This is a genomic window from Aurantiacibacter gilvus (assembly GCF_038289935.1).
Classification (GTDB): Bacteria; Pseudomonadota; Alphaproteobacteria; order Sphingomonadales; family Sphingomonadaceae; genus Alteraurantiacibacter; species Alteraurantiacibacter gilvus.
Window position 1 is genome coordinate 114,731 of the sequence record NZ_JBBYHV010000001.1, and the last position, 53,901, is coordinate 168,631.

58 protein-coding genes (2 of these 58 only partly in view) are annotated in these 53,901 nt (G+C 64.8%); 29 read left to right on the forward strand and 29 right to left on the reverse strand.

Annotated elements, in window-relative coordinates; all coding sequences use genetic code 11:
- Window positions 1-457, forward strand: the 3' portion of a protein-coding gene (locus tag AAEO60_RS00515; RefSeq protein ID WP_341671686.1) for an HAD family hydrolase. Its footprint begins 167 nt before the window's first position; only the last 457 of its 624 coding nucleotides appear in the window; its start codon lies beyond the left edge, outside the window; it ends in the stop codon at window positions 455-457.
- 78 nt (window positions 458-535) lie between these two features.
- Here AAEO60_RS00515 and AAEO60_RS00520 read toward each other — a convergent pair whose 3' ends face one another.
- Window positions 536-847, reverse strand: a complete 312-nt coding sequence (locus AAEO60_RS00520; RefSeq protein WP_341671687.1) for a DUF8200 family protein — start codon at window positions 845-847, stop codon at window positions 536-538.
- 182 nt (window positions 848-1,029) lie between these two features.
- On the opposite strand from AAEO60_RS00520, the gene AAEO60_RS00525 reads away from it, so the two are divergent.
- A complete protein-coding gene (locus AAEO60_RS00525; protein ID WP_423970038.1) occupies window positions 1,030-1,536 on the forward strand; it encodes a winged helix-turn-helix transcriptional regulator in 507 nt (168 codons plus the stop codon).
- Here AAEO60_RS00525 and AAEO60_RS00530 read toward each other — a convergent pair.
- The 3 genes from AAEO60_RS00530 to AAEO60_RS00540 are packed head-to-tail and all read right to left on the reverse strand — an operon-like array spanning window position 1,533 to window position 4,336.
- Complete coding sequence (locus AAEO60_RS00530) at window positions 1,533-2,198, reverse strand: cyclic nucleotide-binding domain-containing protein (RefSeq protein WP_341671689.1); 666 nt, start codon at window positions 2,196-2,198, stop codon at window positions 1,533-1,535. The genes AAEO60_RS00525 and AAEO60_RS00530 overlap by 4 nt on opposite strands.
- A gap of 36 nt (window positions 2,199-2,234) precedes the next feature.
- The gene (locus tag AAEO60_RS00535; protein ID WP_341671690.1) at window positions 2,235-2,795 is read right to left on the reverse strand and encodes a manganese efflux pump MntP; all 561 of its coding nucleotides are present in this window, start codon (window positions 2,793-2,795) and stop codon (window positions 2,235-2,237) included.
- 44 nt (window positions 2,796-2,839) lie between these two features.
- Window positions 2,840-4,336 (reverse strand): YifB family Mg chelatase-like AAA ATPase, encoded by a 1,497-nt coding sequence (locus tag AAEO60_RS00540; RefSeq protein ID WP_341671691.1) that lies wholly within the window; start codon window positions 4,334-4,336, stop codon window positions 2,840-2,842.
- Window positions 4,337-4,461: 125 nt separating this feature from the next.
- Here AAEO60_RS00540 and AAEO60_RS00545 point away from each other — a divergent pair, with 125 nt between their 5' ends.
- From AAEO60_RS00545 to yihA, 6 genes are all read left to right on the forward strand, one after another.
- The gene (locus AAEO60_RS00545) at window positions 4,462-5,223 is read left to right on the forward strand and encodes an alpha/beta hydrolase (protein ID WP_341671692.1); all 762 of its coding nucleotides are present in this window, start codon (window positions 4,462-4,464) and stop codon (window positions 5,221-5,223) included.
- Between the two features lie 69 nt (window positions 5,224-5,292).
- Entirely contained in the window at window positions 5,293-5,427 is a 135-nt protein-coding gene (rpmH, locus tag AAEO60_RS00550) for a 50S ribosomal protein L34 (RefSeq protein WP_341671693.1), read from the forward strand.
- A gap of 154 nt (window positions 5,428-5,581) precedes the next feature.
- On the forward strand, window positions 5,582-5,953 hold the full coding sequence (rnpA, locus tag AAEO60_RS00555) for a ribonuclease P protein component (RefSeq protein ID WP_341671694.1): 372 nt from the start codon (window positions 5,582-5,584) through the stop codon (window positions 5,951-5,953).
- The gene (gene yidD / locus AAEO60_RS00560) at window positions 5,950-6,177 is read left to right on the forward strand and encodes a membrane protein insertion efficiency factor YidD (protein ID WP_341671695.1); all 228 of its coding nucleotides are present in this window, start codon (window positions 5,950-5,952) and stop codon (window positions 6,175-6,177) included. Before rnpA ends, yidD begins: the two co-directional genes overlap by 4 nt.
- A gap of 19 nt (window positions 6,178-6,196) precedes the next feature.
- Window positions 6,197-7,948 carry a membrane protein insertase YidC gene (gene yidC, locus AAEO60_RS00565; protein ID WP_341671696.1) on the forward strand — a complete coding sequence of 584 codons (1,752 nt, stop codon included), beginning with the start codon at window positions 6,197-6,199 and terminating at the stop codon, window positions 7,946-7,948.
- The gene (yihA, locus tag AAEO60_RS00570; RefSeq protein ID WP_341671697.1) at window positions 7,945-8,586 is read left to right on the forward strand and encodes a ribosome biogenesis GTP-binding protein YihA/YsxC; all 642 of its coding nucleotides are present in this window, start codon (window positions 7,945-7,947) and stop codon (window positions 8,584-8,586) included. Before yidC ends, yihA begins: the two co-directional genes overlap by 4 nt.
- A gap of 186 nt (window positions 8,587-8,772) precedes the next feature.
- Here yihA and AAEO60_RS00575 read toward each other — a convergent pair whose 3' ends face one another.
- Complete coding sequence (locus AAEO60_RS00575) at window positions 8,773-11,091, reverse strand: EAL domain-containing protein (RefSeq protein ID WP_341671698.1); 2,319 nt, start codon at window positions 11,089-11,091, stop codon at window positions 8,773-8,775.
- A gap of 187 nt (window positions 11,092-11,278) precedes the next feature.
- Here AAEO60_RS00575 and AAEO60_RS00580 point away from each other — a divergent pair, with 187 nt between their 5' ends.
- Window positions 11,279-11,944, forward strand: coding sequence for a glutathione S-transferase family protein (locus tag AAEO60_RS00580; protein WP_341671699.1), 666 nt, complete (start codon window positions 11,279-11,281; stop codon window positions 11,942-11,944).
- Window positions 11,945-11,956: 12 nt separating this feature from the next.
- Here AAEO60_RS00580 and AAEO60_RS00585 read toward each other — a convergent pair whose 3' ends face one another.
- A complete protein-coding gene (locus AAEO60_RS00585) occupies window positions 11,957-12,409 on the reverse strand; it encodes a cupin domain-containing protein (protein ID WP_341671700.1) in 453 nt (150 codons plus the stop codon).
- Window positions 12,410-12,438: 29 nt separating this feature from the next.
- Here AAEO60_RS00585 and dapE point away from each other — a divergent pair, with 29 nt between their 5' ends.
- The 3 genes from dapE to AAEO60_RS00600 are packed head-to-tail and all read left to right on the forward strand — an operon-like array spanning window position 12,439 to window position 15,352.
- Window positions 12,439-13,575: a succinyl-diaminopimelate desuccinylase gene (dapE, locus tag AAEO60_RS00590; protein WP_341671701.1), complete on the forward strand. Its 1,137-nt coding sequence runs from the start codon at window positions 12,439-12,441 to the stop codon at window positions 13,573-13,575.
- 12 nt (window positions 13,576-13,587) lie between these two features.
- On the forward strand, window positions 13,588-14,832 hold the full coding sequence (locus AAEO60_RS00595; RefSeq protein ID WP_341671702.1) for a dicarboxylate/amino acid:cation symporter: 1,245 nt from the start codon (window positions 13,588-13,590) through the stop codon (window positions 14,830-14,832).
- A gap of 25 nt (window positions 14,833-14,857) precedes the next feature.
- Window positions 14,858-15,352, forward strand: a complete 495-nt coding sequence (locus AAEO60_RS00600; protein ID WP_341671703.1) for a nuclear transport factor 2 family protein — start codon at window positions 14,858-14,860, stop codon at window positions 15,350-15,352.
- Here the strand turns inward: AAEO60_RS00600 and AAEO60_RS00605 are convergent.
- The 6 genes from AAEO60_RS00605 to dapB form a co-directional block, all read right to left on the reverse strand.
- Entirely contained in the window at window positions 15,349-16,113 is a 765-nt protein-coding gene (locus AAEO60_RS00605; protein ID WP_341671704.1) for a DUF2189 domain-containing protein, read from the reverse strand. The two genes, AAEO60_RS00600 and AAEO60_RS00605, sit on opposite strands and share 4 nt — an antisense overlap.
- Before the next feature lie 79 nt (window positions 16,114-16,192).
- Entirely contained in the window at window positions 16,193-16,663 is a 471-nt protein-coding gene (locus tag AAEO60_RS00610) for an MAPEG family protein (protein WP_341671705.1), read from the reverse strand.
- A gap of 31 nt (window positions 16,664-16,694) precedes the next feature.
- A complete protein-coding gene (nth, locus tag AAEO60_RS00615) occupies window positions 16,695-17,348 on the reverse strand; it encodes an endonuclease III (protein WP_341671706.1) in 654 nt (217 codons plus the stop codon).
- A gap of 10 nt (window positions 17,349-17,358) precedes the next feature.
- A complete protein-coding gene (locus tag AAEO60_RS00620) occupies window positions 17,359-18,219 on the reverse strand; it encodes an ion transporter (RefSeq protein WP_341671707.1) in 861 nt (286 codons plus the stop codon).
- 9 nt (window positions 18,220-18,228) lie between these two features.
- On the reverse strand, window positions 18,229-19,407 hold the full coding sequence (locus AAEO60_RS00625) for a M48 family metallopeptidase (RefSeq protein WP_341671708.1): 1,179 nt from the start codon (window positions 19,405-19,407) through the stop codon (window positions 18,229-18,231).
- Window positions 19,408-19,431: 24 nt separating this feature from the next.
- The gene (dapB, locus tag AAEO60_RS00630; RefSeq protein ID WP_341671709.1) at window positions 19,432-20,160 is read right to left on the reverse strand and encodes a 4-hydroxy-tetrahydrodipicolinate reductase; all 729 of its coding nucleotides are present in this window, start codon (window positions 20,158-20,160) and stop codon (window positions 19,432-19,434) included.
- A 76-nt stretch (window positions 20,161-20,236) separates the two neighbouring features.
- On the opposite strand from dapB, the gene AAEO60_RS00635 reads away from it, so the two are divergent.
- Complete coding sequence (locus AAEO60_RS00635) at window positions 20,237-20,935, forward strand: NAD-dependent deacylase (RefSeq protein ID WP_341671710.1); 699 nt, start codon at window positions 20,237-20,239, stop codon at window positions 20,933-20,935.
- Between the two features lie 7 nt (window positions 20,936-20,942).
- Window positions 20,943-21,446 (forward strand): hypothetical protein, encoded by a 504-nt coding sequence (locus tag AAEO60_RS00640; RefSeq protein ID WP_341671711.1) that lies wholly within the window; start codon window positions 20,943-20,945, stop codon window positions 21,444-21,446.
- On the opposite strand, the gene AAEO60_RS00645 is transcribed toward AAEO60_RS00640, so the two are convergent.
- From AAEO60_RS00645 to mutM, 6 genes are all read right to left on the reverse strand, one after another.
- On the reverse strand, window positions 21,443-21,904 hold the full coding sequence (locus AAEO60_RS00645) for a hypothetical protein (RefSeq protein WP_341671712.1): 462 nt from the start codon (window positions 21,902-21,904) through the stop codon (window positions 21,443-21,445). The genes AAEO60_RS00640 and AAEO60_RS00645 overlap by 4 nt on opposite strands.
- A gap of 127 nt (window positions 21,905-22,031) precedes the next feature.
- Window positions 22,032-22,814, reverse strand: a complete 783-nt coding sequence (locus AAEO60_RS00650) for a HesA/MoeB/ThiF family protein (RefSeq protein WP_341671713.1) — start codon at window positions 22,812-22,814, stop codon at window positions 22,032-22,034.
- Window positions 22,807-23,079 carry a hypothetical protein gene (locus tag AAEO60_RS00655; protein WP_341671714.1) on the reverse strand — a complete coding sequence of 91 codons (273 nt, stop codon included), beginning with the start codon at window positions 23,077-23,079 and terminating at the stop codon, window positions 22,807-22,809. Before AAEO60_RS00655 ends, AAEO60_RS00650 begins: the two co-directional genes overlap by 8 nt.
- A gap of 222 nt (window positions 23,080-23,301) precedes the next feature.
- A complete protein-coding gene (dnaA, locus tag AAEO60_RS00660; protein ID WP_341671715.1) occupies window positions 23,302-24,705 on the reverse strand; it encodes a chromosomal replication initiator protein DnaA in 1,404 nt (467 codons plus the stop codon).
- 518 nt (window positions 24,706-25,223) lie between these two features.
- Window positions 25,224-25,484: a 30S ribosomal protein S20 gene (rpsT, locus tag AAEO60_RS00665; protein WP_341671716.1), complete on the reverse strand. Its 261-nt coding sequence runs from the start codon at window positions 25,482-25,484 to the stop codon at window positions 25,224-25,226.
- Window positions 25,485-25,609: 125 nt separating this feature from the next.
- Entirely contained in the window at window positions 25,610-26,425 is an 816-nt protein-coding gene (gene mutM, locus AAEO60_RS00670) for a bifunctional DNA-formamidopyrimidine glycosylase/DNA-(apurinic or apyrimidinic site) lyase (RefSeq protein ID WP_341671717.1), read from the reverse strand.
- An 89-nt stretch (window positions 26,426-26,514) separates the two neighbouring features.
- Here mutM and AAEO60_RS00675 point away from each other — a divergent pair, with 89 nt between their 5' ends.
- From AAEO60_RS00675 to dut, 6 genes are all read left to right on the forward strand, one after another.
- On the forward strand, window positions 26,515-27,033 hold the full coding sequence (locus tag AAEO60_RS00675) for a DUF1993 domain-containing protein (RefSeq protein ID WP_341671718.1): 519 nt from the start codon (window positions 26,515-26,517) through the stop codon (window positions 27,031-27,033).
- A 62-nt stretch (window positions 27,034-27,095) separates the two neighbouring features.
- Window positions 27,096-27,827 carry a class I SAM-dependent methyltransferase gene (locus AAEO60_RS00680; RefSeq protein WP_341671719.1) on the forward strand — a complete coding sequence of 244 codons (732 nt, stop codon included), beginning with the start codon at window positions 27,096-27,098 and terminating at the stop codon, window positions 27,825-27,827.
- 1 nt (window position 27,828) lies between these two features.
- A complete protein-coding gene (gene ubiB, locus AAEO60_RS00685; RefSeq protein ID WP_341671720.1) occupies window positions 27,829-29,385 on the forward strand; it encodes a 2-polyprenylphenol 6-hydroxylase in 1,557 nt (518 codons plus the stop codon).
- Between the two features lie 61 nt (window positions 29,386-29,446).
- Window positions 29,447-30,535, forward strand: coding sequence for a hypothetical protein (locus tag AAEO60_RS00690; protein ID WP_341671721.1), 1,089 nt, complete (start codon window positions 29,447-29,449; stop codon window positions 30,533-30,535).
- Between the two features lie 51 nt (window positions 30,536-30,586).
- Window positions 30,587-32,335 (forward strand): bifunctional phosphopantothenoylcysteine decarboxylase/phosphopantothenate synthase, encoded by a 1,749-nt coding sequence (locus AAEO60_RS00695; protein ID WP_341671722.1) that lies wholly within the window; start codon window positions 30,587-30,589, stop codon window positions 32,333-32,335.
- A gap of 5 nt (window positions 32,336-32,340) precedes the next feature.
- Window positions 32,341-32,799: a dUTP diphosphatase gene (dut, locus tag AAEO60_RS00700; protein WP_341671723.1), complete on the forward strand. Its 459-nt coding sequence runs from the start codon at window positions 32,341-32,343 to the stop codon at window positions 32,797-32,799.
- Window positions 32,800-32,809: 10 nt separating this feature from the next.
- Here the strand turns inward: dut and AAEO60_RS00705 are convergent, their stop codons facing one another.
- The 3 genes from AAEO60_RS00705 to AAEO60_RS00715 form a co-directional block, all read right to left on the reverse strand.
- Window positions 32,810-34,300 (reverse strand): ComEC/Rec2 family competence protein, encoded by a 1,491-nt coding sequence (locus AAEO60_RS00705; RefSeq protein ID WP_341671724.1) that lies wholly within the window; start codon window positions 34,298-34,300, stop codon window positions 32,810-32,812.
- Window positions 34,301-34,420: 120 nt separating this feature from the next.
- Entirely contained in the window at window positions 34,421-35,290 is an 870-nt protein-coding gene (locus tag AAEO60_RS00710; protein ID WP_341671725.1) for a hypothetical protein, read from the reverse strand.
- A 103-nt stretch (window positions 35,291-35,393) separates the two neighbouring features.
- Window positions 35,394-36,089: a DUF4136 domain-containing protein gene (locus AAEO60_RS00715; protein WP_341671726.1), complete on the reverse strand. Its 696-nt coding sequence runs from the start codon at window positions 36,087-36,089 to the stop codon at window positions 35,394-35,396.
- A gap of 205 nt (window positions 36,090-36,294) precedes the next feature.
- Between AAEO60_RS00715 and AAEO60_RS00720 the strand changes: the two genes are divergently transcribed.
- Window positions 36,295-37,011: a DUF805 domain-containing protein gene (locus AAEO60_RS00720; protein WP_341671727.1), complete on the forward strand. Its 717-nt coding sequence runs from the start codon at window positions 36,295-36,297 to the stop codon at window positions 37,009-37,011.
- Between the two features lie 9 nt (window positions 37,012-37,020).
- On the opposite strand, the gene trpS is transcribed toward AAEO60_RS00720, so the two are convergent.
- The 3 genes from trpS to secB form a co-directional block, all read right to left on the reverse strand.
- On the reverse strand, window positions 37,021-38,037 hold the full coding sequence (gene trpS / locus AAEO60_RS00725; RefSeq protein WP_341671728.1) for a tryptophan--tRNA ligase: 1,017 nt from the start codon (window positions 38,035-38,037) through the stop codon (window positions 37,021-37,023).
- A gap of 192 nt (window positions 38,038-38,229) precedes the next feature.
- The gene (gene murJ, locus AAEO60_RS00730) at window positions 38,230-39,825 is read right to left on the reverse strand and encodes a murein biosynthesis integral membrane protein MurJ (protein ID WP_341671729.1); all 1,596 of its coding nucleotides are present in this window, start codon (window positions 39,823-39,825) and stop codon (window positions 38,230-38,232) included.
- 29 nt (window positions 39,826-39,854) lie between these two features.
- Entirely contained in the window at window positions 39,855-40,388 is a 534-nt protein-coding gene (gene secB / locus AAEO60_RS00735) for a protein-export chaperone SecB (protein ID WP_341671730.1), read from the reverse strand.
- Between the two features lie 246 nt (window positions 40,389-40,634).
- Between secB and AAEO60_RS00740 the strand changes: the two genes are divergently transcribed.
- The 3 genes from AAEO60_RS00740 to AAEO60_RS00750 are packed head-to-tail and all read left to right on the forward strand — an operon-like array spanning window position 40,635 to window position 43,052.
- The gene (locus AAEO60_RS00740; RefSeq protein WP_341671731.1) at window positions 40,635-41,297 is read left to right on the forward strand and encodes a Tim44/TimA family putative adaptor protein; all 663 of its coding nucleotides are present in this window, start codon (window positions 40,635-40,637) and stop codon (window positions 41,295-41,297) included.
- Window positions 41,298-41,313: 16 nt separating this feature from the next.
- Entirely contained in the window at window positions 41,314-42,492 is a 1,179-nt protein-coding gene (gene mltA / locus AAEO60_RS00745; protein ID WP_341673518.1) for a murein transglycosylase A, read from the forward strand.
- Window positions 42,489-43,052 carry a Smr/MutS family protein gene (locus AAEO60_RS00750; protein ID WP_341671732.1) on the forward strand — a complete coding sequence of 188 codons (564 nt, stop codon included), beginning with the start codon at window positions 42,489-42,491 and terminating at the stop codon, window positions 43,050-43,052. The genes mltA and AAEO60_RS00750 overlap by 4 nt, the downstream gene beginning before the upstream one ends.
- 13 nt (window positions 43,053-43,065) lie before the next feature.
- On the opposite strand, the gene AAEO60_RS00755 is transcribed toward AAEO60_RS00750, so the two are convergent.
- Entirely contained in the window at window positions 43,066-43,599 is a 534-nt protein-coding gene (locus tag AAEO60_RS00755; protein WP_341671733.1) for a DUF2306 domain-containing protein, read from the reverse strand.
- 163 nt (window positions 43,600-43,762) lie between these two features.
- On the opposite strand from AAEO60_RS00755, the gene AAEO60_RS00760 reads away from it, so the two are divergent.
- Window positions 43,763-44,581 carry a LytTR family DNA-binding domain-containing protein gene (locus AAEO60_RS00760; protein ID WP_341671734.1) on the forward strand — a complete coding sequence of 273 codons (819 nt, stop codon included), beginning with the start codon at window positions 43,763-43,765 and terminating at the stop codon, window positions 44,579-44,581.
- Between the two features lie 274 nt (window positions 44,582-44,855).
- On the opposite strand, the gene katG is transcribed toward AAEO60_RS00760, so the two are convergent.
- The 3 genes from katG to ahpC form a co-directional block, all read right to left on the reverse strand.
- Complete coding sequence (gene katG, locus AAEO60_RS00765; protein ID WP_341671735.1) at window positions 44,856-47,039, reverse strand: catalase/peroxidase HPI; 2,184 nt, start codon at window positions 47,037-47,039, stop codon at window positions 44,856-44,858.
- 205 nt (window positions 47,040-47,244) lie between these two features.
- Window positions 47,245-48,837 carry an alkyl hydroperoxide reductase subunit F gene (gene ahpF, locus AAEO60_RS00770; protein ID WP_341671736.1) on the reverse strand — a complete coding sequence of 531 codons (1,593 nt, stop codon included), beginning with the start codon at window positions 48,835-48,837 and terminating at the stop codon, window positions 47,245-47,247.
- 158 nt (window positions 48,838-48,995) lie between these two features.
- Complete coding sequence (gene ahpC / locus AAEO60_RS00775; protein WP_341671737.1) at window positions 48,996-49,562, reverse strand: alkyl hydroperoxide reductase subunit C; 567 nt, start codon at window positions 49,560-49,562, stop codon at window positions 48,996-48,998.
- Window positions 49,563-49,854: 292 nt separating this feature from the next.
- On the opposite strand from ahpC, the gene AAEO60_RS00780 reads away from it, so the two are divergent.
- Entirely contained in the window at window positions 49,855-50,529 is a 675-nt protein-coding gene (locus AAEO60_RS00780) for a hypothetical protein (protein ID WP_341671738.1), read from the forward strand.
- Between the two features lie 6 nt (window positions 50,530-50,535).
- Here AAEO60_RS00780 and aroC read toward each other — a convergent pair whose 3' ends face one another.
- On the reverse strand, window positions 50,536-51,606 hold the full coding sequence (gene aroC / locus AAEO60_RS00785; RefSeq protein ID WP_341671739.1) for a chorismate synthase: 1,071 nt from the start codon (window positions 51,604-51,606) through the stop codon (window positions 50,536-50,538).
- A gap of 113 nt (window positions 51,607-51,719) precedes the next feature.
- On the opposite strand from aroC, the gene ruvA reads away from it, so the two are divergent.
- The 3 genes in view from ruvA to ruvB are tightly spaced (at most 10 nt apart) and all read left to right on the forward strand, a layout consistent with a single transcriptional unit that may run on beyond the window.
- A complete protein-coding gene (gene ruvA, locus AAEO60_RS00790) occupies window positions 51,720-52,328 on the forward strand; it encodes a Holliday junction branch migration protein RuvA (protein ID WP_341671740.1) in 609 nt (202 codons plus the stop codon).
- 10 nt (window positions 52,329-52,338) lie between these two features.
- Entirely contained in the window at window positions 52,339-52,881 is a 543-nt protein-coding gene (locus tag AAEO60_RS00795; protein ID WP_341671741.1) for a DsrE family protein, read from the forward strand.
- Window positions 52,881-53,901 carry the 5' portion of a Holliday junction branch migration DNA helicase RuvB gene (gene ruvB / locus AAEO60_RS00800; RefSeq protein WP_341671742.1) on the forward strand. The gene runs 23 nt beyond the window's last position, so 1,021 of the gene's 1,044 nt are visible here — the first part of the coding sequence; the start codon lies at window positions 52,881-52,883; the stop codon falls past the right edge of the window. Before AAEO60_RS00795 ends, ruvB begins: the two co-directional genes overlap by 1 nt.

The following is a 53,901-nucleotide window of genomic DNA, read 5'->3' on the forward strand; positions in this document are numbered from 1 at the left end:
CCGTCCGCTCGCGGAGATGGTGCCCGAACGGATCGCGCTGTTTCCCGAACACGCTGACCTGATTCGCGCCTATGCGACCCGTTTCCGCGAAACCTACCCCGAACATGTTCCCGGCACGCTGGAGCTGATTGCGCGGCTGAAGGCGGCGCAGGTGCCGCTGTTTGCCCTGTCCAATTTCGGCCCTGATTTCTGGGACGAGTTCATCGCCAGCCAACCGGTGTTCGAGGGGTTCCGCGATATCGTGGTCTCGGGGCACGAGAATGTCGCCAAGCCTGATCCGGCGATCTTCGCCCTTGCCGAGGCGCGTTTCGGCTTTCCGCCGCAAGACCTGTTGTTCATCGACGACAAGGCGGAAAATATCGCCGCTGCCGTCGCGCGCGGCTGGCATGGCCATGTCTTCACCGGGGCGGAGGCGCTCGAGGCCGCGCTGCTGCGCCTCGGTCTCCTCAGCGCCTAAAAAAAGGCCCCGGCGGATAAGCGCCGGAGCCTTCAGGAGTGTCCGCCGGATAATGGAGAGCGGCGGAGGGATGGACGATTAGCCGTTGCAGCGGGCTAGGCGTGCTTCCGCCAGGTCCTCGCCGCCGGCATTGAAACTGGTGATGGTGCCGACTTCGCGACGCAATTCCGAACAGACGCGCAGCGGGCGGGTGTTACTGCGCGGACCGACACAGGTCGTACCAGCGCAAGCAAACACCACGCCGCCGGCAATGACGCGTTCTTCGCTGGCCGGGGCTTCCAACTGCGCGGTGAAGTAGGCGCCATCGGGACGGGCCTGCAGCGCGACGGGAGCGAAGGTGCCGGTCAGGGCAAGCAAGGCGGCGAGCAGGGAGGTGGTGCGGCGAGTCATGCGAGGGCTCCTTTGACAAACTGGTAGGTTGCAGTTCAAGACTGGTTGCGAATCGCGACCTAAACTTCTAAGTTTCGATTCGCAACCCTTTCTCGCAAATATTTTTGGCTTTCCCGCGTTTGCCTGTAGGACGACGGGAGAGATGGACAATTCGTATGGGAATTAGAGAACCGTTACGTGAAATGAGCTGCGGCTTGCCGCATGCGCTGGAAGTGATGGGCGAACGCTGGTCGTTCCTCATCCTGCGCGCCGCTTTCAACGGGCTTTACCATTTCGAGGAATTTTCCAGCGAGCTGGGCATCGCCCGCAACATCCTGTCCAATCGCCTCGCGAACCTGGTCCAGCACGGGGTGCTGGAACGCACGCCGTGCGAGGCCGACCGCCGCAAGGTGGAATATCGTCTGACCGAAAAGGGCCTCGGCCTGCTGCCCGCCATGCTGGCACTGCGCCAGTGGGGCGAACGCTATGCCGAAGGCTTCAATGCCGGGCTGGTATTGGTCGATTGCCGCGATGGCCAGCCGGTGCAGCCGATCTCCATCCGTGCGCAGGATGGACGCGAACTGAGCTGGCACGAACTGGGCTGGCAGACACCCGACAAGGTCGGCCAGCCAGTCGACCGGCACAGCGGCGCCTACAGCAAGGATGGTTTTCCTGCAGAGCCGCCGGAAGAATCCGAGGAATGCTGCTAGGCCTGTACGGCTGGCTGCACGCTCTCGCCCAGCTTGCGGGCAAGGTCCTTGCCCAGCAGCGCCGTCAGGGCCGTACCGATTGCTGGCTTCTTGCGCCCAAGACGTTGCAGGTCCGCAGTCTCCCACGAGACATAGCGTGTGCCTTCGGGGGCCCGCACGGTGCCCGTGGCGGGGCCTTCAAGGACAAAGCCGATCTCGCCGATGAAGCGTCCATCGCTGACCGGGAAACGCGTACCGTCCTTCTCGATCAGCACGTCGCCATCGAGCACGTAGAATAGGCGGTCGGGCTGCACGCCGGCTTCGGTCAGCGTATCGCTGCCGTCGGACTGATGCCAGGTCGCACGCTTCAGCAATTTGCGGAACTCGCCCGGGGTGAGGGTGGAGAAGCCTTCGAACAGGCGCTTCTCGTCATCGCCGAGGCGGAAGGTCGTGCGCTCCAGCAGGATCATGAAGATCACCACCACGTTGGCACCGAGGAAGATCGTGCTGGTGACGATGGCATCCCACAGCGGCTCTGCCGGGTACCAGAAGTAATAACCCATGTAGAGCAGTGTCCCGAGCACCGAGAACCCGCGGATCAGGGCTTCGTCGCGGAACAGGAAGGCGATGACATAGACCACGGCCCCGGCGTGGAGCAGCAGTGCGGCGTTGAACCAGTCCATCGGATGTCCCCCCAGAATCCCCCGTGCAGCGTAACCCTACAGCCAACCGGTGTGTTCGGCCACGATCCTGATGCCGAGCCCGATCAGCACGAGGCCGCCGAACACTTCCGCGCGCTTGCCCAGCCGTGGTCCGACGCGGGCGGCGAACCAGTATGCCGGTACGCACAGCGCGGTCGTCACTGCGGCGATCACCAGGCAGGACAGCAGCGGCGGATAGCCGAACAGGTCGAGCGTCAGCCCGGCCGCGCCAGCGTCGATCGAGGTGGCAATGGCAGCTGCGAACAGCGCCTTGTAGGAATAGCTTGCGGGCGGCACGTCGTCATCGTCACCGTCATTGCCCAGCCCTTCGCGCAGCAACTGCACGCCGAGGAAGGCGAGCAGGGCAAAGGCGATCCAGTGGTCGAAAGCCTCGATATAGACGAGGAACAGGCTGCCCAGCGCCCAGCCGAGCATGGGCATCACGCCCTGCGCCACGCCGAAGGCCAGGCCGGTTTCCAATGCACGGCGGACCGAGTGCTGGCCTGCAGCACCGCGCACGAGCGAGACGGCGAAGGCATCCATGGCCAGTGCCAGCGACAGGAATAGCAGGGCAATCACGAATCAGTTCCCTAGGCTGACCTGCGCTACGAAGACAAATCCATTCACGCGCGTGGAGGCTGGCGGCGGTAGCTGAGCGCTTCGGCGACGTGGATCCGGCCCACCTCGTGGCTGCCTGCAAGGTCTGCAATCGTCCGCGCCACGCGCAGCATGCGGGTATAGCCGCGGGCGGAGAGCCGCATGGCTTCGGCGGCCTGCATCAGCAGCTTGCGGCCCGCGTCATCAGGCGTGGCATATTCTTCCAGCGCTTCGCCATCGAGTTCCGCGTTGCTGCGCACCCCGCGGGCTGTCTGTAACTTGCGGGCAGCAGCCACGCGGGCGGCGACTTCGGCGGAGCCTTCGGCAGGCGGCGGCAAGGAAAGGTCGGCAGCACTGACAGGGTCGACTTCGACATGCAGGTCGATCCGGTCGAGCATGGGGCCGCTCACCTTGCTCTGGTAATCGACCGCGCACTTGGGCGCGCGCGAGCAGGCCAGCGCCGGATCGCCCAGGTGTCCGCAGCGGCACGGGTTCATCGCCGCCACCAGCTGCACCCGGGCGGGATAAGCCACGTGGGCATTGGCGCGGGCGACGTCGACTTTGCCGGTCTCCAGCGGCTGGCGCAGCGAATCGAGCACGGCACGCTGGAATTCGGGCAATTCGTCGAGGAACAACACACCGAGGTGCGCGAGGCTGACTTCGCCCGGACGCACGCGCAGGCCGCCACCGGTCAGTGCAGCCATGCTGGCGGAATGGTGCGGTGCGCGGAAGGGACGCGTGCGGCTGATCTTGCCGCCTTCGAGCGTACCGGCGACCGAGGCCACCATGCTCACTTCCAGCGCTTCCGCCGGGGTCAGTGGCGGCAGGATGCCGGGCAGGCAGCTGGCCAACAGGCTCTTGCCCGCACCGGGCGGGCCATTCATCAGCAGGTTGTGTCCGCCCGCCGCCGCGATCTCGAGCGCGCGCTTGGCGGTTTCCTGACCCTTCACCTGCTTGAGGTCCGGCCCGTGGTGGGCGTCGTCGACCTCGCCCGGCTCGGGTTCGGCCAGCTCCGCCTTGCCGCCCAGGTGGGCGAGCAGGCTGACCAGGTCCGGCGCGGCGCAGACGCGGACGCCGCTGGCCCATCGCGCCTCCGGCCCTTGTGCCGCAGGACATATCAGCCCGAGTTCGTTCTCGCTCGCGTGCAGGGCTGCCAAGAGCACGCCCGGCGAGGGCACGATCCGGCCATCGAGTGCCAGTTCACCCACCGCCAGCCACTCGCTCAGCTCTTCGGCATCGACCACTCCCATGGCGCCCAACAGGGCCAGTGCAATGGGCAGGTCGTAGTGCGAGCCTTCCTTCGGCAGGTCGGCGGGCGAGAGGTTGATGGTAATCCGCTTGGGGGGTAATGACAGGCCCATGGCAGCCAGCGCCGACTGCACTCGCTCGCGGCTTTCGCCCACGGCCTTGTCGGGCAGCCCGACGATGGTGAAGCGCGGCATCCCGGCAGCCAGCTGGCACTGCACCTCCACCGAGCGTGCCTCCAGCCCCAGATAGGCCACCGTTTGCACCAGTGCTACCAAGCGGAATTCCCCTTTCCGCCAAGGTGATAGCGCACAGGCCGTCGGTGTCGAGGGGCATCACGGTTAACCGGCTCGAAACCCCATCTCTTCGCACTTCGGCAGGTGTGCGAGGGCGATGAGGGAGCATGCGCTGGAAACTGTCCCTCGTAGGAGCACTATTTGCCGTTTCGGTTGCGGGCGCGGCATCGCCTGCCGCTGCGCAGACGGTGACCGTGACCGAGGAATGGATCGTGGTCGAGGAAACGACCGCCAGCCGCTATGTCTCGCCCTTGCAGGAGCGTACCGAGCAGGCCGCCGTGGCCGCCTTTGGCCCGTTCCGCGTGATCGACGATCGGACCGCTGCGCTGGTCGGAGTTACCGATTCGCGCGCACCTTCGCAGTTTGCAGCCTTGCTGCAGCACTACCCGCAGGTCGGCGTGCTGGAATTCGTCGAAGCGCCCGGCACCCACGATGACCGTGCCAACCTGGCCTTGGGCAGGATGATTCGCGATCGCGGCATCGCCACCCGGGTCGAGAACGGCGGGTCGGTCCGCTCGGGCGCGGTCGAGCTCTTCCTCGCCGGTGCCACCCGCGAGATCGACCCCGCCAGCGAGTTCGCCGTCCACGGCTGGCTCGATGACTGGGGACGCGGGGCGGAGGACTATCCTGCCGGGGCGCCGGAGCACCGCCGTTACCTCGATTACTACGTCGAAATGGGCATGGACCGCGCCGAGGCGGAGGCCTTCTACGCCATGACCAATTCGGTGCCATTCGAAGATGCGCGCTGGCTGACCGGCGCTGAAATGCGTGGCTGGGTTGACGACCTGTCCGATGTCGCCGAAACGCCCGCAGCAGAAGGTGAGCGTCCACGCCTCGCTTATCTTGACTTGGCGCCGGTCCTTCAGTAAGCGCGCCATCACTGTGAGGCCGCCTCTCGTTTGGCGGCCCTTTTTATTCGATTTTCGAGGTACTGAACCATGAAGCGCACTTTCCAGCCGAGCAACCTTGTGCGCGCTCGTCGCCACGGTTTCTTCGCCCGCAAGGCCACTGTTGGTGGCCGCAAGGTGCTGCGCAACCGTCGTCGTCGCGGTCGCAACAAGCTCAGCGCCTGATCTTTGCGCTCGCGCCTCCGCGCGAGCGTCCTCGCTAGGCGCGCAGCGTAGCTGCGCCCGCTGCGGGTGGCCAGTCGGCCTTGCGGGTCCCTTTCGGGACCCGTTTTTGCGCCTGCCATCCACAAATGGCGACTGAGCCCCTATCTACCCCTTCATGACAATTTCCGTCCTCACCAAGCGCGCGGATTTCCTCGCGGCGAATCGGGGGCTGCGCAATGCGCGGCCGGGGTTCGTGCTGCTGACGCGGCCCAATGACGGGGCGGGGATTCGCTACGGCATCACCGTGACCAAGAAGATCGGCAATGCCGTTGTGCGCAACCGCATGAAGCGCCGCTTTCGCGAGCTGCTGCGCGCCGCCTTGCCCGAACACGGCCTGCCCGATCACGACCACGTGCTGATCGGCCGCGAGAGCGGGGTGGAGCGGGACTTTGCGCAAATGGCCAAGGAACTCGGCTACGTTCTGCAGGCCGCCGCCGAGGGCAAGGGCGACCCCGCCCGCCGGCCGCGCCGCGGAAGCAAGAAGTGAAGCGCCTGTTCATCCTGGTTGCGCGCGGCTGGCAGCTTGGCCCGAGCCGGATCCTGCCGCCAACCTGTCGTTACCAGCCATCGTGTAGCGCCTATGCCATCGAGGCACTGGAAAAGCATGGTGCAATCAGGGGTGGATGGCTGGCCGCCAAGCGTATAATGCGCTGCCATCCATGGGGGGGACACGGCTACGATCCCGTGCCCGAATCAACGCAAAACGATTAACCGCGACGGAATTTCGATCTTGGACAACCAGCGTAACCTTATTCTCGCCGTCGTGCTGAGCGCGCTCCTGCTGTTTGGGTGGGATTTCGCGATGCGGACCTTCTATCCGGAACCGGAAGTCGATCCCGCTACCGCCGCCAGCAGCGAAGGCGGGGCCACGCAGGTCGACGGCAGCGTGACGGACGACATGGTCGCCGCGGATGAACTGGTCGATGTCCAGACTGCGCTCGCTTCGGGCAACCGGGTCGACATCGATGCCCCTGAAATTCTCGGCTCGATCAACCTTGCCGGTGCACGCATCGACGATATCGAGCTGAAGACACACCGCCAGACGGTAGACGAAGACAGCGGCCCAGTGCAGCTGATGGCGCCGCGCAATACCGAAGGCCAGCACTTCGCCCGCTTCGACTGGGTCGGTGAAGGCGTGACCACGCCCGATGCGCAGACGGTGTGGACGGCCGAAGGCGGCGCGCTGACGCAGGACAGTCCCATCCGACTCACCTGGGACAATGGCGAAGGCCAGGTCTTCAGCCAGACCGTGTCGATCGACGACAAGTACATGCTGACGGTGGAGCAGAGCGTCACCAACAACGGCGAAGGCACCGTCGCCCTGGCACCGCGCGGGCTGATCAACCGCTCCAGCAGCAATGCCGACCCCAGCAATTTCAATGTCCACTCCGGCCCCATCGCCTATGCTGGCGATTCGGTCGACTTCGGCTGGGACTATGAAGACGTCGACGAGGCCGGCCAGCAGGCCAACCTCGATGGCCAGGTCGGCTGGATCGGCTTTACCGACATCTACTGGATGTCTGCGCTGATCCCCGGCGAAGGCGGCAGCCGCTCGTGGTTCTCGCCGCTGGGCAACGAGCAATATGCTGCCGTCGTGCTCTATGACGCGGTCAACGTGCCTGCGGGCGAAACCGTCAGCCGCACTACCCGTCTGTTCGCGGGCGCCAAGGAAAGCGCCGTGCTGGACGAATACCAGGAGGCGGGCGTCCAGAAGTTCGGCCTCGCCATCGACTGGGGCTGGTTCCGCTGGATTGCCTGGCCGATGTGGCAGGTGCTGATCTGGTTGTTCGGCATGGTCGGCAACTTCGGTTTCGCCATCATCGTGCTGACGCTGATCATCCGCTTGCTGCTGTTCCCCGTGGCGCAGAAGCAGTTCAAGTCCATGGCGCAGATGCGCGCCGTGCAGCCGAAGATGAAAGCGCTGCAGGACCGCTACAAGGACGACAAGGCGCAGCTGCAGCAGGAGATGGCCAAGCTCTACAAGGAAGAGAAGGTCAATCCGCTGGCGGGCTGCCTGCCGATCTTTATCCAGATCCCGATCTTCTTCGCGCTGTACAAGGTGCTGCGCCTGGCGATCGAGATGCGGCACGAGCCCTTCGTACTGTGGATCCGCGACCTTTCCGCGCCTGATCCCGCGACCATTCTCAACCTGTTCGGCCTGCTCGACTTCACCCCCGAGGGCTTCCTCGGCATCGGTGTGCTGGCGGTACTGCTGGGCTTTACCATGTGGCTGCAGTTCAAGCTGAACCCAGCGGCGATGGACCCGATGCAGCAGCAGATCTTCATGATCATGCCCTGGGTGCTGATGTTCGTCATGGCGCCGTTCGCAGCCGGCCTGCTGATCTACTGGATCAGCAATAACGTGTTGACGCTGGCGCAGCAGAAATACCTCTATGCGCGCAACCCGCAGCTGAAGGCGCTGATGGCGAAGGAGCGCGAGGAAAAGGCGCGCGCTGCAGAACGCGAAAAGGCCAGCGGGTGACCGAAGAAGAACAGGCTCTTGCCGACGAGGCCGCGCGGCTGTTTTCCGGCCGCGTCGAATTCCTGCTGTCAGCGCCGCAGCTGAAGTTCCTGCCTGATCCGGACTTTCCGGAAGTGGCCTTTGCCGGACGCTCCAACGTCGGCAAAAGCTCGCTAATCAATGCGCTGACCGGGCGGAAGGCAATTGCGCGTACCTCGGTAACGCCGGGGCGCACGCAGGAGCTCAACTTCTTCGAGGTGGGTGAGCCCACCCAGTTCCGCTTCGTCGACATGCCAGGCTACGGCTTTGCCAAGGCACCGGTGAAGGTGGTCGATAAGTGGAAGAAGCTGGTGCGCACCTTCTTGCGTGGACGTGTGCCACTGAAGCGCACGCTGGTCCTGGTCGACAGCCGTCACGGCCTGAAGGAAAGCGACCTCGAGATGATGACCATGCTCGACGAGGCTGCCGTGGGTTACCGCCTGGTGCTGACAAAGGCGGACAAGGTGAAGGCCAGCGAACTGGCGGCGGTCCACGAGAAGGTTGCTGCCGAAGCGCGCAAGCATCCAGCCGCTTTCCCGGTGATCCACCAGACCAGCTCGGAAAAGGGCATGGGTATAGTTGAGCTGCGGGCGGCAATCCTGTCAGACATTCGCGGCTAGGTCCGCAATTCCAGCAGCCTGTTTCCAGGCAACAAAAAAGGCGCCTTGCGGCGCCTTTTTCAATTCAGAAGCTGGTTCGACTTAGCCTTCTTTGCCGCCGAACAGCCAATCCCAAATGCTCCGACCCATGATAAATCTCCTAATTGCTTAGGATTTTTATGGGTTAACCATTTCTGTTTGTAAAGTCTAAACCATGTTCTTTAATGTTTGAATTTCGCTAGAGGCATGAAATTGCAGGATTTTATCGTATGTCACGGGCTTGGAAATTGCGAATCCCTGGGCCACTTGGCAGCCCGAATCACGCAAAAGGGTTAACGTTCCGGCATCTTCAACCCCTTCTGCAACGACGATGATTCGCAGTTCCTTCCCCATCTGCAGGACGGAACGGACGATCCCCAACGCCTTGGGATCGTGAGTCATCGGCGCGATAAAGAGCCGGTCGATCTTGAGCTCGCAGAAGGGCAGGCGGAGCAGGGCCTCGAGACTAGCCGCGCCGACTCCGAAATCGTCCATCGAAATCTTTGCCCCGAGAGCCTTCAGCTCGCCGAGGATCTCCGCCGCGAGGTCAAGGTTGGAGATGCGATAGGTCTCGGTGATCTCCAGCGTCAGGTGGTGCGGCTCGAAGCCGCTGCGGGCAAGCACTTCAGAGACCATCTGCACGATCGAACGCTCATGCAGCAGCGTGGCCGAGATATTCACCGCGATCGGCAGGTTGAGCCCGGCGGCCTTGAAAGCGTTGCCGGCCTCGCAGGCTTCTTCGAGTACAAAGCGGGTTAGCTGGCTCATGCGGCCGGCAGTCTCGCATTGGCGGATGAAGTAGTCCGGCGGGATGTGGCCCTTTACCGGATCGTTCCAGCGCACCAGCGCTTCGGCGCCGACGATCTCGCCGGTCTGGACCATGATCTTGGGCTGGTAGGCGAGGTAGATCTCGCCATTGGCCAGCGCCGCGTCGATGCGTGCTTGCAGCGAGATGTTCCAGATCAGGTCTTCCTGCGAAGCCGTGTCGGCAATGGCGATGGGCTCGAAGGTCTCGGTGGTCTTCTCGGCCACGGCGACGGCGGCAGCCAGACGGCGGGCCACGGCCGGGCTGGGACTGATGTCGATACCGAAGGTAATGCCGACGTCGACCTGCTCGTTACCCACGATCAGCGGGGAGGAGAACAGCGCGCGCAAGCCTTCGAGGTGCTCGCGCAGGAGGGCAGGGTCCTTCTCCGGCATGGTCCAGGCGATCAGGTGGCCCTGGCCAAGATAGATCGTGGCGTCCTGGGTTGCGGCGCGCAGTCGGGCAGTGATCGCCAGCGTGTAGTCGGCGTGCAGTTCGGCGGGCAGGGTGCGACGTACTTCCTCGAAGCGGTGGATCTTGGCAACGATCACTGCCGGGACCAGTTCGGCAACCTCATTGTCGGTTTCCAGCGCGGCAAAGGTTGGCAGGCCGGTTTCGGCATCGACCAGGCGCAGCTTTTGCTTCCACGAGGTGCGCATGCGGTAATAGCCGAAGATCGTCAGCATCACCGCAGCATCGGCTACGCTGACACGCGCGCCCATGTGCGCGCTGGCGATCAGAGCCATGGGAATGGCAGCGATGATCGCGGCATAGGCCGCATAGCGAGGGCCTTGCGGTCGGATGACTGCGGCCAGCAACAGGGCGCCGACGGCCAGGATCAGGGCCAGGAGGCCACCGAAGTAACGCGTGTGCCCGGCCTTGAGTGTTTCCGCCGCGTAGATTGAAACCATGGCGGGCGGTACGGCAATATGGCCGGGAATATTGCGTCCTTGCACAGCCTCACGGGCGCTTGTGCCGATAACTACGGTCTTGCCGTGCAAGGCAGTAAATGACTCCTTGCCTTGGGCGAGGTCCGAGAATCGATAGGTGGGGATGGACTCGAGTTCGAACGCATAGTTGATCGGGAAGTTTTCTGACCCGTCGTGCTCAATTCCGGCAATCTGCGTGGGCAAGTTTGGCAGGTCTTCGCCGCCGTGCTCGACGCGGTAAGGCATTTCCCAGATATAGCCGAAATAGTTCGCCCAGCCGCGGGAAGCGACCTGTGTTACTCCGTCGCCAATCGTCGGCACGTTGTCTGTCAGCTCAAGCTGGCCATTGAGGTTGGTCTCAAGGTCGCGGACCAGGTAAGCTTCGCCCGAAAAATTGCGCAGTGCCGCGTTCAACTCGCTGTCGGTGGCGGGATTGGATGGGCGGTCGAAGACGTAGCCAACGTAGACCGCGGCAGCTCCCGCCTCATCGAGCCGCTCGAGCAAGTGGGCAAGTTGCTGGCGTCCGCGCGGTTGTTCAGGATCGGACAAATCGGCGTCGGAGCCGACAAAGACGATGTCGCCGGAAGCACTTTCCGAGGCGATCCGGGACTGTACCGTCCAGCCCAACTGGTCGATCGGCTGGAAGATGGTAAGTATCAGTAAAACAAGCGCAATTCCCCCTGCCCACGCAACGTGGCGGACGCGTTCGAGCCTGCCGGCCCGATTTCGTGATTTGGAGGCCTGTTCGACCACAATTCACCTTTACGACGCGCGATCATGACGCGGGACAGCCGCCTGTTTGCCATACGATGGTTAACAAAGCGGCAATAAGACGGCGTAACTACCCTTATGCATCCTTTAGAAGACTGCCTGCCTGTTCATGCTCGACAGCTTTGGGCTGAACGGCTAGTGCCCGCCGCGAATAGGGGCAGGAACTTCGATGAAGCTGATTATCGGCAACAAGAACTATTCCAGTTGGTCACTGCGCGGTTGGCTGGCGGCCAAGCAGAGCGGGCTGCATTTCGACGAACTGACGGTCCACATCGACGGCGACGACTGGCAGGCGATGAAGAGCCAGAACGGCGAATTCCAGCCGTCCGCCGGCAAGGTGCCGGTGCTGTGGGACGGCGACGTGGTGGTGTGGGACAGCCTCGCCATCCTCGAATACCTCAGCGACAAGGTGAGCCGCGACCGCTTCTGGCCCAAGCCCGACGATGCCCGCGGCATGGCGCGCGCCATGGTGGCGGAAATGCATTCGTCCTATCTGTCGCTCCGGCGCAATTGCCCGATGAACATCCGCGCCCGCGTGGGCGTGGAGCTGCAGGACCAGACCCAGGCCGATATCGTGCGTATCCTGGGCCTGTGGGCCGAGGCCCGCGCACGTTTCGGCAAGGGCGGCCCCTTCCTGTTCGGCACCTTCAGTGCGGCAGACATCTTCTACGCGCCCATCGTCAGCCGGTTCATCACCTACGGCATCAACGTGCCGGGTTTCGCCACGGCCTACATGCAGGCGCTGTGGGAGCACGACTGGATGCAGGAGTGGGTCGATTCTGCGATGGCCGAAGAATGGACGATCTCGCAGTTCGAGGTCAGCGCCGCCGACTGACGCGGTGCCCGGCTAGAAGGGTGTGCCGTCCTTGCGGGTGAAGCCCGTGGCACGCTCGAACTTCATGTCGATATCCGGATACTCGCCATAGTCGGCGGCGGTGTCACCGGCGCTGAGGGCGACGAAGACACAGTCGCTGTCCGACCGGTTCTGCAGCACGTGTCCGTTGCGCACACCCTTTGGCCAGGCGGCAATGTCGCCGGGATGCAGGATCGTCTCTCCCTCGTCCTCCACCAGCACGGCTTCACCCGACAGCATGACGACCATCTCGTCTTCCTCTGCGTGCCAGTGGCGCTGTGAGGACCATGCACCCGGCTTCAACACCACGTGGCTGGCAGCAAGGTCGGTCAACCCTGCCGGAGCGCCAAGCCGCCTGTACCAGCGCTCCTTCACAGCCTCGTTATGCGGCGGCGGATAGCCGGTGGCATTGGTTTGGGGGATGGATTCCAGTTCGAGCTTGGGCATTTGGCGGCACTCCTGCTAGCTGGCTCAGGATGACCGACGCACTCGACAATGCCAAGCGCCTGATCGCCTGCGAAAGCGTGACACCTGCGCGCGGGCCGGTCTTCGATGCGCTGGAGGCCATGCTCGCTCCGCTGGGGTTTGCCGTGCACCGCTTCACCCGCGGCGACGGCCCGGCAGGCAGCGACGAGGAAGCGGTCGAGAACATGTTCGCGATCCGCCGTGGTCCCGCAGGCAGCAGGCACTTTGCCTTTGCAGGGCATGTCGACGTCGTCCCGCCGGGCGAGGGCTGGGCGAGCGAACCGTTTGGCCCGGAAATCCGTCACGACCTGCTCTACGGGCGCGGCGCGGTGGACATGAAGGGCGCGATTGCCTGCATGGCCGCTGCGGTTGCCGACGTTCCGCCGGAAGCGGGCACCCTCAGCTTCATCATCACCGGTGACGAGGAAGGCCCCGCGCTCCACGGCACCCGCGCCCTGATCGACCACATGCGCGAAGCGGGCGAGATTCCGGACCTGTGTCTTGTCGGCGAGCCGACCAGCGTCAATCGCCTGGGCGACATGATGAAAATCGGGCGGCGCGGATCGGTGAACGTGTGGATCGAGGTTGCGGGAACGCAGGGCCACGTCGCCTATCCGCACCTTGCCGACAATCCGCTGCCCAAGCTGGTGGCGATCCTGGCCGAGCTCGACGCCCTGGTGCTCGACGAAGGCACCGACTGGTTCCAGCCCAGCAACCTCGAGATCACCGAGATCGACGTGCCCAACCGGGCGCACAATGTCATTCCGGGCAAGGCAAAGGCGCGCATTTCGATCCGCTTCAATGACCAGCACTCCGGAGCATCGCTGTCGGAGAAGGTCGCGGCTATCGCCGAGCGGCACGGCGGCACGGCCCTGCCGATCATCAGCGGCGAGCCGTTCCTGACGCCGCCGGGCGAATTCAGCCAGATCATCGCCGATGCAGTGAAGGCCGAACTGGGCGTGGACCCGGAGCCATCGACCACTGGCGGGACGTCCGACGCGCGCTTCCTGAAAGACCTCTGCCCGGTGATCGAGTTCGGGCTGGTCAACGCCACCATGCACAAGACCGACGAGGCCGTGGCGCTTGACGACCTGCAAGCCCTGTCGGCAATCTACCGACGGATCGCACTGGCCGCTTTGGTCACCTGATAGGGGAATTCCATGGGTTTCTGGTTCCGCATTCCGCTGTGGCAGCGCGTTATCGGCGCGCTGATACTGGGTGTCATCCTCGGGCTTGCCTGGGGGCCGGAAGCCGAAAGCATCAAGTGGATCGGCGACTTCTTCATCAAGTCGATCAAGATGCTGGTCGTCCCGCTGATCTTCTTCAGTCTTGTCGCGGGTGTCGCGGCCATCGGCGACCTGCGCAAGCTAGGTGCCGTCGGCGGACGCGCCATCCTGCTGTTCGTCGTGACCGGCCAGATCGCCGTCTGGCTGGGGTTGGCACTGGGCACTGCGGCGGTGAACCTCGGCCTGTTCCCTGACCGCGAGACGCTGGGCACCCCCACGGTCCCCACGCCCGAACCCAATCCCACCACGGCGGTGGACATGATCCTTTCGATCGTGCCCGAAAGCCCGGTGCAGGTGATGGCCGACGTCGCCGTGCTGCCGCTGATCGTGTTCAGCCTGCTGATCGGCGTGGGCATCCTGATGGCGGGCAAGGACGGCGAACCGGTCCAGAAGATCTTCGATTCGGGCGCGATCATCATGCAGAAGGTGACCATGGTGGTGATGGAGCTCACCCCCTTTGGCGTCTTCGCGCTGATGGCCTGGGTGGCAGGCACCCTGGGGGTCGACGCGCTGAAGGCGCTCAGCTGGCTGGTGGTGCTCAACTACGCCGGCTGCCTGCTGATCATCCTCGTGATGTATTCGGCGATGATCAAGTTCATCGCCCGGCTGCCGGTGATCGACTTCTTCCGCGGTATCGTGGACGCCATCGCGGTCAGCTATTCCACCGCAAGTTCGAACGCCACGCTGCCCGTCACCCTGCGCTGCGCCGAGCGGAACCTTGGTGTGTCCAACTCGGTAGCGGCTTTTGTCATCTCGCTTGGCGCAACGGTGAACATGAACGGCACGGCCATGTACCTTGGCCTCGCCACGCTGTTCGGTGCCTCGATCTTCGGCGTCGACCTGACGATGGGACAGTATTTCCTGATTTCGATCCTCGCTACGCTGGGTGCGATCGGCGCGGCGGGCATCCCGGGCGCGGGCCTGATCATGATGGCGCTGGTGTTCGGCGCGGTCGGGGTGCCGCTGGAAACGATCGCCTTCGTCGCCGGTGTCGACCGGATCATGGACATGATGCGCACCACTACCAACGTCAGCGGTGATGCCGCCGTGGCGACTACCGTGGCCAGCCTGACCGGCGATATCGACCGCGAGGAAATGATCAGCGCAGACGACGTCTGACGCCTGCTTTGGGGAGAGAGAATACATGAAGAAAGCCATCATCATGGCGGCGGCATTGGGCTTGGCTGCCTGCCAGCCAGCCGAGACCAATACCGCTGTCGAGGAAACCGAAGCGAGCAACGCCGCGGAAGTGGTGCAGGGCTTCTACGGAGCCATTGCCGAGGGCGACATGGAAACGGTAGCCAGCCTTCTTGCCGAAGATGTCTCGTGGTCCGAAGCCGAAGGCAGCCCGCTCGCAGGCGGCAATCCCTATATCGGTTTCGAAGCCATGGGCGCTGGCGTTTTCGGCCCGATCAACGAAGCCTTTGCCGACTTCGCCGGCACGCCCGAACAGTTCACCACCGAGGGCAACCGCGTCGTGGTCGAGGGCCGCTACACCGGCACCCAGCGCGAAACGGGCGAGGCGCTGGACGCGCCCTTCGTCCATGTCTTCACCGTCGAAGGTGACCAGATCGTGGAGTTCCAGCAGTACACCGACACGTGGCAGTGGCGGCGGCTGACCGGGACGCTGGAAGACTAGCTCACCGCGCGCCGGTAGAGATGCCAGGTCGCGTGGCCCAGTACCGGCAGCACCACCAGCAGTCCCAGGAACAGCGGGATCATCGCGACGGCCAAGGTCGTGGCAATGATTACCGCCCATCCCAGCATCACGCCCGTGTTGCGCTTCACCGCCTGCACGCTGGCGATGATCGCGCTGATGAAGTCGATGTCGCGGTCCACCAGCATGGGCAGGCTGATCACGGTGATGGTGTAGAAGAACCACGCTAGCACCGCGCCCACTGCCGTGCCGACACCCAGCATGGTGAGGCCGGTTGGCGACAGCAGCGCTTCCAGCGATTCTCCGCCCATGCCGCTTTCGGCCATGAAGATAGCGAAGATGGCGTGGGCGATGATCACCCAGAAGCTGAAGGCGACGAAGACGAAGCCGCCCATCATCAGCAATTGCTCGTCCCCGCGCCCCCGCAGCGCGCCAAGCACCGCGCCCCAAGACAGCGGCTCGCCTTGCTCGCGGCGGCGGCTGACTTCGTAGAGGCCCACGGCGGCAAAGGGAGCGATGAGCGGGAAGCCTGCCGTGATCGGGACGAGCCAGCCTGCCTCGCCGCGCCATAACAGCGCATAGGCGACCAGCGAACCAGTCACCGCGTAGATCGCACCGAAGAACATGCCGTAGAGCGGGTGCGCGAGGAAATCGCGCCACCCGGCGGCGAGCGCCGCGCGCAGGTCGGCAGCGGACAGGTCGTCCGCCACGTGCACGGGCGCAGGCTTGGTCGCTGTGTTCATCGCATCTCTCCCCACTGCATCATGCCAGCCTGCACCGTGCAAACCATGCGCGAGATCAAAAAATACCGGCGGGGATCGATCAGAGGGCGGAAATCGCCGCACTGATGACCATGACGGTCATCGCGATGATGATTGCCGAGCCAACTGTCCAGAAGGTCGCCCGGATGTCGTGCACCTGGGCGCTGGCATAGGCGAAGAAATGGAGCACTCGCGACGCCGCGTATCCGAAGAGCAACCACTGAGCGAGTTGCACGGAGGGATCTGTCAGCACGAACAGGAAGCCCGCGACGAGGAAGAACGGGATGTTCTCCAGGTGGTTCTGCATGATCCTCCGGAAGCGCTCCACTGGTTCCAGCGGGGCCGTCTGGCTGGGGTCGGGCGCCGGATTGAGCGGAGTCTTCCTGAGATCCTCCGGCGCGCGGAACCCGCCCTTGTGCCGCATCATCTGGACGACGGTGATCCACGCCGTCGCCACTACCAGCAGGATCATGCTTCCCGCACTGATCGCATAGGTTGCAAATACCGGATTGCCGAAATCGAGGTTGCCCATTCCCTGTTCCCTCCCCGTGCGCGCCCGATAGCTATTTGCGCCCTTTCGGAGCTTCCGTCACCTTCTTCTTGTAACTGCAAAGGTCCACGAGGTTGCAGCGCCAGCATTCCGGCGTGCGCGCCTTGCAGGTGTAGCGGCCGTGCAGGATTAGCCAGTGGTGGGCATGCAGGCGGAAGGGCTGGGGTACGCGCTTTTCCAGCTTGGCCTCCACCTGCTCGGGCGTCTTGCCCTTGGCGAGGCCGGTGCGGTTGCCGACGCGCAGGATGTGAGTATCGACCGCGAAGGTCTCCTGCCTGAACCAGCAGTTGAGCACGACATTGGCGGTCTTGCGCCCCACGCCCGGCAAGCGGACGAGGTCTTCGCGCGTGTCCGGCACTTCGCCGCCGTAATCGTCGATCAGCATTTGCGAGAGTGCGATGACGTTCTTCGCCTTGGAGTTGAACAGGCCGATGGTCTTGATGTGCTCGATCAGCCCGTCGAGACCAAGTTCGAGCATCTGCTCCGGCGTCTTTACCTTGGCGAACAGCGCTCGAGTGGCCTTGTTCACCCCGACATCGGTCGCCTGTGCGGAAAGCGCCACGGCCACCACAAGCTGGTAGGCATTGCCATATTCCAGCTCGGTCTCGGGCTCGGGATTGTCCTCCGCCAGGCGGCGGAAGAATTCGAAAATCTGGTCCTTGGTCATGGTCCGGGCGTCATGGCCCCTGATTGCGCGTGCGTTCAAGCGCGGCGATCTTCGCCTCCACCGCTTCGTCGACCTCGTCGAGCCGTTCGAGGTGGTCGCGCATTTCGCGAATCTGCTGGTCACGGCGGCGCTGCATGGCTTCGGAGAATGCAGCGGCGATGATGCCGGTCGGCATGGCGACAAGGGCGATTCCCGCCAGCGCCTGCAGCGAGGCGAAGAACTTGCCCAGCGCGGTGATCGGAGCTGCATCGCCGTAGCCGACAGTGGTCAGGGTGATGACAGACCACCAGAGCGCGCGCGGGATAGAGCCGAATTCCTCGGGCTGCAATTCGCCTTCGGTCATGTAGAGCGCGGTCGCCCCGAACAGCACCAGCATACCGGCCAGCGCTACGGTGACGATCAGGTCGTCGGCGCGATCGGTGACCGCACCCCACACCTCTTTCAGCGCGCGGTTGAAGCGGCCGAACTTCATCACCGCCAGCACCCGCACTAGCCGGATCGTGCGCAACATGGCTGCATCGGCAGCAATGAGCGGCATCAGCGTGGACACGACCACGGCAAGGTCGATCAGCCCGATGGGCGAGCGGATAAAGCGCCAGCGCTTGGCCCAGGCGGAACTTTCGCCCGGCTCCTCTGCCGCGGCAAACACGCGGGCAAGATATTCCAGCAGGAAGATCACGCCGAAGGCCAGTTCCATCACCAGGAACGCCTCGTGCCAGTTGGCGGCGATGCCCGGCTCGGTCGCCAGGGCGGCGGTCGCCACGGCCAGCAGGATCACCAGGATCAGCAGCTTGTTGGTGAGCGTCAGTCGCCCGTCAGGCAGCGCCCCGACGAACAGCTGGTTGTGCAGGTGTTTGCGAAATGCCCCCATGCCCAGACGTTACTCCGATTCCGTGCCGTCGGGCAAATTGCGCCATTTCCACTCCATCGCCGCGCGAATGCGGTTCTCGACGGTGGGGTGGGTGTAGAACAGCGCCTCCTCCACCGGCCCTGCCAGCGGATAGCGATATTCGGCAGTCTTGATCAGCGCCCCCGCCAGTGCGTCGGGCAACCTGGCGTGTTCCAGCGAATAGGCATCCGCCTCGGTCTCACCCATGCGGGTCATGGCGTTGGTGACGGGGTCTGCCAGCGTGCCCAGCAGCCCGATCACGAACAGGAAGACGGGCAGGCTGCGAATGTCCTCCAGCGGCACGTCGGTGCCGAACTGGCGGGCGAACCACGGGTAGATCCGCGCCGCCAGCCACAGGCCGGCAATAGCCAGCACGGCGAGAACGGCCACAGAACGCCAGATGTGGCCCAGCACATAGTGGCCGATCTCGTGCCCGGTCACGGCCTTCACCTCGTCGAGCGAGGCCTGGTCCATGGCCACGTCCGAAATGGCGATCCGCGCCGAGGAGCCGACGCCCGAAACATTGGCGGTGAAGTTGTTCGACTGGCGCGAGCCATCGAACATGAAGACGCGGTCTTCCGGCACGCCCGCCTCGGCGGCCAGTTCCAGCACGGCATCGCGCACCTCGCCTTCGGGGATCGGCTCGTACTGGTTGAACAATGGCTCGATCAGGGTCGGCGAGAGCAGCAGCAAGAAGGCCATGAAGCCCGCCACCAGCCCGCCACCCCAGGCCCACCAGAAGCGGCCCGCCTTGCGGATCAGCCAGTAGACCGCGAGCAGGAAGACCGACAGCACCACCACGCCCAGCACGAAGGATATGGCCCACTGGCCGAGATAGTCGCCCAGCGGCTGGCTGGTGCGGCCGTATTCGCTTTCGCGCCACCAGTTCTGGTAAAGGGTCAGCGGCAGCGTCAGCAGGGTTTCGACCACGATGAACAGTCCGGCCACCAGCAGTGTGCGCAAGGCCCAGCTGCGTTTCTCCAGCTTGCGGTAGAAGCGGTCGAGCACGCCCGAACGCACAATGATCCAGGTCACCAGTGCAGACACCAGCAGGCCGACAAGGATCAGCCAGTGATTGCCGGTGGTATAGTCGCGCGCCAGCGCCAGCTCGTCCGAACTTAGCCTGTCGAGCCACGCCTGCGTCTCGATATCTACCCGGCCTGCAACCATGTCATCTCCCCCTGGCCGCGCCCGTCAGAGCCCCAGCACGTCCTCCATCGTGTAGCGTCCCGGAGCCTTGCCGATCAGCCATTCAGCCCCGCGAATGGCACCATTGGCAAAGATCATGCGGTTCTCTGCCGAGTGGCTGAGTGTGATCCGCTCCTGCTCGCCGGCGAAGATGACCGAGTGTTCGCCCGCCACGGTGCCGCCGCGCAGGGCGGCAAAGCCGATGGCACCCTCGGCGCGCTGTCCGGTGTGACCGTCACGTCCGCTTTCGCTGTTGGTGTCAAGGTCGATCCCGCGCGCCTGCGCGGCCGCTTCACCCAGCAGCAGGGCGGTGCCCGAAGGCGCGTCGACCTTCATGCGGTGGTGCATCTCCAGCACCTCGATATCCCAGTCCGGGCCAAGCCGCGCCGCCGCCACGCGCACGAGGTGGGCGAGCAGGGTGACACCCAGCGAGGTATTGCCGGTTTGCAGCACCGGAATGGCGCGCGCCGAATTGTCGATCACGGTGTGATGCTCTGCCGAAAGGCCCGTCGTGCCGATCAGGATCGGGATGCCCGCTCCGATGGCGGCGTGGAGGTTGTCCTTCAGCGCGGCCGGTCCGGAAAAGTCCACCAGCGCGTCGCTGGCATCGGCGAGACCGGCGACATCGCCACCCTTGTCGACCCCGCCGGACAGTTCGTGCCCTGCTGCGGGGATCGCTTCTGCAAGCGCCTGTCCCATGCGCCCCGCGCTGCCGATAATTCCGATACGAACCATTGCTACTCCTGGATCTCCTGCCTGCCCTGCCGCTTCGCTGCTTGAGGGCCAGTCCCCTGTGTGCTTCATGCGCGCCATGAGCGACATCCGCAACATAGTGATCCTGACTGGTGCCGGTATTTCCGCCGAAAGCGGCCTGCGAACTTTTCGCGCAGAGGATGGGCTGTGGGAAGACCACCCGGTGGAGGAGGTCGCAACGCCCGAAGGCTTTGCCCGCAATCCGGACCTCGTCCAGCGCTTCTATGACGAGCGGCGCGCGGGCATCCTCGCCGCACATCCCAATGCCGCGCACGAGGCACTGGGGCGGCTGGATGCCGAATGGAGTGGTGAGCTGCTGATCGTCACCCAGAACATCGACGACCTGCACGAACGCGGCGGAGCGAGGCGCGTGCTGCACATGCATGGCGAGGGACTTTCCGTCTGGTGCCAGTCCTGCGATGCGCGCCACCGCTGGACCGGCACACTACGCGATTCTCCGTCGTGCCCCGCCTGCGGCGAGGTGGCCATGCGCCCCGACATCGTGTGGTTCGGCGAGATGCCCTACCGCATGCCGGAAATCTTCGCCGCCATCGCGCGGGCGGACATGTTCGTGTCGATCGGCACGAGCGGCGCGGTCTACCCGGCCGCAGGCTTCGTGCAGGAAGCCAACCTCGCCGGCGCGCGCACGCTGGAACTCAATCTCGAGGAAAGCCTCGGCAGCCGCAATTTCGACGAGACGCGGCTCGGCGAGGCAAGCGAGCTGGTGCCCGCCTGGATCGAAGAGGTTTTAGGCTGACCTGGCCATGACCGACGAACTGGACGAAACAGCAATCGAAGGCGATCCCGGCGTCGCGGAAGTCAGCAACGGCGATCTGCTCACCTCCTTCCTGCTGGCCGGCTATGCCTGTATCCCGCAGGCCAATTCGACGACCTATGACGAGATGATCAGCACGGGCGCGCTCGGTTCGATCGACGACGCGAACTTCAAGCGCGAACTGGCGAACTACTATTCGCGGATGGCCGCAGGAACGCGGTGGAACGCGCTGCTCAGGGACGAGCAGATGGCTTGCAATGCGGCGCTTCGCGGCACGCTGCGCGCGCGCGAATACGTCGGATCCGGAAGTGGCCTTGCCGACCGAACTCCAGTTCGATCGCGCCGCTTTCCTGCGCAACGAGATGTCGGACTAGTCGGCACCACCAGGCTTTGGCCGGCGGCCAGCATCAGGCCAGATGCGCGTGGAAGTGGTGTTCGGGAACAGGATGCGATGAGGCTGCCGACCCGAGGCCGGCAGCCTCGCATGGCCTAGTCGATCATTTCGATTTCGCGGGTCAGATAGACGCCGCCGATCTCGCGGATCTCGTTGTAGACATTCACGACGGTCTCGTTCGAGCTCTGCATGTTTGCTTCACCCCATGCAGCCATGAATTCGTCATAGCGTGCGCGTGAGGGTTGCAGGTTCTCGCCCGGGAATTCGATCACCAGGAGCAGATGGAATGCATCGCCGCCCGGTGCCATGTTGGCGTAGATGCCGTAGTCGGTGATGTGGCCCAGTTCCTTGGCCACCTCGTTGCCAGCTACCCAGGTCTGACGGAGGCCTTCGAGATAGGTGTCCATCTGCCCCGGCTCGACGCGAACGGTGGTCAGCTCGACAACCGAATCGGAATATTCGTAATCCTCGAATTCGCGCAACTGAGCTTGGGCAGGCGAGGCAAATGCGGTCGCAGCCAGCGCCATCGCAGCACTGGCAATCAATAACTTCTTCATGGTGTTTTCCCCTGTTTGGAACGCAAACCGGTGAGTGGCTTGCTTCAGCCAAGGGACGGGCGACCCATCAAAACAAATTTGAGGACGCCCCTTGGAGCGGGAACTGTCCGTCAAACCTGTATTGATGTCAATTTATTCTGGAGCAGGCGCCGCAGGCCGGGTCCTTGGCAATGTTGAGCGGGCGCATGCCAGGTTGCAGCCCGTCCATCAGGTACAGCTTGCCCCACTGCGCGTGGCCCATCTGCGGTTCGACCAGCAGGCGCACGGCTTGCATGGCGGCGAAGGTTCCGACCCAGCCGACCATGGCGCCGAGCACGCCATCTTCGGCGCAGGTATCGCAATCGTCAGTGTCGAAGGCATCGCCCACAAAGCAGCGGTAACAGGCTTCTTCCGGGAGGTGTCCGGCAAAGGCGCCGACCTGGCCCTGGAAGCGGCCGACGGCAGCCGAGAGCAGCGGAAGGCCTGCCGCCACGCAGGCATCGGATACCGCGAGGCGGGTGGCGAAATTGTCCGTGCCGTCGATCACCAATTGCGCATCGCCGATCAGCCGCACGGCGTTGGCGGCGTCGATCCGGGTGTCGGATATGTCGACCTGCAATTCGCGATCGAAATTGGCGACCCAGCGGCGCGCGGAGACGGCCTTGCCGTGGCCCACGTCGCGGGTGGAATAGATCGTCTGACGCTGCAGGTTGCTCACCTCGACATCGCCGTCGTCGACCAGGGTCAGATGCCCGACACCTGCGCCTGCAAGGTATTGCAGCACCGGCGCGCCGATGCCGCCGAGGCCGATGATCGCGACGTGGCTGCGAGCCAGTTTCGCCTGTCCTGCACCGCCCAGTTCGGGCAGCACGATATGCCGCGCGAAACGGTCGAGGCGGTCCGGGGTCAGGGGGTTGTGCGGGTCACTCATGGCGCTCTTCCCTAGAGGGAATTGCGCGCGGGTAAAGCGGCGTAGGCAAATGCCGGGCGAGCGGAACCAGCGGCAGCAGTCGCGAATTGACCAGTGCAGCTGTCCGGTGCGCGAGGATGTCACTCATCCGGCGCTGGCTGGCGAAGGCGAAGAAAGATTCGTGCGAGGCCTGCTCGACCAGCATGGCCAGGTCCCATTGCTCTTCGCCCGGACCGATCACGAAGCGCCCACCTTCGCCCTTGAACAGCGCCCGACCGGTTCGCAATGGTCCGGGCTTCCTTCGCTCACGAGATCCCGGCGCGCGGTTGGCCGCACGTCGCGGGCTTGTCGACAAGCCAGTGGACCGACTGCGGACAAGCCTGTGCATTGTCGGTGCACAGGCTGGGGGTGCAGCCCGTGGACAATTCTGTGGAATGACGGTGGAGTGCCTGTCGAAAACGCCTGGTCCGGCGACGAGGCAAGGCCGCGCCGCCGGTAGCTGTGTTTCCTAGCTTTCGAGCTGGCGGAGCAGGCTGCGCACGTCGCCGTCCATGTCGGCATCGCGTTGGCGCAGGTCCTCGATCAGGCGCACGGCGTGGATAACCGTCGAGTGATCGCGGCCACCGAACTTGCGGCCGATTTCCGGGTAGGAGCGCGGGGTCAGCACCTTGGCGAGGTACATGGCCACCTGGCGCGGACGCACAACGGCGCGGGCGCGGCGCTTCGACGACATCTCGCTGCGGTCGATGCGGTAGAACTGGCAGACCGTGCGCTGGATCTCGTCGATGGTGATACGGCGGCGGTTGGCCGAGAGGATATCGGTCAGCTGCTCTTCGGCGAGCTGGAGCGAAACTTCCTGCCCGGTCAACTGGGCATAGGCGATCAGCTTGTTGAGGCCGCCCACCAGCTCACGCACGTTGCGCGACACGGTGCGGGCGAGGAAATCGATCACGTCGCCCGGCACTTCCAGCGGTGCGAACTTGGTCAGCTTCGATTCGAGGATTGCGCGGCGCAGTTCGATATCGGCGGGCTGGATGTCTGCAACAAGGCCCATCGACAGGCGGCTGAGCAGGCGCGGTTCGACACCGTCGAGCGCCTGCGGCGCACGGTCGGCAGCAAAGACCAGCCGCTTGCCTTCGGCCAGCAGGGCATCGATCGTGTAGAGCAGTTCTTCCTGTGCCGACGCCTTGCCGATGATGAACTGGATGTCGTCCACCAGCAGCAGGTCGAAACCGCGCAGGCGTGACTTGAACTCCATCATCTCGTTGGCTTTGAGCGCCTGGACGAACTCCACCATGAAGCGTTCCGCGCTGCAGTAGAAGATGCGCGCCCGCGGGTGCGTCTGCAGGTAGGCGTGGCCGATGGCATGCATCAGGTGCGTCTTGCCCTGGCCGGTGGCGGCCTTGAGGTAGAGCGGGCTGAACTGCGGCTTTTCCGGCTTGGCCATGCGCTCTGCCGCGTTCTTGGCGAGCACGTTGGTGCTGCCGGTCACGAAAGCGGCAAAGGTCTGCGTCGGGTCGAGGCCGACGCTGGCGGTGAAGCCGTCGTCGCCGATCGATTCCATGGCCAGCGTGGCGTCGTTGGCGGCGCGGTGGCCGAAGCCGTCCTGGCCGCGCAGGTCGAGGTCAGCGATCTTGCGGCGACCCGGATGCACCTTGATGGCGATGTGGCGCACTTCGCTGCTGGCGATCTTCCAGGCGAGCGACAGGCGATCATGATAGCGGTCTTCCACCCAGCCGGCAGCGAATTCGCTGGGCAGGAACAGGTCGAGCGTTCCGGTTTCCGGATCGAGCTTGCCCAGCTGGATCGGCTTGATCCACTGCATGAAGAGCTGGTGGCCGAGGTCCTTTCGCAGACCCTGGCTGATGTCAGCCCAGTCCGCTGCGAGGTCGATCGCCTGCTGCTCTTCCATGTTGCTTTCTATACCCTCGCCCTTTGCCGCGTTTCCACGTCCGCCTTGAGGTCCCATCCGAATCATCTTCCCCAAAATCCCGATCTTCGCCTTGCGACTGGTCAATGACCCCAGAGGAGCCTCGGATTCAGGCAAAAACTGCCCTCCCGGTGCTCGCCCAAGGCGCGCACCGACTTGCCTGTCGAAAACTCGTCTGTTGAAGGTCGTAGCGGCATGTGCCGCGACCTGATTTCCGTTATGAAGGGTTCGCTGCGAACCTCAAGTGGGGCGTGTCAAAAATATTTAATTTTTTGGCGTTGACTCGCCGCTGTCCCGCAGCCTTGCGTTGAAGCTTCTGAAAAGTGAGGAAAAGTTTGTGACAGTCCCGCGAATCGCGGGATTCCCTAGACTTGTTGCAAGTGCACAATCGTCGACACCGCAAAAGCCAACGGGGCCGGTGGAAAACCCACCGACCCCGTTCTATTTCCGTTCCGAAAATTCGCCACCGGCGGAGCCGAATCGGCTCGCCGGAACCCGAATCAGAGAGCAGCGACTCGCTTGGAGAGGCGGCTCATCTTGCGGGCAGCAGTGTTCTTGTGCAGCACACCCTTGGCCACGCCCTTGGCGAGCTCGGGCTGGGCGACCTTCAGCGCAGCTTCGGCAGCAGCCTTGTCGCCTTCGGTGCAGGCCGTTTCGACCTTCTTCACGAAGCCGCGGATGCGGCTCTTGCGGGCACCGTTGATTTCGGCGCGCTTGTTGTTGCGACGGATGCGCTTCTTGGCTTGCAGCGTATTGGCCATGTCTGTCCTCGTTTCGAGCAGCGGCGCCGCCCGTGAAATCCTGTTCTGCTAATAGCGGAATCGGCAGGAGTCCTGCCGGAAAGCGGCGCAACTAGTTCGTGTTGCCGCAAAGGTCAAGGATTCTCCTACCTCTGGCAATTGGGGCAGAACCAGCTGCTGCGCCCGCCCTGGACGATGCGGCGGATCGTACCGTCGTCGCAGGACATGCAAGTCTCGCCCTCGCGGCCGTAGACCAGGAAGCGGGTGGCGAAATAGCCGAGCGCGCCGTCGGGCTGGGCATAGTCGCGCAGGGTGGAGCCGCCATCGCGAATCGATTGCTCCAGCACGTCGCGGATCGCGGGCACCAGCTTCTCCAGTGCGGGACGATAGACCTTGCCGCCGGCCTTGCGCGGATGGATGCCGGCGCTGTGCAGCGCCTCGCACACATATATATTGCCGAGGCCCGCCACCACGTGCTGGTCGAGCAGCAGCAGCTTGATCGCCTGCTTGCGGCCCTTGATGGCGCTGCGCAGGTGTTCGACCGTCAGCGCATCACCCAGTGGTTCCGGCCCCATGGCGGCGAAAGCCGGCCAGAGGTCGAGGGCCCCGGTATCGACCAGGTCGACGTAGCCGAACCGGCGCGGGTCGTTCAGCGCGAAGCGATTGCTGGCGGTTTCCAGAACAAGGTGGTCGTGCTTGTCGGGCTCGCCCGGGTCGATCCGCCAGCGCCCGCTCATGCCGAGGTGGAAGATCATCGACTGGTCGCGATCGGTGTGGAGCAGTCCGTATTTCGCGCGCCGCCCGAGGCTGGTCACCGTGGCTCCAGTCAACGCCTGCCCAAGTCCGTCGGGGAAAGGAAAGCGCATGTCGGGCCGGTTCAGCACCACGCGTTCGATGCGCGCACCGTCAAGGAGGCGCGCCAGGCCGCGGACGGTGGTTTCGACTTCGGGAAGCTCCGGCATGGCCGCCGCGGTAAGGTGCTGCCGCCGCCTTGTCCATCATGCCGCTGCACCCTACTTGCGGCAGGCAACATCCAGAGAGGATACCTGCCATGTCTGCATACCAGTCGACCGTTCCCGTGTTCATCGCCACTCTCACCAACATCAAGGCCTGGCTCGACAAGGCCGCGGCGGAGGGCGACGAGGCGGCGCTGATGGAGGCGCGGCTGGCCCCGGACATGTATCCTCTGCCCAAGCAGGTTCAGCTGGTATCCGACAGTGCCAAGGGCTGCGGCGCGCGGCTGACCGGCATCGAGGCTCCTGCCATGCCCGACACCGAAGCCAGCTTTGCTGAACTGAAGGATCGTTGCGACAAGACCATCGCCTTCCTCGAGAGCCTTGATCCGGCCGCGGTCGATGCCGGGATCACCCGCGAGATCGAGCTGAAGTTTCCCAACGGCGGCGGGATGAAGTTCGATGCACAGACTTACCTGTGCGGTTTCGTACTGCCCAACGTCTATTTCCACGCCAGCATGGCCTATGCCATCCTGCGCGCAAACGGCGTGAATGTCGGCAAGCTGGACTTCCTCGCCCACCTGGCTCCCTACGTCTATGCGCCGCCCGCCGATTGACCGCGCATTGCCTGTGCCTGTTTCGCTGGAACAGCGCGGCACCAGCCGCTAAGGCGCCCGCCATGAGCGAAAAGGTCTCCTTCGGCTACGAAGACGTCGCCCCGGAAGAAAAGACCCAGCGCGTTGGCGCGGTCTTCTCCAATGTCGCGCGCAAGTACGACATCATGAACGATGCCATGTCCGGCGGGATGCACCGCCTGTGGAAGGACCAGTTCGTCCGCCGCGTGAAACCGCAGCCGGGCGAGGCGATTCTCGACATGGCCGGCGGCACGGGCGACATTGCCTTCCGCATGGCCGCCAAGGGCGCCGAAGTGGTGGTGGCCGACATCAACCAGGACATGCTCGATGTCGGTATCGAGCGCGCGATGGAGCGCGGCATCGACGGCCTGTCGTGGTCGTGCCAGAACGCCGAAGAGCTGACCTATCCGGACAAGCAGTTCGATGCCTACACCATCGTCTTCGGCATCCGGAACGTCACCCACATCGACAAGGCCCTGCGCGAGGCGCACCGCGTGCTGAAGTACGGCGGTCGCTTCTACTGCATGGAGTTCAGCACCACCGACTGGCCTGGCTTCAAGGAAGTCTACGACCTCTATTCGCACAGGCTGATGCCCAAGATCGGCAAGATGATCGCCAATGACGAGGAGAGCTACCGCTACCTCGCCGAATCGATCCGCCGCTTCCCCAAGCCGCCTGTGTTCGAGGGCATGATCCGCGACGCGGGCTTTGCGCGGACGCGGGTCGAGAAGATCCTCGGCGGCGCGGTGAACATCCATTCGGGGTGGAAGGTATAGGGTGACCCGTCCTTCGACGCATATCTTCCGGCTCCTGCGATGGGGCCGTATCCTTGCGCGGCATGGCGCTTTGCGCGGGATCGAGCGCGATCCCAACACGCCACCGCCGGTCAAGCGGCTGTGTCGTATTGCCCGCTTCGGGACGATCCAGCCTGCCGAGCCTGACTATGCCGGTGCCTTCCAGGCCATCGGTCCCGCCGCAATCAAGCTGGGCCAGACGCTGGCCACGCGTCCTGACCTTGTCGGCGAGGAAGCCGCGAAGAACCTGCTGAGCCTGCAGGACAGCCTGCCGCCGGTGCCCTACGAGCAGATCGAGGCGGCCATTGCGGCGAGTTTCGAAAAGCCCATCGACGCGCTGTTCAGCGAAATCGACCCGGTGCCGGTCGGTGCAGCCTCCATCGCGCAGGTGCACCGGGGCGTCACCACCGAAGGCAAGACCGTTGCCATCAAGGTGCTGCGTCCGGGCATCCGTGAACGCTTCGAACGCGACATTGCCACCTATGAGTGGGCCGCCGCGCACCTCGAGGCCATGGGCGGCGAGGCCCAGCGCCTGCGTCCGCGCCTGACCATTGCCAACTTCAAGCGCTGGACCAACCGCGAACTGGACCTGCGGCGCGAGGCGGCTTCGGCCAGCGAACTGGCGCAGGGCATGCGCGGCATCGAAGGCTACCGCATCCCGGAGATCGACTGGGGCCGCACCAATGGCCGGGTGATGACGATCGAGTGGATCGACGGCATCAAGATTTCGCGGGTCGACGACCTGATTGCCGCGGGCCATGACCTGCCTGACCTCGCCAAGCGGCTGGTACTCGCTTTCCTCACCCAGGCGATCAGCGCGGGCTTCTTCCATGCCGACATGCACCAGGGGAACCTGTTCGTGCAGAAGGACGGCACGATCGTTGCCATCGACTTCGGCATCATGGGCCGCATCGACCGCCGCGCGCGGCAGTGGCTGGCGGAAATCCTCTACGGCCTGACCACGGGCAACTACAAACGCGTCGCCGAAATCCATTTCGAAGCGCAATATGTGCCGAGTTACCATTCGGTCGACGAGTTCGCGACGGCCCTGCGCGCGGTGGGCGAGCCCATGCGCGGCAAGCCGGTGAGCGAACTGTCGGTGGGGCAGATGCTCGACGGCCTGTTCGCCATTACCCGCGACTTCGACATGCAGACCCAGCCGCACCTGCTGCTGCTGCAGAAAACCATGGTGATGGTCGAAGGCATCGCCACCCAGTTGCACCCGCAGATCAACATGTGGGACGTGTCCGCGCCTTATGTGCGCAGCTGGATCCGCGACGAACTGGGGCCGGAAGCCGCGATTGCCGACCGTTTGCGTACCGATTTCGATACGCTGATGCGCATCCCCGACCTCGTGCGCCGGATCGAGGACCGCTTCCCTGCAAAGGGCGGTGCGCCCGAACCGCCGCCGCTGCCCGAGATCGAGCTGGTGTGGGAACGCCGCCAGCGCACGGGCCGCGGGTGGCTGGGTTATGTCGCGGCTGCTGCCGTGGGCGGCGCTGCCGTCTGGGGCGCGACCCTGGCCGGATGGCTGGGCTGAGGACTGGGGAAATCCCCCGGCACCGGTTGAGGCTTTGTTACGCCCGGTCCAGACACATGTCATGAGCAACCCGCTGACTTGGTGGAACGGCCTCGGACGCCCGCTGGCGCGCTTGCCACGTTGGGCTGCCGCGGGCCTGATCGCCCTGCTGGTGGCGAGCGTGGTATGGAGTTCCTTTGCCGTCGCACCGGTCGAACAGGCGGAGGTCACCCGCGCCGAGGCCAGCGAAAGCGAAGGCGACCGCGCGCTTTACCAGCGCATTTCCGAGCGCGTCGCGGCGGGCGAGAGCTATTACGAAGCCGCAGTGGACGAGCAGCGCACGCGCAATTACCCGACGCGGCCCTTTGTCACCGTGAGATTGCCGACCTTGGCCTGGCTGCACAGCGTGATCGGCGCGAGCGGGGTGCGGATCGTGTCGATGCTGCTGCTGCTCGCGTGCCTGTGGGGCCTCCACCAGCGGTTGGAGGGGCGAAGCGATCCGCTGGAGCGCACTGCTGCCGTCGTGATGCTGGCGCTGGGCGGGGCAGCTGTGGCTGGATCGCAATCGGGCTATGTCCACGAGGTGCTTGCGGGCATGCTGCTGACGCTGGCCTTCGTGCTTTACACGCCGCAGCGCTGGTGGCCGTCGCTGCTGGCTGCTGCCCTGGCGCTCGCCGTGCGCGAACTGGCGGCGCCTTTCGTGCTGCTTTGGCTGGCCTTTGCCATGCTGGAGAGGCGCTGGCGCGAGGTCGCGGCGCTCACCGTGCTGCTGCTGGCATTCGCCGTGGGCATGTACCTGCATTACCTTGGCGTGGAGGCCTATCGGCAGGCGGGCGATGCGCCCTCGCAAGGGTGGGACGGCATGCTGGGGCCGGCCCTGCCGCTGATGGCCATGTCGCGCCTCACCGCCTTGCTGGTGCTGCCAGTGACCTTGGCCGCGCCATTTGCCCTCCTGCCGTTGGTCGGCTGGCTGGGGCTGGGCGGGCGGCTTGGTCTCTTCGCCACCCTGTGGTTTTTCGGCATGTTTTTCGCCTTGGCCCTGTTCGCGCGGCCAGAGAACTTCTACTGGGCGCAATTGGTTCTGCCCGCCTATTTCGCCGGTCTCGCCCTTGCACCGCGCGCGCTGGCGGACCTAGCCTCGGCAATCCGGCGAAGAGAAAGGCAAAGTTAACCATCATTTGCCATCAGGTATGCTTGGACTATTGAGCGTGATGGTTATCCGATGTTGCAGCAGCAGATCGACGTGAAGGAACGGGAGGAAAACTCGACCAATCCCCGCATCCTCCTTGTGGTGGGTGGCGGTATCGCCGCTTACAAGTCGTGCGAGCTTGTCCGCCTTATTGCCAAGGCGGGCGGCAGCAGTTCCTGCGTGCTCACCGAGGGCGGGGCGCAATTCGTCACGCCCATGGCGCTGGCCGCGCTGTCCGGCAACCAGGTCTTCACCTCGCTGTGGGACCTCAAGAACGAGGCCGAGATCGGCCATATCCAGCTGTCGCGCGAGGCTGACCTCGTGGTCGTCTGCCCCGCCACGGCAGACCTGATGGCCAAGATGAGCGCGGGTATCGCGGATGACCTCGCCACCACGCTGATCCTCGCCACCGACAAGCCGGTGCTGGTCGTGCCGGCGATGAACGTGAAGATGTGGCAGCACGAGGCGACCCAGCGCAATATCGACTGGCTGCGCGAATCTGGCGTGCGCGTCATGCAGCCCGACGAAGGCGCCATGGCCTGCGGCGAATTTGGTCCCGGGCGGCTGCCCGAACCGGAAATGGTCTGGCTCGAGATCGCCGACATGCTCGGCCTCGATCCGGGTGCCGTGGGAGCGGAGATCGAGGATTACCTGCGCGGTATCGAAGCCGGTGAAGACGATGAAGGTGCGGACATCGGCGGGGACCACCCCGGCGGCCTGGCCGGCATGCTCGCCAGCATCATCCCGCGTTCCACCCCGCGCAAGGATGAGCTTGAGGACGAGGAACTCTTCGACGGCGAAATCCCCGAAGGCACGGTCGTCGGACCTGATTTGCCGGAGCCCGATTATTCGGGTGTCGAGCACCTGATTCCGACCAAGGGCAAGGCCAAGGCTGCGCCGCCGACCGACCGCGAGGCGATCAACCACGAAGTCAACGCGCGGCAGGAAGCCCCGCAGCCATTCGAGGGCGAAGATGCCGCTGCGCCGGTCAACCCGATCGCGCCCGCAGCACTGGCACCAGGCGATCCGGACGCCGCAGGCGCGGCTCCGCCGGCCGCGGCCCTTCCGCCGCATCCCGACGAATTCGATCCGCTGGCTGGCCAGCCTGCCTTCGAGCAGGACATCGAGCACCGTCCGCTCTACGGCAAGCACGTGCTCGTCACCGCCGGCCCGACACACGAACCTATCGACCCGGTGCGCTACCTGGCCAATCGCTCGAGCGGCAAGCAGGGCTATGCCATTGCGGCGGCCGCCGCTGCCGCCGGTGCCAAGGTCACGCTGGTTTCCGGCCCCGTCCACCTGCGTACCCCGCTCGGCGTGGACCGCATCGACGTGGAAAGCGCGGAGGACATGGCCAAGGCCGTGCGCGAGGCGCTGCCGGTAGACGTGGCCGTCATGGCAGCAGCGGTCGCCGACTGGCGCACCAAGGAATACAACGACATCAAGATCAAGAAGCGCGGTGCCGCCCCGCCTGCGCTGGTCCTGACCGAGAACCCCGATATCCTCGCCAGCGTGGCCGCCAGCGCCAAGCGGCCGGACCTGCTGGTCGGCTTTGCCGCCGAGACCAACGACGTGGTCGACAATGCCCGCAAGAAGCGCAAGTCGAAGGGCGTCGACTGGATTGTCGCCAACGACGTTTCGGGTGACGTGATGGGCGGCAACGACAACCACGTGCACCTCGTGAAAGAGGGCAAGGTCGAGCATTGGGACCCGATGACCAAGCAGGACGTCGCGACCAAGCTGATCGAAGAGATTGCGGAGCGACTGAACAACGATGACTGACCCCAATGACTGACCGGGTGCCCGTGCGCATCAAGCGCTTGCCCCATGGCCACGGGCTGGACTTGCCGGCCTATGCCACTGCCGGGGCTGCAGGCATGGACATCGTCAGCGCCGAAAACATCATCCTGCGACCGGGTTCGCGCCATGCCGTAGCCACGGGTTTCGCCGTGGCGATCCCGTCAGGCTACGAGATCCAGGTGCGCCCGCGTTCGGGCCTGGCGCTGAAGCACGGTGTGACCGTCCCCAACACGCCGGGCACGATCGACAGCGACTATCGCGGCGAGCTCAAGGTCATCATGATCAACCTCTCGGACGACAACTTCCCCATCCAGCGCGGCGACCGGATCGCCCAGCTGGTGCTCTGCCCGGTAACGCAGGGCGCGTGGGAAGAGGTCGACGAACTGGACGCCACCGAACGCGGTGCAGGCGGCTTCGGTTCGACCGGCGGGCACGACAGGCTCTAGCGGCAAACCTTCAGAACCGGCTGGGGAACTTCTTGATCGCCCAGCTGCCGTCCTTCTCGTTCATGGTCGCGCAGACGATGGTCTCGCCGTCCGTACGCACGTTGACGAGGCCGTAGACCTGCCCCGCCACCACCGAGAGGCGCTTCATTTCCTTGTGCTTCTTCTCCGCCGCGAAGGCGCCCGGCTTGGTTTCCTCGAAATGCATGACCGAGTTGGCGAAGTCGTTGCCGGTAAGTTCGAAATCGGTGCCGCCAGATTGCTTCACCTCGATCCTGGTCGGCTCGCCCATCGAGACCGAACGTGCCGTTTCGGTTGAATAGACCAGCGGGGTGAGCACCTGGTCGTCCTTGATCGTGAGGTAGCCGGTAACGCCGCTCGCCCCGACGATGCCCGGACGCGGGTGGTCGTGCCCCTCACCGTCGCCTGACGAGATCACCGTGGCGCTGGGGTTCACGCGCGAGAGGAATTCGAGGCTGACGTCGTCGCTGCCGTGGTGGCAGGCCTTGGCCACGTCGGCCATGAACACGGCCTCGCGCCCCTCGTATCCTGCCAGCAGCAGCTTCTGGCTGCGCCGGTTGAGATCGCCCGTCAGCAGCACCCGCGTGCCCTTGTAGTCCACCCGCAAGGTGATCGAATGGCCATTGGTGTTCTGCGAATTGCCGCCGGTCAGGCGTTCCAGCCCCGGCGTGCCGCCTGCGTCGAATTCCAGCGGGCCGAGTACCTGGAATTCGAGGTCCGGCTCGGCGAAGTGGAGCAGATTGCCGCTCTTGTCGCTCAGGCGCTCGAACACCGTGTCGCTGCCGTCCTGCGCCTCTGCCTGCGTGAGCTTTTCGATGAAGTCGGCCCACATGCCCTGCAAGCGCGGGTTGGCGGCACTGGCCAGCTGCGCAACCGCTGCGGCGCGGTCGCCCAGCAGGTCCGTGAAGAAGCGTTTGCTGCCCACCTTCTTCGTGGCGCCCAGCGTCCGGTCGTCGCTTGGCGTTTTCCACCAGGACAGGCCCGCGTGGAAGAACCGGTCGACCTTCACGTGGTCGCAGTCGAGCTCGCCGTCCTGCTCCACGTCTAGCAGGTCATCGAGCCCGCCGTAGTGGTCGAGGTCGTTGTGCGAGGCCATCATGGCGTCGAGCCGGATCGTGTCCTCGCCGTAGTCGGCGTAGAACTTCCAGTCGACGAAGTCCGCCGCGCTCTTGCCGGTGTTCTGCTTTGAGCGGGGATAGCCGCCGTCGATCAGCATGTGCTTGCGCTCGGGCGTGACGACCAGGATGCCGTCGCCCTGGCCTACGTCGATGAAATAGAGCTCCAGCAGCGGTTCGCCCTGCAAGGCCGCGCTGTCCATCCAGCAGGTTTTCCAGCGGTGCCGCCCGCGCACACGGGAGCGGTCCCCGTCTTCTTCCAGCACGTCCACCCGGTCGCCCCAGAGGAAGTGTTTGACCGTCTTCCCGCCGGTCTTGTTGACCGTTCCCTTGGTCTCGGTCCACCCGACATATTTCCAGTTCGGCATCGAAACACTCCCCCCATCTGCGAGATTTCGACTCGGCAACATACGCTTTTCCAAGCACTTGCGCCACGCGAGGAATCACGTGGCGACATGGCGTTCACACCAGGTCCTGCCGTTTGGGGGCTAGTCGAAGACGAACATCATGTTGCTGGCGCGGAAGGGCGCGGCGACGGCATTGCCTTCGGCGTCAGTCGCCGGAGTGAAGCGGGCGCTGCGGGTGAATTCGCGGCAGATCGCGCGCTGGTCGCTTGATTGCAGGGCTGGCGACTGGACGACGCAATCCTGCGCACGGCCTTCGGGATCGACCGTCATACGCAATTGCAGGAACATGGAATTGCGGTTGAGCAGGACGGCGGCGGGCCAGCGGATAATCTCGACAACGTCCTGCCCGTTGAGCAGGCTTGGCTGGCCTTGCAGGCCGAGATAATCGTCTGCTGAAAAGCCCCAGCCAGGTAGCAGGCCCAGTTCGCAATCAGCCAATTGCCGCAGCGGAGCGGCCATATCGCCCAATTGCAACGTGATCGGGTCCAACTCGCCGGTGCCGATCGTCAGCTGCGTCGCCCGGGAGTCGAAGGGAAGGTCGTAGCGGTCATCCCATTCGGCAGACCATGCGCGCCCGAACCGCATGACCGGCCGGTTGCCATAGGTACGGAAGGTCAGCGAGCCGTTGTCGCCCAGGCGCGAGTTGATCACCATGGTGCGTTCGGTGTCGTCGCTGCCGCCCCATGCCAGCATGGCAACGCGCGCCTTGGCATCGTTGCGCGGCAGGTTCGGACCCACCAGTATGACCTGGTAGCTTCCCGTGGGTCCGTAGGAATAGAAGTACATGGTGACTTCGTGCGACCCGCTGCCAAAGCTGCGCGATATGCGGCAGTATTCGTCCGTCTCGTGGAGGCTCCATTCGGACGCTGGCGCAAGCTGGCGCGCCTGGGCGGCGGCCACGATGGGTGTCAGGGCCAATGCGGCCAGCGCGGTGAACAACAGGCGAACCATGGCGAAGTCTCTCCTTGTGGTGAGACTATCTATCTGACGCGCATATGGAAAGGGCGGCACCTCACGATGCCGCCCAAATTCCGTCTGCCTGTGTGTCGCGGGGCTAGTCCCGCTCTTCCGGGGCGACCGAGATGCGCACCGTTTCGCCCGAATTGCCGGGGAAGTCGGTGAACATGGCCTCGACCAGGTTGGGCACCAGGTACTGCAGGCGGTTCGACTGCGATGCCGCTTCGGCGCGACCTTCGAACAGGCGTTCGCCCGTGGCGGCATTGTCGATCTTCAGTTCGATACCGCTGGTGTAGACGGTGTAGCTGACCACGTCGTCGTGGCCGAAGAAGCTGTCGTTCCAGCCCCAGCCCCAGCTGCGATCGCGCAGGTAGGCGACGCGGGTGCGGCCAAGACGGTCGCGATAGAGCACCGGACGCGAATAGCCGTACCAGCTGGAATAGAACGGATCGCGCGTACGGAAACCGGTGGAGCGCACGCGTTCGCGGCCATTGTCGACACCGTAGTCGAAGCGCACGAGCAAGGTGGCATCTTCGGGCGAGGCAGCCTGGGTATAGCCCAGCTCTGCCATGTGCTCCTCCACCTCGTCGGCATAGAGCGCGAACTCCAGCCCGCCGGCGAGGGCAGGATCGTCGGCAACGACGAAGAAGCTCTGTCCCTGCGGTGCAGGCAGCTGGCTTTCGAAGCGCGATACGTCCGCGCGGAACGGGGTGGCGCAAGCGGCCAGGCCCAGGGCAAGCGCGGGCAGGAGGGTAAACCTGGCTACGCGCGCAAAGGATGAAATGTTCAACATGACCTATTCTCTCTGTGCGATTGGCTGCGCATGCGGCCCCAATCCAGCGCGCAGAAGTTTCAACGATAGGCCGTGCAATAGCAAGGGCAGGGTGAACCGCGCTTGAACCGGCGAACCATGCTGGCGGGCATTTTTCCGAGGCAGGCTAACAGTTTACTGCTTTTTGAGGGCTTGGCGGTAGGCATGGTGCGACAGAGGAGATCGCATGGACTATCCGGAATCCGCCGACCATGAATCCGGCGGTGCGCGCGTCAGTCGCAGCCGCTACTGGCTGATGTTCTTTGTCATCTTGGTGGCGAGCATCGTGCTGATCGGCTTGAGCATCGGCGCCTTTGCCAATGGCGAAATAGCGGTGGGCATCATCGCCTTCCTGCTGATCGCACCGCTCAACGTCTATTTTCGTGTCATCATGATGCGCCGCTGCCGCGACATCGGCTGGGCACCTGCCCTGCCGTGGATCACCTTCGGGCTGGGGATCGTCGCGAGCATTCTCAGCCTTGGCAGCATTGCCACGCTCGATCCGGCGGTGGTCCTTGGCGGATCGGGTTTCTCCATGCTGGTTTCGCTGGCTGACCTGGTGCTGATGGTTGCGCTGGGCAGTGTGCGGAGCAAGCCGCAGGTGGATTATCGCGACGTCTTCGACGGCTACGATCACCAGGGCGCTCCGCAACAGCGCACAGGTCCGCGCGCGATGGCGGGTTCCGGCACGCCCCAGCCGGGCAGGGTGACGAATGGAGCAACTGTCGCGGCGACTGGCAGCACAGATGCGATGGACGATGCCATTGCCCGCGCGCTGGAGAACTACAAGCGCACCGGTTCGGCCGTGCCCGAGCTGGCGACCGCGGGTTCCTCTCCGGTACGGCAGAGGTCACCGCAGGCCGCTCCTGCCCGGGTCGCCGGTTTCGGCAGGAAGAAGGTCTGACGGCGGCGCCTAGCCGCGTACCAGTCCCAGGGCCTTGTAGGCAGCATCCAGCGTCGGCGTACCCAGCTCGCGCGCCTGTGCGGCACCGCGGGCCAGGATGGCGTCGAGCTGTTCGCGGTCATCCTTCAGTTCCACGAACCGGTCACGGATCGGGCTGAGGACCGACACCATCAGTTCTGCCAGGGCCGGCTTGAACTGGCCGAACCCTGCGCCACCATGATCGGCCAGCACCTGCTCCGCTGAACTCTCGGCCAGGGCAGCATAGATGGTGACGAGGTTCAGCGCCTCGGGCCGCCCTGTCAGGCCTTCGACCTCGCTCGGCAGCGGTTCGGGATCGGTTTTCGCCTTCTTCACCTTCTGCGCCATGGTATCGGCATCGTCGGTCAGGGAAATGCGGCTCATGTCGGACGGGTCCGACTTGGACATCTTCTTCGATCCGTCGCGCAGGCTCATGATGCGGGCGGCGGCAGGCGGGATGAACGGCTCGGGCAGGGTGAAGACCGGGCTTTCTTCCGAAGCGAAGTCGTTGTTGAACTTCTGCGCGATGTCGCGCGCCAGCTCGAGGTGCTGTTTCTGGTCCTCGCCCACGGGCACGTGGGTGGCCTGGTACAGCAGCACGTCGGCGGCCTGCAGCACGGGGTAGCCGAACAGCGCGACCGACTGGCCTTCGCGGTTCTTGCCCGCCTTGTCCTTCCACTGCGTCATGCGGTTCAGCCAGCCCATGCGCGCCGTGCCGTTCAGCAGCCATTGCATCTCGGCGTGGGCGGGGACCTGGGCCTGGTTGAACAGGACACAGCGGGACGGGTCGAGCCCGCAGGCGACCAGCGCGGCGGTCATCTCCAGCGTGTTGGCAGCCAGTTCTGCGGGATTGTGCGGGAGGCTGATGGCATGCAGGTCGGCAAGGAAGAACAGGCACTTGCCATCACCTTCCATCTCGTCCTGCATCTTCACCCAGTTGCGGATGGCACCCAGGTAATTGCCAAGGTGGAGGTTGCCAGTGGGCTGGATTCCGGAAACGACGATCATCGGGAAATTCTTTCAATAGCAATGGTGGGCAAGCGCGCAGGCTCGCCCGGAAGGGTCGGGATCAGGCGATACCGAGCCATCGCCAGGCCGCCCGCCCGCGCACTGCGAAACGCAGCGGGGCCGAACCGGTCGAGGGAGTCATTGCAGTCATCGCCGCGCGCCTTAGCACAAGGGCGCGGTTGGGCAAGGCGCTCAGGCGTTCGGCACGCGCTTGCGGGTGAAGGCCCTCAGCCGGTCGCGGCTGACCGCGCCGATGGCGAAGGCCACGCCGAAGTAGACCACCATGGCCCCGGCAACCAGCACGCCGACGGCGAGCAACTGCACTACCAGGTGCAGGTCGTAGACATGGTCCAGCAGGTCGCGTCCGTAGTAGAGCGCTGCGCCCATGGCGGCGGCGGCGAGCAGTTGCCGCACCAGTCGCCCGATCAGCGGCCAGTCCATCGCGTAGTGCCCGCGCGCGCGCAGCACCGCGTAAAGGATCAGGCAGTTGAGCCATGCGCCGATGACGCTGGCGGCTGCCACGCCTTCCACGCCGAAGCGGTGCAGGAAGGCGAAGTTGAAAGCGATGAACACTGCCAGCGCGGCAAAGGCGGCATAGACCGGGGTACGCGTGTCGCTGCGGGCATAGAAGCTGGGCACCAGCACCTTCACCAGCACATAAGCGGGGAGGCCGCCGACCAGCACGGCGAGCAAACCGCCGGTCATGGCAGCATCGTCCGCATCGAAGCGGCCGCCGCCGAAGATCACCGTGATGAAAGGCACGGCGCAGACCGCCAGCGCCACTGCGGCAGGCAAGGTCAGCAGCATGCCCAGTTCGATGGCATTGGACTGGACGCGACTCGCGCCGTCCTTGTCCTTCGCGCCGACGAACTTGGACAGGGTGGGCAGGATTGCGGTCGACAGGGCGATGCCGATGATCCCCAAGGGCAGCTGGTTCAGCCGGTCGGCATAGTTCATCCAGCTCACCGCGCTGCCTTCGAGCTGGTTGAGGAAGTAGACCTGCAGCAGGGTATTGATCTGGTAGGCGCCGCCGCCGATGGCTGCGGGCAGGGCGATCTTGCCCAGCCGCTTCACCTCGGGCGTCAGCCGGGGTCTGCTGATCCAGCGCGGACGGAAGCCCTCCTTGCGTGCCCAGTAAGCCAGCCATGCCAGCTGCAGTACGCCCGCCACGGGAATCGCCCAGGCCACCACGTATCCCATGGCGACAATACTGCTTTCCGCGCCGTGGGTGAACTCGACGCCGAGCAAGGTGCCGATCAGCACCAGGTTGAGGATGACCGGGAAGCTCGCGCCGGGCCCGAAACGCGAGACCGAATTGAGCATGCCGGTCAGCAGTGTTACCACGCTGACCAGCAGGATGTAGGGGAACATGATGCGCGCGAAGTCGACCGAATAGTCGAACCTGTCCGCATCGATGGGCTTGTCCGACAGCAGCCAGATCACGCCCGGCATGGCGATCTCGAACAGTGCGGTCAGCAGGATCAGCGCCGGGACGAAAACGCTGATGACGTCCTGCGAAAAGGTGCGTGCCTGCTGCAGGCCGTCTTCGCCTGCCTCGTTGGTCTCGGCGTGCAGCCGCTTGGAGAACATCGGCACGAAGGCGGCGGAAAAGGCGCCCTCGGCAAACAGGCGGCGGAACACGTTGGGGATGATCAGCGCCTGGAACCAGGCGTCGGTCACCTCGTTGGCGCCCAGCACGCGCGAGAAGATCATCTCTCGCGCCATGCCGGCCACGCGGCTCACCATGGTGAGCGAGCCGATCGTGCCGACATGTTTGAGCAGGCTCATCGTCTATTCGCCCGCGTCTGGATGTTGGTTCAGCCTTCGCCGCCAGCCGGAGCCTGGGCCGCAGGAGTTGCTGCACCCTGACCGCCCTGCTGCTGCATGCGCTGGACGTAGAGACCGTTGAAATCGATCGGGTCCAGCATCAGCGGAGCAAAGCCGGCATCGCGGATGGCGTCCGAAATCACGCGGCGCGCGAAGGGGAAGAGGATGCGCGGAGCTTCGGCATACATGAACATGTGCTGCTGGGCTTCGGGCATGTTGCGCATGCCGATGAGGCCGCAATAGGCCAGCTCGACGATGTAGGCGGTGCCTGCTTCCATCTTCGAGGTGACGGTGATCTTCAGTTCGACTTCGGTCACGTCGTCGCTGGCGGGCTTGGCGCCGATGTTGAACTGCACGTCCATCTGCGGCTTGTCGGTCCAGCGATAGGACTGCGGTGCGTTGGGGTTCTCGACCGAGAGGTCCTTCACGTACTGCGAGATGATGCCGGCCACCGGCGCGGTGTCGCTGCCGTTGCTGCCAGCTGCGGGGTCGAGGTTCTTCAGGACGTCGCCTTCGTCGGCCATGGTCAAGTCGTCTTTCGTTACTGTTTGGGCGCGGCGAGTCCGCGCGGACATTCGGTGGGCGCGCGCCTATCACCCCTTGGGACTGCCCGCAATGGCGTGTCACAGGGTTGCCGGCGCGCTTCATGCCTACTTAAGGCGCGGTAACGTAATCCGGTTGTTCATTTGATATTGGACACTATCTGGTTCACTATAGTTCTAAGGCGTGCCTGCCGCCGGTTGATTGCGGGCAGAATGGGAAACTGGTCCGTGATTATTGAAATCGTCATCCTCGCCATGATTGCCGCCTTCCTCGGCATGCGGCTCTATTCGGTGCTTGGTCGCCGGGCGGAGCATGAGGAAGAGATCATTCCGACCAACCGTTTCGACGTGCCGGACGAGCAGAATCGCAACAAGAAGGTTCCGCCGCCGCCCGCACCCGAACTGGTGGTTGAAGGTCGCACCATGCCGGGTTTCCCGCCCGCCATCGAGCGCGGCCTGCGCGAGATTTCGACGGCTGATCGCAATTTCGAACTGCTGGGCTTCCTCGAAGGCGCCAAGGGTGCCTACGAAGTGGTGCTGGAAGCTTACTGGAACGGCGACAAGGACGAGCTGAAGGAGCTGTGCGACGACGACGTCTACCAGAGCTTCGAAACTGCCATCGACGATCGCGAAGAAAGCGGCATCACGCTCGACAACCGCCTGATCCGGATCGAGGACACCACCGTCCATTCGGCGGAGCTGGACGGCAACATCGCCCGCATCGCCGTGCGCTTCGTCTCCGACATCGCCAGCGTCACCCGCGACAAGGACGGCAATGTCATCGCCGGCTCGCTCGACGATGCTGTCGAAAGCCGCGACGTGTGGACCTTCAGCCGCGACATTGGCTCGGTCGACCCCAACTGGCTGCTCGACGAGACCGACGAGGGCTGATAGCCGAAGCGGCGTGATGAATGCGCGCCGCCTTTCCGCATTGCTGATGCTGTCGCTGCTCGCTGCCTGCGGGCCGCTGATCCCGCGCGTCGAGCCGACGGCACCCGTGGCTGACAATGCCCTTGCCATGGGCGTGCGCAGTGTGCGGGCGGATTGGGGTTCGCTATCCGCTGCCGATGCCAGCGCCGCGCTGGACGCCTTTGCCGCCAGTTGCCGCGTGGCCACCAGCCGTAGCGATCTCTCCGGACTGACCCGCCCTGACGACTGGAGCGCCCCTTGCGCCGTGGCCCCCGGCTGGCCGCGCGACCGCGCCCTCGACTTCTTCCAGGACAATTTCGCCCCCGTCCGCGTGGGCGAGGGCACCGCCTTTGCCACCGGCTATTTCGAACCCGAGATCCTCGGCAGCCGCACCCGCCAGTCCGCCAGTGACGTGCCCGTCTACGGCGTGCCTGACGATCTCGAACGCTGCTGGCGCGAAGGCACGCCCGAAAGCGAGCGCGAAGGCCGTGCCCCGCTCAGCCGCCGCACTGCGGACGGGCGCTGCGTGGAGTATTACACCCGCGCCCAGATCGAGGACGGCGCGCTCGAAGGGCGGGCGCCCGTCATCGGTTATGCCAGCGACCCGGTCGAATTCTTCTTCCTGCAGATCCAGGGGTCGGGCCGCCTGCGCACGCCGTCGGGTGAAGTGATCCGCATCGGCTATGCCGGGCAGAACGGCCATGCCTACACCGGTATCGGCGGCGTCATGCGCGAACGCGGGCTGCTGGGTGACGGGCCGGGCCAGTATGCCGGGTCGATGCAGGGCATTATGCAGTATATCCGCGAGAACCCGCGCGAGGGGCGCGACCTGATGCGCCTCAACGAAAGCTGGGTCTTCTTCACCGAGCTGACCGGCGACGGGCCACTCGGCTCGATCGGCGTGCCGGTGCGCGGGGAGAGTTCGGTCGCGGTGGACCCCAAATTCGTGCCTTACGGCGCGCCGGTGCTGCTCGACCTCGATCGCAATGTCGCTGACGGGCTGTGGGTGGCTCAGGATACCGGCGGGGCGATCCGCGGCCCCAACCGTTTCGACACCTTCTGGGGTGCGGGTGTGCAAGCGCGCGACACCGCAGGCGGCATGAGCGGGCGCGGCGAGGCGGTGATCCTACTGCCGCGCGCATCGGCCCGAAGGCTGGGCCTGAGAGACCGGCAATGAGCCGCGCGCCGCGCGGACTGTCACCCGAAGAAGCTGCGCTCTGGAACAAGGTCGCGAGCACGGTGCGGCCGCTGCATCCGGCCACGCAGCACGCCAAGCCCAAGGAAGTGACAGCGAAGACCGTGCCGCAGCCCAAGAAACTGGCTGCGCGCAAGCCCGCCGCCCCGGTGCAGCAGCCGGTGATGACGCCTACTCCCGGCATCCCGGTCGGCCATAAGGGCCTCGACTCGCATTGGGAGCGCCGTCTCTCGCGCAACTCGACCGAACCCGATTTCACGCTCGACCTGCACGGGCACAACCTCGAACAGGCTTACCGGCGGCTGGATGACGGGCTGATACAGGCCAAGGCCATGGGCGCGCGGCTGGTGCTGGTGGTGACGGGCAAGCCGCGCCCGGTGCAGGCGGCAGACCGGGGCGAGAAGCGCGGCGCCATCCGCGCCAAGATCCTCGACTGGCTGGCAGCAGGCCAGCATGCCAGCGACATTGCCGCCGTCAGGAACGCGCACCGCCGCCACGGGGGCGAGGGCGCGTTGTACCTGGTCCTGCGCAAGCGCGGCTAGCCGGACAGCCCCCTCAACCGAACAGCATGGTATTCATCAGGCGACCTTCCAGCAGGAAGGCGAAGACGCCGGGGATCATCAGCGCACCCAGGAACAGGCCGATAATCTCGTTGCGGTGTCCCCGGATGTCGCCGCGGCGGGCCTTGGCCACGGTGTACCACGCGGCGCGATAGGTCAGCGGCACGAAGATATGGATCCAGCTGAAGTTGCCGAGCCCGTGGATCCACAGGGTGGCGGTGGCGGTAATCACCATCAGGGCGATCCACAGCTTGCCCAGCTGCTTGTGCATCGGCGTGCCCTTGCGGGCCAGCAGCAGGTAGAGGCCCAGCGGCACGCAGGGGATGACCGTGGTAACGTGGATGGCGATGGCCAGGTTCTGCAGATGCGGCAGGTCGGGCGTGTAGCCCAGCAGCGCGCGGCCGATGGCCAGCACGCAGAGCGCGGTCATCACCGATCCCGCGACGATGACCAGTCCGCGCGTCAACGGGCCGAGGTCGAGAGCTCCGGCAGGACGACGGAACGGATTGGCGAAGGCAAGTGCGGACATTGGTGAAACTCCCCGGTAGATCGAATTGCCCCGCCTTCCTGCCGCATGTCCGTTCGCCCGCAATCGCATGTGCGTGGATTGCGCGCCAAATGCGCGAAAGGCGCGAATTTGCGGGGGGTTGCCACTTTACGAAGCGCGAACGGTCGCTAGGCTCGCAGGTGAAATGACCGCCCAGCCAGATGCCCAGCCTGCCGCAAAGCTGCGATTCATGCGCCGCCTGCTGATCGACCTGTCGATCATGCTGGTGATCGGCGTTGTCCTGGCCCTGCTCGGCCCGTTCGGCAGTTTCAACGATCCGTTCGAACAGCGGCTGGTCTACTGGGTGGGCCTGGCGCTGGCGGGCTATGCCTTTTACGCGCCGATCAGCGGGCTGGTGGTGCCCTGGGGCAAGTCGATCGACCTGCCCGAATGGGGCCTGTGGATCGCCTCCGTCCTGATCGCGACCGTGCCCATGTCGATGTTTATCTGGTGGCTCGGCTTCCTCGGCGACGAATTCCGCTGGCCCAGCCTGAGTGCGGCCTTCGGCACCTACGTCAACGTGCTGATCATCGGCGCAGCCATCACCGTGCTGTTCCACATGCTCAACCGCGCCCCGGCAACCCACCGGGTTGTTGCTTCGCCGGAGTCTGCTTCCGCACCTGCGCTCGCACCGGAGCCTGAACCTGCCAGTGGGCCGCGCTTCCTCGACCGGCTGCCGCCGGAGCTCGGCACCGAGCTGATCGCGCTGGAGATGGAGGACCATTACGTCCGCGCCCACACCGCGCTGGGCAGTGAGCTGGTGCTGCTGCGCATGCGCGATGCCGTGGTGGAACTGGACGGGATCGACGGCGAGCAGGTCCACCGAAGCTGGTGGGTCGCCCGCGGTGCTGTGGCCGACGTGCAGCGCGAAGGGCGCAATGTGCGACTGGTGCTCGATAACGGCATCGTCGCGCCAGTGAGCCGCGCCAACGTGACCACGCTGAAGGAGCGCGGCTGGCTTTGACATTGGTCGAGGGTTCGATCGGCCCGGTCACGCTGGCCATAGGCTTGGCGCAGTTCCCCCTCTACGGCGGCATGATCGGATCGTCGCGCGCGGCAAGGGCAGCAGGATACCCGCAACCCTGCTGATCGCAGGGCTGCATGTGGCAGCCGTCATTGCCTGCTCTTCGGGAATCCTGCCCAACTTCTCCTGAACGCAAAAAAGGCCCCCGGCATTGCTGCCGGGGGCCTTCGTGTTCCGATCAGCCCGAGGGGAAGGCTGTCGGTCGGGGTATGGTTCAGTCGAGGTCGAAGCGGTCGGCGTCCATCACCTTGGTCCAGGCCGCGACGAAGTCCTTCACGAACTTACCTTCGTTGCCATTCTGGGCGTAGACTTCGGCCACGGCACGCAACTGCGAGTTGGAGCCGAAGACCAGGTCGGCACGGGTCGCGGTCCACTTGGCCGCGCCGGTCTTGCGGTCGTGGCCGGTGAAGTCTTCCTCGTCGTCGCTCGCCGTCCACTTGGTCGCCATGTCGAGCAGGTTGACGAAGAAGTCGTTGGTCAACTGGCCCTTGCGGTCGGTGAAGACGCCGTGATCGGTATTGCCGGTATTGGCACCCAGCACGCGCAGGCCGCCCACCAGCACGGTGAGTTCGGGCACCGACAGGCCGAGCAGGTCGGCCCGGTCGATCAGCAGGTCCTCGGTCTTCACTGACAGCTTGCCAGAACGGTAGTTGCGGAAGGCATCGGCCTGCGGCTTGAGCCAATCGAAGCTTTCGGCGTCGGTCTGCTCGTCGGTAGCGTCACCGCGACCGGTGGAGACATCCACCGATATGCTGTGACCGGCATCGCCAGCCGCCTTTTCGACCGCAGCAGCGCCAGCCAGCACGATGGCGTCGGCCATCGACAGGTTGCCGCGCAGTTCATCGAGCTTGGCCAGCACCTTGCCCAGTTCGGCCGGGTCGTTGACGGCCCAGTCCTTCTGCGGGGCGAGGCGCACACGGGCACCGTTGGCGCCGCCGCGATGGTCGGTCCGGCGATAGGTCGAGGCCGAAGCCCATGCCGCCTTCACCAGTTCGCTGACGGTCAGGCCGCTGCCGAGCACGGCGGACTTGAAGGCTGCGACGTCGGCATCCGAAGGCTTGGTGCCGGCGGGAACCGGGTCCTGCCAGATCAGGTCTTCGGCAGGGACTTCGGGGCCGACGTAGCGAGCCTTGGGGCCCATGTCGCGGTGCGTCAGCTTGAACCAGGCGCGCGCGAAGGCGTCCTTGAAGGCCTCGTGATCCTCGGCAAAGCGGGCGGAAATCTTCCGATATTCCGGGTCCATCTTCATCGCCATGTCGGCGGTCGTCATGATCGTCGGGACCTTGACGTTGGGATCGCCAGCCGAAGGCGCCAGGTCTTCCGGCTCCGGGTCGATCGGGGTCCACTGGTTCGCCCCTGCCGGGGACTTCACGAGCTTGTACTCGTACTTGAACAGCAGCCGGAAGTAGTTCTGGCTCCATTCGAACGGCGTGTTGGTCCACGGACCTTCGATGCCCGAGGTGATGGCCGAATCCGGCAGGCCGTCGGCGTTCGGATTGTTCCAGCCGAAGCCCTGGTCCGCCATGGAGCCGCCTTCTGGATCGGGGCCGAGCTGATCGGCGTCACCGTTGCCGTGGCATTTGCCGAAGGTGTGGCCGCCTGCGGTCAGGGCGACGGTTTCCTCGTCGTTCATGGCCATGCGGGCGAAGGTATCGCGGATGTCGCGGGCCATGCCTTCCATGTCGTGCGGATTGCCGCCGGGGCCTTCCGGGTTGACGTAGATCAGGCCCATCTGGATCGCTGCGAGCGGATCTTCGATTTCCCAATCCTTGTCGGGCTGGTTGCGCGTCTGCGCGCCGGTGTTCACCCACTCGTCTTCGGTGCCCCAGTAGACCTTCTCCGGGTAGAAGACGTCTGCGCGTCCACCGCCGAAGCCGAAGGTGGGGCCGCCCATCGATTCGATGGCGACGTTGCCCGCCAGCACGAAGAGGTCAGCCCAGCTCAGCGCATCGCCGTACTTGGCCTTGATCGGCCAGAGCAGGCGGCGGGCCTTGTCGAGGTTGCCGTTGTCGGGCCAAGAGTTGAGCGGGGCAAAGCGCTGCTGGCCTTCGCCCGCGCCGCCACGCCCGTCATGGATGCGGTAGGTGCCGGCAGCGTGCCAGGCCATGCGGATGAAGAAGGGGCCGTAGTGGCCATAGTCGGCCGGCCACCAGTCCTGGCTGTCGGTCATCAGCGCGGTGAGGTCTGCCTTCACTCCGGCATAGTCGAGGCCCTTGAAGGCTTCGGCATAGTCGAAATCGGGGTCCATCGGGCTGGGGTTGATACCCCGGTCGCCCATCAGGTTCAGGGGAAGGTTGTCGGGCCACCAGTCATCATTTGTGCGGCCCAGCAGGCTGCGGGTGCCCGTACCGTGCTGGAAGGGGCATTCGCCGCTGATCGATCCGGTCTTTGCGTCCATGAACATTCTCCTCTCGAGTGATTCTCTAATTCTTCAACTCAAACAGGATGCGCCTGATCCCGTAATTCGTCCAATCGATAAGTTGGCACTTATTGATCGACTGTGCCTGTTGTGCGACGGGGCGTTCGCGTAGCCCAAACATACGAAAAGACCCGGCCCTGCATGCTGTGGGGCCGGGTCCGAATTCGGTCCGTCATGTGAACGGTCAGGCGGCGACCAGCTCCTCTTCCGCCGCCTCGGTTCGGATCAGGTAGTCGAAGGCCGATAGTGCTGCCTTGGAGCCGGCGCCCATGGCCACGACGATCTGCTTGTAAGGCACCGTCGTGCAGTCCCCCGCCGCGAATATGCCGGGCAGGTTGGTGGCGCCCTTGCTGTCGACAACCACTTCGCCGTGCTTGGACAGTTCCACGCCGCTGTCCGTCAGCCATTCGGTGTTGGGCACCAGGCCGATCTGCACGAACACGCCTTCCAGTTCGACGGTGTGTTCGTCGCCCGAATCGCGGTCCTTGTAGACCAGTCCGTTCACCCTGTTGCCGTCGCCGGTAATCTCGGTGGTCTGGGCGTTCACCAGCACTTCGACATTGGCCATGGAGCGCAGCTTGTCCTGCAGCACCTGGTCGGCACGGAGCTGGGTATCGAATTCGATGAGCGTCACGTGGCCGACGATACCAGCAAGGTCGATTGCTGCCTCGACGCCGGAGTTGCCGCCGCCGATCACGGCGACGCGCTTGCCCTTGAACAGCGGGCCGTCGCAGTGCGGGCAGTACGCCACGCCCTTGTTGCGGTAGTCGGCCTCGCCCGGCACGCCGAGCGCGCGCCAGCGGGCACCGGTTGCGAGGATCATGGAGCGCGCCTTGAGCACGCCGCCGTTTTCCAGGTGCAATTCGTGCATCCCGCCCGGACGCGATGCCGGAACCAGCTTGGCCGCCTTGGCCAGGTTCATCACGTCGATGGTCTCCTGCGCCTTCACCTGCCGTTCGAGATCGGCGGTGAGCTTGGGGCCTTCGGTATATTCGGTGCCGGGCAGGTTCTCGATGCCCAGCGTATCGTTCAGCTGACCGCCGAAGCGTTCCGCCGCGATGCCGGTGCGGAAGCCCTTGCGCGCGGTGTAGATGGACGCTGCCACGCCGCCGGGGCCGCCGCCTACCACCAGCACCTCGAACGGGTCCTTGGCGGAAAGCTTCTCGGCAGCCTTGTCGCTGGCACCGGTGTCGACCTTGGCCAGCAGTTCTTCCAGCGTCATCTTGCCGTTGAAGAAGGGCTCGCCGTTGAGGAAGGTCGCGGGCACGGCCATGACATCGCGCGCGTCCACCTCGTCCTTGAAGGTGCCGCCTTCGATCAGCGTCGCCGTGATGCGCGGGTTCACCAGCGCCATCAGCGTCAGCGCCTGCACCACGTCGGGGCAGTTGTGACAGCTGAGCGAGAAGTACATCTCGAACTCGAGGTATTCTTCCAGCGCGGCGATCTGGTCGATCACGTCCTGCTCTACCTTCGGCGGATGGCCGCCCGCCCACAACAGGGCGAGCACCAGCGAGGTAAACTCATGCCCCATCGGCAGGCCGGCAAACCGGACCCACTTGGTGGCATCCGAAGCGCGGCGGATCACGAAGCTGGGCTTGCGATCGTCGGTACCGTCGAAGCTGGCGGAAACCTTGTCGTTCAGCGCGGCGATCTCCGTAACGAGTTCGCGTGTCTGCGCCGACTTGTCGTCATCACCCAGCGAGGCGACGAGTTCGATCGGCTCGCGCAAGTTCTCAAGGTAGGCCTTGAGCTGCTGCGTCATGTTGGCGTCGAGCATGGTCTTCTCCTTGGCTGGGGGGATGGAAAATGCGTTGGAGACCCGGGGCTGGGGGGAGGGGGGGAAGGGTGCCCCGGGTCTCTTCGCGACCCGAACCGTCTTGAGCGGTTTCGGGAAGACCGGAGCGGACCGAGGCCCGCTGCCGGATTCAGGTGTACTTAGATCTTGCCGACGAGATCGAGCGAAGGAGCCAGCGTCTCGCTGCCTTCTTCCCAAGCGGCCGGGCAGACCTGGCCGGGGTTGGCGCGCACGTACTGGGCGGCCTTGATCTTGCGGGTCAGTTCGTTGGCATTGCGGCCCACGCCTTCGCAGGTGATCTCCATGATCTGGATCACGCCGTCGGGATCGACCACGAAGGTGGCACGGTCAGCCAGGCCCATTTCCTCGCGCAGCACGTTGAAGTTCTTCGACAGCGTGTGCAGCTGGTCGCCCAGGAACGGGAACTTCAGCTTGCCGATCTTTTCCGAGGTGTCGTGCCAGGCCTTGTGGCTGAAGTGCGTGTCGGTCGACACGGCGTAGACTTCAACGTCCATGGACTTCAGCATGTCGTACTTTTCGCCCATGTCTTCGAGCTCGGTCGGGCAGACGAAGGTGAAGTCGGCCGGATAGAAGAAGAAGACGCTCCACTTGCCCTTCAGGTCTTCGTCGGTGACGTCGAAGAAGTCCTTGCCGGCCTGGAATGCGGTGGCCTTGAACGGCTTGATGGTGCTGCCGATGATACCCATTGGTGTAATCCCCTTTGATTAGGTGTGTGTTTGTGAACTCAACGGGGCAGATAGGGATTGATGCGGCGCAAAAAAGCGATTTTGTGCGATTGCGAAGATCGGAATAATCGATCAGCCGTGCGCAAGTTTCGCAAACTGCAACAGGTGTTGATGTTTTTGCATTAATCGCGATGATTGCGTGCATCCCGGCAGGCGGGGAGAGGGGCAGGCCATGGATCGAACGCAGGCAATTCCTTCGGGGACACGTGAGCGCCTCCGCGCGCCGTCCTTCGCGCTTTGCCTGATCCTGGTCATGTGCTTCTTCGTATTCGGCGGGTTCGGCATGCATTCCGCATTGCCTGCTTTACGCGGCGATTTCCCGCCCGCTCCGCCGATCGTGCACCTGCATGCGGTGCTGTTCATCAGCTGGATGTTGCTGCTCGTGGTGCAGGCGGGGCTGGTCAACGCGGGCAATGTGAAGCTCCACCGCAGCCTTGGCACATGGGGTATCGCCCATGCGACGGCGGTGATCGGGATGGGGCTGATGATGCAGCTGATCGCGTCGGGCGCGGGCTATGCCGCGGGGCGCGCGCCGGGGACGGACGGGCTCTATCTCGGCTTGCTGGCCTTTGTCGGCTTCGCGATCATGTTCACTTTGGCAATCCGCAATGTCCGCCGTCCGCAGGTGCACAAGCGCATGATGCTGTTCGCCATGCTGCCGGTGATCCCGCCGGGAGTGAACCGCTTCTGGGCGAACGCGCTGAGCCTGGACGATCCGATCCCGACCTTCTGGCTCTACCTCACCCTGTGGAGCATGGCCGGCGCGATCCTCGTCGACGAATGGCGCGAGACGCGCGGCATCAGCCGATATTCGTTATTCGGCGCGGGATGGATCCTGGTGGAAGGGCTGTTGCACGAAGCCGTGGTCGGGTCGGCATGGTTCGACGAACTGGGCGGCGCGCTGTTGAGTCTCGTGCACTACCGGTAGCGGCAGCTACCCACATTGCGCGCGGTGGAGCAGTTTCTGGTCTGCCAGCACCAGCGCCATCATCGCTTCGACCACCGGCACGCCGCGAATGCCGACGCAGGGATCGTGGCGACCCTTGGTGCTGATTTCGGTCGCCTCGCCGTCACGCGTGACAGTGTCGACCGGCGTCAGGATCGAACTGGTCGGCTTGAAGGCCACGCGGCAGGTCACCGGCTGGCCGGTAGAGATGCCGCCCGCGATGCCGCCAGCATGGTTGGCCTTGAACTCCACCGAGCCATCGGCGCCGGGCCGCATCGGGTCGGCATTGCCTTCGCCGGTGTTCTGCACGGCGGCGAAACCGTCGCCGATCTCCACGCCCTTGGTGGCGTTGATCGTCATCATCGCGGCGGCCAGCTCGCTGTCGAGCTTGGCATAGATCGGCGCGCCCCAGCCAGCGGGGACGCCCTCGGCCCAGCAGGTGACCATGGCGCCGAGCGACGAGCCGCTCTTGCGGGCATTGTCGACCAATTGCTCCCACCGCGTCACCGTTTCGGCGTCGGGACAGAAGAACGGGTTGTTGCGGATCTCCGCCTTGTCGAAGCGCGAATAGAGCAGCGGCACCTCGCCGATCTGTTCCACCCACGCGGTGATCTCCACCTCGGGGATGACCTTGCGGGCAATGGCGCCAGCCGCCACCCGCGCCGCCGTTTCGCGCGCCGAGGAACGGCCCCCACCGCGATAGTCGCGGAAGCCGTACTTGGCGTCATAGGTGTAGTCCGCGTGGCCGGGGCGGTAAGCCTTGGCGACTTCGGAATAGTCCTTCGACCTTTGGTCGGTGTTCTCGATCATCAGGCTGATCGGCGTGCCGGTAGTCTTGCCTTCGAACACGCCCGAGAGGATGCGCACCTCGTCGGCTTCGCGCCGCTGGGTGGTGTACTTCGACTGGCCCGGCTTGCGCGCGTCGAGGAACGGCTGGATGTCCGCCTCGGACAGTTCGATGCCGGGCGGGCACCCGTCGACCACCACGCCCAGCGCGGGGCCATGGCTTTCCCCCCAGGTGGTAAAGCGAAAAACGCGTCCGAATGTGTTCCAGCTCATGGGCCACGCCTTTGGCTTAGTTGCGGGCAAGTGTCTAGCGAGGCTGGACTGTTCCCGTTCTGTCCGCCACACCCCGTGCTCAGGCAACGAAGTGGTAGCGCAGCAAGAATCCCATGATCGCAAAGCTGACAGGCAAGCTCGACGAAACCGGCGCCGACTGGGCGGTGATCGACGTGGGCGGGGTAGGCTACCTCGTCCATTGCTCGGTCAAGACGCTGGCGGCGCTGGGAGAGACCGGCGGCGAATGCACCGTCTTCACCCAGTTGCAGGTGAGCGAGAACGACATGCGCCTGCTGGGCTTTGCCGAAAGCAGCGAGCGCGACTGGTTCCGCCTGCTCGACACGGTGCAGGGCGTGGGCAGCAAGGTGGCGCTGGCGATCCTGTCCGCGCTGTCGATTGCCGAATTGCGCGATGCCTGTGCGGCGGGCGATGCCGCGACGGTGGCGCGCGCCAATGGCGTGGGGCCGAAGCTGGCTGGCCGTATCGTCAACGAGCTGAAGGACAAGGCCGGCGCCATGCCCGGCATTAGCGGCGGCGTTGCTGGCGTTGCGGCAATCTCGCCCGCAGGGGGAGCCAGCGCCGATGCGGTCAGCGCACTCCAGAATCTCGGCTTCAAGCCAGCCGTGGCCGCGCAAGCCGTTGCCCGCGCGCAGGAAGAACTGGGACCGGACGCGGGCGAGGGCGACCTTATCCGGGTCGCATTGAAACGGGCGGCTGGTTAGGAGAAATACCATGAAGACACTGATCGCACTTGCCGCCGCGAGCCTGCTTGCCATTCCCGCTTCCGCGCAGGACATGTCGGCCTTCACCTACGGTCCGGTGTTCGAGGACTACGGCCCCGTCGCCGAAGTCGACATGGACATGGCCCTCCCCGCCGACGCCTACTTCCGCGTGGCCTTCGACATTTCCGAAGCTGCCGAGCCTGGCGAAGTCAGCCGCCGCATCGAAAGCGCAGCGCGGTTCATCAACATGCACGTGCGCGCGGGCGTGCCGGAGGAACGGGTGCAGGTCGCTATCGTTGTTCACGGCCGCGCGGGTTTCGACCTGATGCACCAGGATGCCTATGGTGAACGCAACGAGTGGGCAGAAAACGCCAACCTCCCGCTGATCGCCGCGCTGCTGGAGCATGGCGTGCAGATCTACCTCTGTGGCCAGTCTGCGGCGGGGCTGGGCATCACCAACGACGACATCGCGCCGGGCGTGCAGATGGCGCTGTCGGCGATGACTGCGCACGCGCTGTTGCAGGAGCAGGGCTATACGGTGAACCCGTTTTGATGACTGACCCCGTCCCCATCCACTCTCCCGACCGCCAGCCGGAAGACCCGGACGCCGCGCTGCGCCCGAAGTCGCTGCGCGAGTTCGTCGGGCAGGAGGCCGCGCGGGATAACCTGCGAGTCTTCATCGAAGCCGCGCGCGGGCGCCGTGAAGCCATGGACCACGTCCTGTTCTTCGGCCCGCCCGGCCTTGGCAAGACGACTCTCGCGCAGATCGTGGCCAAGGAACTCGGCGTCGGCTTCCGCGCCACTTCCGGCCCCGTCATCGCCAAGGCGGGCGACCTGGCTGCGCTGCTGACCAACCTCGAACCCAACGACGTGCTGTTCATCGACGAGATCCACCGGCTCAATCCGGTGGTGGAGGAGATCCTCTACCCGGCGATGGAAGACCGCGCGCTCGACATCATCATCGGGGAGGGGCCGTCGGCGCGCTCGGTGCGGATCGACCTGCCGCCCTTCACGCTGGTGGGCGCGACCACGCGGCAGGGGCTGCTCACCACGCCCTTGCGCGACCGTTTCGGCATCCCCGTGCGGCTGGTGTTCTACACCGAGGACGAGCTGATGCAGGTCGTCACCCGCGGCGCGGGCCTGCTGGGCCTGCCCATCGACGAGACCGGCGCGCGCGAGATTGCGCGGCGCTCTCGCGGTACCCCGCGCGTTGCAGGACGCCTGATGCGCCGCGTGCGCGACTTCGCCCAGGTGAAGGGCGCGGCCACCGTTTCGGACGCGATTGCCGACGAAGCGCTGACCCGGCTGGAGATCGACAGCCTCGGCCTCGATGCCATGGACCGGCGCTATCTCACCATGGTCGCGACGACCTACAAGGGTGGACCTGTCGGCGTCGAAACGCTCGCTGCAGGCCTCGCCGAACCGCGCGACACGGTGGAGGAGGTGATCGAGCCCTACCTGATCCAGCTCGGCCTGATCGCCCGCACGGCGCGCGGGCGGTGCCTCAACGACGGCGGATGGGCCCATCTGGGAATCACTCCGCCGGGCCAACCGCCCAATGATTCCCAGGGCG

Excerpts from the sequence above, each read along its gene's own strand:
- AAEO60_RS00520 (WP_341671687.1), bottom strand. The coding sequence starts at position 847 with ATGACTCGCCGCACCACCTCCCTGCTCGCCGCCTTGCTTGCCCTGACC.
- AAEO60_RS00525 (WP_423970038.1), top strand. The coding sequence starts at position 1,030 with ATGAGCTGCGGCTTGCCGCATGCGCTGGAAGTGATGGGCGAACGCTGG.
- AAEO60_RS00530 (WP_341671689.1), bottom strand. The coding sequence starts at position 2,198 with ATGGACTGGTTCAACGCCGCACTGCTGCTCCACGCCGGGGCCGTGGTC.
- AAEO60_RS00545 (WP_341671692.1), top strand. The coding sequence starts at position 4,462 with ATGCGCTGGAAACTGTCCCTCGTAGGAGCACTATTTGCCGTTTCGGTT.
- rpmH (WP_341671693.1), top strand. The coding sequence starts at position 5,293 with ATGAAGCGCACTTTCCAGCCGAGCAACCTTGTGCGCGCTCGTCGCCAC.
- rnpA (WP_341671694.1), top strand. The coding sequence starts at position 5,582 with ATGACAATTTCCGTCCTCACCAAGCGCGCGGATTTCCTCGCGGCGAAT.
- AAEO60_RS00580 (WP_341671699.1), top strand. The coding sequence starts at position 11,279 with ATGAAGCTGATTATCGGCAACAAGAACTATTCCAGTTGGTCACTGCGC.
- AAEO60_RS00585 (WP_341671700.1), bottom strand. The coding sequence starts at position 12,409 with ATGCCCAAGCTCGAACTGGAATCCATCCCCCAAACCAATGCCACCGGC.
- dapE (WP_341671701.1), top strand. The coding sequence starts at position 12,439 with ATGACCGACGCACTCGACAATGCCAAGCGCCTGATCGCCTGCGAAAGC.
- AAEO60_RS00595 (WP_341671702.1), top strand. The coding sequence starts at position 13,588 with ATGGGTTTCTGGTTCCGCATTCCGCTGTGGCAGCGCGTTATCGGCGCG.
- AAEO60_RS00600 (WP_341671703.1), top strand. The coding sequence starts at position 14,858 with ATGAAGAAAGCCATCATCATGGCGGCGGCATTGGGCTTGGCTGCCTGC.
- AAEO60_RS00605 (WP_341671704.1), bottom strand. The coding sequence starts at position 16,113 with ATGAACACAGCGACCAAGCCTGCGCCCGTGCACGTGGCGGACGACCTG.
- AAEO60_RS00610 (WP_341671705.1), bottom strand. The coding sequence starts at position 16,663 with ATGGGCAACCTCGATTTCGGCAATCCGGTATTTGCAACCTATGCGATC.
- nth (WP_341671706.1), bottom strand. The coding sequence starts at position 17,348 with ATGACCAAGGACCAGATTTTCGAATTCTTCCGCCGCCTGGCGGAGGAC.
- AAEO60_RS00620 (WP_341671707.1), bottom strand. The coding sequence starts at position 18,219 with ATGGGGGCATTTCGCAAACACCTGCACAACCAGCTGTTCGTCGGGGCG.
- AAEO60_RS00625 (WP_341671708.1), bottom strand. The coding sequence starts at position 19,407 with ATGGTTGCAGGCCGGGTAGATATCGAGACGCAGGCGTGGCTCGACAGG.
- dapB (WP_341671709.1), bottom strand. The coding sequence starts at position 20,160 with ATGGTTCGTATCGGAATTATCGGCAGCGCGGGGCGCATGGGACAGGCG.
- AAEO60_RS00635 (WP_341671710.1), top strand. The coding sequence starts at position 20,237 with ATGAGCGACATCCGCAACATAGTGATCCTGACTGGTGCCGGTATTTCC.
- AAEO60_RS00640 (WP_341671711.1), top strand. The coding sequence starts at position 20,943 with ATGACCGACGAACTGGACGAAACAGCAATCGAAGGCGATCCCGGCGTC.
- AAEO60_RS00645 (WP_341671712.1), bottom strand. The coding sequence starts at position 21,904 with ATGAAGAAGTTATTGATTGCCAGTGCTGCGATGGCGCTGGCTGCGACC.
- AAEO60_RS00650 (WP_341671713.1), bottom strand. The coding sequence starts at position 22,814 with ATGAGTGACCCGCACAACCCCCTGACCCCGGACCGCCTCGACCGTTTC.
- dnaA (WP_341671715.1), bottom strand. The coding sequence starts at position 24,705 with ATGGAAGAGCAGCAGGCGATCGACCTCGCAGCGGACTGGGCTGACATC.
- rpsT (WP_341671716.1), bottom strand. The coding sequence starts at position 25,484 with ATGGCCAATACGCTGCAAGCCAAGAAGCGCATCCGTCGCAACAACAAG.
- mutM (WP_341671717.1), bottom strand. The coding sequence starts at position 26,425 with ATGCCGGAGCTTCCCGAAGTCGAAACCACCGTCCGCGGCCTGGCGCGC.
- AAEO60_RS00675 (WP_341671718.1), top strand. The coding sequence starts at position 26,515 with ATGTCTGCATACCAGTCGACCGTTCCCGTGTTCATCGCCACTCTCACC.
- AAEO60_RS00680 (WP_341671719.1), top strand. The coding sequence starts at position 27,096 with ATGAGCGAAAAGGTCTCCTTCGGCTACGAAGACGTCGCCCCGGAAGAA.
- AAEO60_RS00690 (WP_341671721.1), top strand. The coding sequence starts at position 29,447 with ATGAGCAACCCGCTGACTTGGTGGAACGGCCTCGGACGCCCGCTGGCG.
- AAEO60_RS00695 (WP_341671722.1), top strand. The coding sequence starts at position 30,587 with ATGTTGCAGCAGCAGATCGACGTGAAGGAACGGGAGGAAAACTCGACC.
- dut (WP_341671723.1), top strand. The coding sequence starts at position 32,341 with ATGACTGACCGGGTGCCCGTGCGCATCAAGCGCTTGCCCCATGGCCAC.
- AAEO60_RS00705 (WP_341671724.1), bottom strand. The coding sequence starts at position 34,300 with ATGCCGAACTGGAAATATGTCGGGTGGACCGAGACCAAGGGAACGGTC.
- AAEO60_RS00710 (WP_341671725.1), bottom strand. The coding sequence starts at position 35,290 with ATGGTTCGCCTGTTGTTCACCGCGCTGGCCGCATTGGCCCTGACACCC.
- AAEO60_RS00715 (WP_341671726.1), bottom strand. The coding sequence starts at position 36,089 with ATGTTGAACATTTCATCCTTTGCGCGCGTAGCCAGGTTTACCCTCCTG.
- AAEO60_RS00720 (WP_341671727.1), top strand. The coding sequence starts at position 36,295 with ATGGACTATCCGGAATCCGCCGACCATGAATCCGGCGGTGCGCGCGTC.
- trpS (WP_341671728.1), bottom strand. The coding sequence starts at position 38,037 with ATGATCGTCGTTTCCGGAATCCAGCCCACTGGCAACCTCCACCTTGGC.
- murJ (WP_341671729.1), bottom strand. The coding sequence starts at position 39,825 with ATGAGCCTGCTCAAACATGTCGGCACGATCGGCTCGCTCACCATGGTG.
- secB (WP_341671730.1), bottom strand. The coding sequence starts at position 40,388 with ATGGCCGACGAAGGCGACGTCCTGAAGAACCTCGACCCCGCAGCTGGC.
- mltA (WP_341673518.1), top strand. The coding sequence starts at position 41,314 with ATGAATGCGCGCCGCCTTTCCGCATTGCTGATGCTGTCGCTGCTCGCT.
- AAEO60_RS00750 (WP_341671732.1), top strand. The coding sequence starts at position 42,489 with ATGAGCCGCGCGCCGCGCGGACTGTCACCCGAAGAAGCTGCGCTCTGG.
- AAEO60_RS00755 (WP_341671733.1), bottom strand. The coding sequence starts at position 43,599 with ATGTCCGCACTTGCCTTCGCCAATCCGTTCCGTCGTCCTGCCGGAGCT.
- AAEO60_RS00760 (WP_341671734.1), top strand. The coding sequence starts at position 43,763 with ATGACCGCCCAGCCAGATGCCCAGCCTGCCGCAAAGCTGCGATTCATG.
- katG (WP_341671735.1), bottom strand. The coding sequence starts at position 47,039 with ATGGACGCAAAGACCGGATCGATCAGCGGCGAATGCCCCTTCCAGCAC.
- ahpF (WP_341671736.1), bottom strand. The coding sequence starts at position 48,837 with ATGCTCGACGCCAACATGACGCAGCAGCTCAAGGCCTACCTTGAGAAC.
- ahpC (WP_341671737.1), bottom strand. The coding sequence starts at position 49,562 with ATGGGTATCATCGGCAGCACCATCAAGCCGTTCAAGGCCACCGCATTC.
- AAEO60_RS00780 (WP_341671738.1), top strand. The coding sequence starts at position 49,855 with ATGTGCTTCTTCGTATTCGGCGGGTTCGGCATGCATTCCGCATTGCCT.
- aroC (WP_341671739.1), bottom strand. The coding sequence starts at position 51,606 with ATGAGCTGGAACACATTCGGACGCGTTTTTCGCTTTACCACCTGGGGG.
- ruvA (WP_341671740.1), top strand. The coding sequence starts at position 51,720 with ATGATCGCAAAGCTGACAGGCAAGCTCGACGAAACCGGCGCCGACTGG.
- AAEO60_RS00795 (WP_341671741.1), top strand. The coding sequence starts at position 52,339 with ATGAAGACACTGATCGCACTTGCCGCCGCGAGCCTGCTTGCCATTCCC.